General features: G+C 61.7%; 49 protein-coding genes and 2 tRNA genes (1 of these 51 cut by a window edge). 31 read left to right on the forward strand and 20 right to left on the reverse strand.

What is annotated here, in order from left to right:
• Nucleotides 1–571: 571 nt before the first annotated feature.
• The 8 genes from C515_RS0108980 to C515_RS0109015 form a co-directional block, all read right to left on the reverse strand.
• On the reverse strand, nucleotides 572–2,416 hold the full coding sequence (locus tag C515_RS0108980; protein WP_081686853.1) for a SurA N-terminal domain-containing protein: 1,845 nt from the start codon (nucleotides 2,414–2,416) through the stop codon (nucleotides 572–574).
• 117 nt (nucleotides 2,417–2,533) lie between these two features.
• Nucleotides 2,534–2,610 (reverse strand) — tRNA-Asp (locus C515_RS0108985).
• Between the two features lie 116 nt (nucleotides 2,611–2,726).
• On the reverse strand, nucleotides 2,727–2,999 hold the full coding sequence (locus tag C515_RS0108990; protein WP_028455256.1) for an HU family DNA-binding protein: 273 nt from the start codon (nucleotides 2,997–2,999) through the stop codon (nucleotides 2,727–2,729).
• An 82-nt stretch (nucleotides 3,000–3,081) separates the two neighbouring features.
• A complete protein-coding gene (gene lon, locus C515_RS0108995) occupies nucleotides 3,082–5,499 on the reverse strand; it encodes an endopeptidase La (RefSeq protein ID WP_028455257.1) in 2,418 nt (805 codons plus the stop codon).
• A 96-nt stretch (nucleotides 5,500–5,595) separates the two neighbouring features.
• Nucleotides 5,596–6,876: an ATP-dependent Clp protease ATP-binding subunit ClpX gene (clpX, locus tag C515_RS0109000; protein ID WP_028455258.1), complete on the reverse strand. Its 1,281-nt coding sequence runs from the start codon at nucleotides 6,874–6,876 to the stop codon at nucleotides 5,596–5,598.
• A 92-nt stretch (nucleotides 6,877–6,968) separates the two neighbouring features.
• On the reverse strand, nucleotides 6,969–7,589 hold the full coding sequence (clpP, locus tag C515_RS0109005) for an ATP-dependent Clp endopeptidase proteolytic subunit ClpP (protein WP_043648856.1): 621 nt from the start codon (nucleotides 7,587–7,589) through the stop codon (nucleotides 6,969–6,971).
• A gap of 25 nt (nucleotides 7,590–7,614) precedes the next feature.
• The gene (gene tig, locus C515_RS0109010) at nucleotides 7,615–8,922 is read right to left on the reverse strand and encodes a trigger factor (protein WP_028455260.1); all 1,308 of its coding nucleotides are present in this window, start codon (nucleotides 8,920–8,922) and stop codon (nucleotides 7,615–7,617) included.
• Between the two features lie 80 nt (nucleotides 8,923–9,002).
• Nucleotides 9,003–9,087 (reverse strand) — tRNA-Leu (locus C515_RS0109015).
• Between the two features lie 183 nt (nucleotides 9,088–9,270).
• On the opposite strand from C515_RS0109015, the gene C515_RS0109020 reads away from it, so the two are divergent.
• Complete coding sequence (locus C515_RS0109020; protein ID WP_028455261.1) at nucleotides 9,271–9,609, forward strand: P-II family nitrogen regulator; 339 nt, start codon at nucleotides 9,271–9,273, stop codon at nucleotides 9,607–9,609.
• A gap of 62 nt (nucleotides 9,610–9,671) precedes the next feature.
• On the opposite strand, the gene C515_RS0109025 is transcribed toward C515_RS0109020, so the two are convergent.
• Together C515_RS0109025 and nudB are read right to left on the reverse strand one after the other, a co-directional pair.
• A complete protein-coding gene (locus tag C515_RS0109025; protein WP_028455262.1) occupies nucleotides 9,672–10,646 on the reverse strand; it encodes a D-2-hydroxyacid dehydrogenase in 975 nt (324 codons plus the stop codon).
• Between the two features lie 13 nt (nucleotides 10,647–10,659).
• Complete coding sequence (nudB, locus tag C515_RS0109030; RefSeq protein ID WP_245575011.1) at nucleotides 10,660–11,136, reverse strand: dihydroneopterin triphosphate diphosphatase; 477 nt, start codon at nucleotides 11,134–11,136, stop codon at nucleotides 10,660–10,662.
• Here nudB and C515_RS0109035 point away from each other — a divergent pair.
• From C515_RS0109035 to C515_RS0109155, 25 genes are all read left to right on the forward strand, one after another.
• Nucleotides 11,135–12,358, forward strand: a complete 1,224-nt coding sequence (locus C515_RS0109035) for an aminotransferase class V-fold PLP-dependent enzyme (RefSeq protein ID WP_028455264.1) — start codon at nucleotides 11,135–11,137, stop codon at nucleotides 12,356–12,358. The genes nudB and C515_RS0109035 overlap by 2 nt on opposite strands.
• Entirely contained in the window at nucleotides 12,355–12,783 is a 429-nt protein-coding gene (locus C515_RS0109040) for a SufE family protein (protein ID WP_028455265.1), read from the forward strand. Before C515_RS0109035 ends, C515_RS0109040 begins: the two co-directional genes overlap by 4 nt.
• A gap of 179 nt (nucleotides 12,784–12,962) precedes the next feature.
• Nucleotides 12,963–13,709 (forward strand): basic amino acid ABC transporter substrate-binding protein, encoded by a 747-nt coding sequence (locus C515_RS0109045; RefSeq protein WP_028455266.1) that lies wholly within the window; start codon nucleotides 12,963–12,965, stop codon nucleotides 13,707–13,709.
• 157 nt (nucleotides 13,710–13,866) lie between these two features.
• Nucleotides 13,867–14,721, forward strand: a complete 855-nt coding sequence (locus C515_RS0109050; protein WP_028455267.1) for an HDOD domain-containing protein — start codon at nucleotides 13,867–13,869, stop codon at nucleotides 14,719–14,721.
• 35 nt (nucleotides 14,722–14,756) lie between these two features.
• A complete protein-coding gene (locus tag C515_RS0109055) occupies nucleotides 14,757–17,189 on the forward strand; it encodes a heavy metal translocating P-type ATPase (protein ID WP_028455268.1) in 2,433 nt (810 codons plus the stop codon).
• A 4-nt stretch (nucleotides 17,190–17,193) separates the two neighbouring features.
• Nucleotides 17,194–17,376 (forward strand): cbb3-type cytochrome oxidase assembly protein CcoS, encoded by a 183-nt coding sequence (gene ccoS, locus C515_RS0109060; protein WP_028455269.1) that lies wholly within the window; start codon nucleotides 17,194–17,196, stop codon nucleotides 17,374–17,376.
• A gap of 241 nt (nucleotides 17,377–17,617) precedes the next feature.
• Nucleotides 17,618–19,042, forward strand: coding sequence for a cytochrome-c oxidase, cbb3-type subunit I (gene ccoN / locus C515_RS0109065; RefSeq protein ID WP_028455270.1), 1,425 nt, complete (start codon nucleotides 17,618–17,620; stop codon nucleotides 19,040–19,042).
• Nucleotides 19,043–19,064: 22 nt separating this feature from the next.
• A complete protein-coding gene (ccoO, locus tag C515_RS0109070) occupies nucleotides 19,065–19,679 on the forward strand; it encodes a cytochrome-c oxidase, cbb3-type subunit II (protein WP_028455271.1) in 615 nt (204 codons plus the stop codon).
• Between the two features lie 13 nt (nucleotides 19,680–19,692).
• Nucleotides 19,693–19,854, forward strand: coding sequence for a cbb3-type cytochrome oxidase subunit 3 (locus C515_RS23045; RefSeq protein ID WP_245575012.1), 162 nt, complete (start codon nucleotides 19,693–19,695; stop codon nucleotides 19,852–19,854).
• 20 nt (nucleotides 19,855–19,874) lie between these two features.
• Nucleotides 19,875–20,813, forward strand: coding sequence for a cytochrome-c oxidase, cbb3-type subunit III (ccoP, locus tag C515_RS20360; protein ID WP_043648861.1), 939 nt, complete (start codon nucleotides 19,875–19,877; stop codon nucleotides 20,811–20,813).
• A gap of 156 nt (nucleotides 20,814–20,969) precedes the next feature.
• The gene (gene ccoG, locus C515_RS0109085; protein WP_028455272.1) at nucleotides 20,970–22,415 is read left to right on the forward strand and encodes a cytochrome c oxidase accessory protein CcoG; all 1,446 of its coding nucleotides are present in this window, start codon (nucleotides 20,970–20,972) and stop codon (nucleotides 22,413–22,415) included.
• A 5-nt stretch (nucleotides 22,416–22,420) separates the two neighbouring features.
• Nucleotides 22,421–22,918: a FixH family protein gene (locus C515_RS20365; protein ID WP_043648864.1), complete on the forward strand. Its 498-nt coding sequence runs from the start codon at nucleotides 22,421–22,423 to the stop codon at nucleotides 22,916–22,918.
• Between the two features lie 242 nt (nucleotides 22,919–23,160).
• Nucleotides 23,161–26,619 carry a PAS-domain containing protein gene (locus C515_RS0109095; protein ID WP_028455273.1) on the forward strand — a complete coding sequence of 1,153 codons (3,459 nt, stop codon included), beginning with the start codon at nucleotides 23,161–23,163 and terminating at the stop codon, nucleotides 26,617–26,619.
• Nucleotides 26,620–26,678: 59 nt separating this feature from the next.
• A complete protein-coding gene (locus tag C515_RS0109100; protein WP_144290410.1) occupies nucleotides 26,679–27,917 on the forward strand; it encodes an MdfA family multidrug efflux MFS transporter in 1,239 nt (412 codons plus the stop codon).
• Nucleotides 27,918–28,018: 101 nt separating this feature from the next.
• Nucleotides 28,019–28,558 (forward strand): peptide-methionine (S)-S-oxide reductase MsrA, encoded by a 540-nt coding sequence (msrA, locus tag C515_RS0109105; protein ID WP_043648867.1) that lies wholly within the window; start codon nucleotides 28,019–28,021, stop codon nucleotides 28,556–28,558.
• 130 nt (nucleotides 28,559–28,688) lie between these two features.
• A complete protein-coding gene (dapC, locus tag C515_RS0109110) occupies nucleotides 28,689–29,897 on the forward strand; it encodes a succinyldiaminopimelate transaminase (protein WP_028455276.1) in 1,209 nt (402 codons plus the stop codon).
• A 90-nt stretch (nucleotides 29,898–29,987) separates the two neighbouring features.
• On the forward strand, nucleotides 29,988–30,809 hold the full coding sequence (gene dapD, locus C515_RS0109115; protein ID WP_028455277.1) for a 2,3,4,5-tetrahydropyridine-2,6-dicarboxylate N-succinyltransferase: 822 nt from the start codon (nucleotides 29,988–29,990) through the stop codon (nucleotides 30,807–30,809).
• A 346-nt stretch (nucleotides 30,810–31,155) separates the two neighbouring features.
• Complete coding sequence (locus C515_RS0109120) at nucleotides 31,156–32,241, forward strand: hypothetical protein (RefSeq protein ID WP_043648870.1); 1,086 nt, start codon at nucleotides 31,156–31,158, stop codon at nucleotides 32,239–32,241.
• Nucleotides 32,242–32,258: 17 nt separating this feature from the next.
• Nucleotides 32,259–32,567 (forward strand): (2Fe-2S) ferredoxin domain-containing protein, encoded by a 309-nt coding sequence (locus C515_RS0109125; protein ID WP_028455279.1) that lies wholly within the window; start codon nucleotides 32,259–32,261, stop codon nucleotides 32,565–32,567.
• 2 nt (nucleotides 32,568–32,569) lie between these two features.
• Nucleotides 32,570–33,208 carry an alpha/beta hydrolase gene (locus tag C515_RS0109130; RefSeq protein WP_028455280.1) on the forward strand — a complete coding sequence of 213 codons (639 nt, stop codon included), beginning with the start codon at nucleotides 32,570–32,572 and terminating at the stop codon, nucleotides 33,206–33,208.
• 10 nt (nucleotides 33,209–33,218) lie between these two features.
• Nucleotides 33,219–33,881: an energy-coupling factor ABC transporter permease gene (locus tag C515_RS0109135; protein WP_028455281.1), complete on the forward strand. Its 663-nt coding sequence runs from the start codon at nucleotides 33,219–33,221 to the stop codon at nucleotides 33,879–33,881.
• A 114-nt stretch (nucleotides 33,882–33,995) separates the two neighbouring features.
• Complete coding sequence (locus tag C515_RS0109140; RefSeq protein ID WP_028455282.1) at nucleotides 33,996–35,531, forward strand: sensor histidine kinase; 1,536 nt, start codon at nucleotides 33,996–33,998, stop codon at nucleotides 35,529–35,531.
• An 84-nt stretch (nucleotides 35,532–35,615) separates the two neighbouring features.
• The gene (gene rlmM, locus C515_RS0109145) at nucleotides 35,616–36,671 is read left to right on the forward strand and encodes a 23S rRNA (cytidine(2498)-2'-O)-methyltransferase RlmM (protein WP_043648873.1); all 1,056 of its coding nucleotides are present in this window, start codon (nucleotides 35,616–35,618) and stop codon (nucleotides 36,669–36,671) included.
• A 128-nt stretch (nucleotides 36,672–36,799) separates the two neighbouring features.
• Nucleotides 36,800–38,002 carry an aspartate aminotransferase family protein gene (locus tag C515_RS0109150; protein WP_028455284.1) on the forward strand — a complete coding sequence of 401 codons (1,203 nt, stop codon included), beginning with the start codon at nucleotides 36,800–36,802 and terminating at the stop codon, nucleotides 38,000–38,002.
• A 218-nt stretch (nucleotides 38,003–38,220) separates the two neighbouring features.
• Entirely contained in the window at nucleotides 38,221–38,895 is a 675-nt protein-coding gene (locus C515_RS0109155; protein ID WP_211234022.1) for a substrate-binding periplasmic protein, read from the forward strand.
• A 58-nt stretch (nucleotides 38,896–38,953) separates the two neighbouring features.
• On the opposite strand, the gene C515_RS0109160 is transcribed toward C515_RS0109155, so the two are convergent.
• Complete coding sequence (locus tag C515_RS0109160; RefSeq protein ID WP_028455286.1) at nucleotides 38,954–40,279, reverse strand: hemolysin family protein; 1,326 nt, start codon at nucleotides 40,277–40,279, stop codon at nucleotides 38,954–38,956.
• A gap of 211 nt (nucleotides 40,280–40,490) precedes the next feature.
• Here C515_RS0109160 and C515_RS0109165 point away from each other — a divergent pair, with 211 nt between their 5' ends.
• From C515_RS0109165 to C515_RS0109180, 4 genes are all read left to right on the forward strand, one after another.
• A complete protein-coding gene (locus C515_RS0109165; RefSeq protein ID WP_028455287.1) occupies nucleotides 40,491–41,288 on the forward strand; it encodes a pseudouridine synthase in 798 nt (265 codons plus the stop codon).
• A gap of 174 nt (nucleotides 41,289–41,462) precedes the next feature.
• A complete protein-coding gene (locus C515_RS0109170) occupies nucleotides 41,463–42,329 on the forward strand; it encodes an HDOD domain-containing protein (RefSeq protein ID WP_028455288.1) in 867 nt (288 codons plus the stop codon).
• Nucleotides 42,330–42,448: 119 nt separating this feature from the next.
• Nucleotides 42,449–43,306 (forward strand): HDOD domain-containing protein, encoded by an 858-nt coding sequence (locus C515_RS20370; protein WP_051304800.1) that lies wholly within the window; start codon nucleotides 42,449–42,451, stop codon nucleotides 43,304–43,306.
• A 109-nt stretch (nucleotides 43,307–43,415) separates the two neighbouring features.
• On the forward strand, nucleotides 43,416–44,243 hold the full coding sequence (locus C515_RS0109180) for a helix-turn-helix domain-containing protein (RefSeq protein ID WP_028455289.1): 828 nt from the start codon (nucleotides 43,416–43,418) through the stop codon (nucleotides 44,241–44,243).
• A gap of 162 nt (nucleotides 44,244–44,405) precedes the next feature.
• On the opposite strand, the gene C515_RS20375 is transcribed toward C515_RS0109180, so the two are convergent.
• The 6 genes from C515_RS20375 to C515_RS22500 form a co-directional block, all read right to left on the reverse strand.
• On the reverse strand, nucleotides 44,406–46,061 hold the full coding sequence (locus C515_RS20375; RefSeq protein ID WP_051304801.1) for a glycoside hydrolase family 3 N-terminal domain-containing protein: 1,656 nt from the start codon (nucleotides 46,059–46,061) through the stop codon (nucleotides 44,406–44,408).
• 160 nt (nucleotides 46,062–46,221) lie between these two features.
• Complete coding sequence (locus C515_RS0109190) at nucleotides 46,222–47,202, reverse strand: ABC transporter permease (protein WP_051304802.1); 981 nt, start codon at nucleotides 47,200–47,202, stop codon at nucleotides 46,222–46,224.
• 10 nt (nucleotides 47,203–47,212) lie between these two features.
• Nucleotides 47,213–48,712, reverse strand: a complete 1,500-nt coding sequence (locus C515_RS0109195) for a sugar ABC transporter ATP-binding protein (RefSeq protein ID WP_043648876.1) — start codon at nucleotides 48,710–48,712, stop codon at nucleotides 47,213–47,215.
• Between the two features lie 336 nt (nucleotides 48,713–49,048).
• On the reverse strand, nucleotides 49,049–50,119 hold the full coding sequence (locus tag C515_RS0109200) for a substrate-binding domain-containing protein (RefSeq protein WP_051304803.1): 1,071 nt from the start codon (nucleotides 50,117–50,119) through the stop codon (nucleotides 49,049–49,051).
• A gap of 44 nt (nucleotides 50,120–50,163) precedes the next feature.
• Complete coding sequence (locus C515_RS0109205; RefSeq protein WP_043648879.1) at nucleotides 50,164–51,444, reverse strand: ABC transporter substrate-binding protein; 1,281 nt, start codon at nucleotides 51,442–51,444, stop codon at nucleotides 50,164–50,166.
• Nucleotides 51,445–51,935: 491 nt separating this feature from the next.
• Nucleotides 51,936–52,952 (reverse strand): VirK/YbjX family protein, encoded by a 1,017-nt coding sequence (locus C515_RS22500; protein WP_051304804.1) that lies wholly within the window; start codon nucleotides 52,950–52,952, stop codon nucleotides 51,936–51,938.
• Nucleotides 52,953–53,185: 233 nt separating this feature from the next.
• Here C515_RS22500 and C515_RS23530 point away from each other — a divergent pair, with 233 nt between their 5' ends.
• Nucleotides 53,186–53,800: a hypothetical protein gene (locus C515_RS23530; protein ID WP_144290412.1), complete on the forward strand. Its 615-nt coding sequence runs from the start codon at nucleotides 53,186–53,188 to the stop codon at nucleotides 53,798–53,800.
• A gap of 119 nt (nucleotides 53,801–53,919) precedes the next feature.
• On the opposite strand, the gene rfaD is transcribed toward C515_RS23530, so the two are convergent.
• The 3 genes in view from rfaD to C515_RS0109225 are tightly spaced (at most 53 nt apart) and all read right to left on the reverse strand, a layout consistent with a single transcriptional unit that may run on beyond the window.
• On the reverse strand, nucleotides 53,920–54,921 hold the full coding sequence (gene rfaD / locus C515_RS0109215) for an ADP-glyceromanno-heptose 6-epimerase (RefSeq protein ID WP_028455294.1): 1,002 nt from the start codon (nucleotides 54,919–54,921) through the stop codon (nucleotides 53,920–53,922).
• A 25-nt stretch (nucleotides 54,922–54,946) separates the two neighbouring features.
• Nucleotides 54,947–56,719 carry a glycoside hydrolase family 9 protein gene (locus tag C515_RS0109220; RefSeq protein WP_028455295.1) on the reverse strand — a complete coding sequence of 591 codons (1,773 nt, stop codon included), beginning with the start codon at nucleotides 56,717–56,719 and terminating at the stop codon, nucleotides 54,947–54,949.
• Nucleotides 56,720–56,772: 53 nt separating this feature from the next.
• Nucleotides 56,773–57,511, reverse strand: the 3' portion of a protein-coding gene (locus C515_RS0109225) for an ROK family protein (protein WP_028455296.1). Its footprint extends 146 nt past the window's final position; the window shows 739 of its 885 coding nt (coding positions 147–885); the start codon falls outside the window, past its right edge — the gene reads right to left on this strand; its stop codon occupies nucleotides 56,773–56,775.

Raw genomic sequence — 57,511 nt, forward strand, 5'->3', positions numbered from 1 at the left:
ATCCTGTTTGCCAGCCATCACCCACTGCGTGAGGTGTATCGCCTCGCGGCAGAGGCACTGGCCAGCCCATAGTCAAAACGAGTGCGGCCCCGACACGTTGACGCTTCGGGGGTAGGGGAAGCTGCGCCCGCAATCTGGAAAGCAGGCCAGTGCCCGCGCTGCAGAGCGGCGATCTGCTATCCGGGAGGAGTTTCTGCTGCTTGAGCCCGCTCAGTGAGCAGGTGGTGAAAAATCCGGGCTAGGGTGAAATCAGCAGCATCACACCGTAAGGCAGTAGCAGCTCCCGCCAACTGATGGAGGCTGGACTGAGCGCACGCTGGTTTAGGCCGGAAATTTGCTGCAGGCTATGACGTTGGATGAATGTGTTGCTTGAGTATGTGTATTGCCGCCAGGCAGAGCGTCCCGCTGCAGTTGGGCTGGCCGTTGCAATCAACAAGCAAACTGTGAAGCCGAACCTCAAATCTGAAGGAGCTCCCGGGGCGCCATGACAGCGTGTCTCTACTCAGTACAAAAACGCAAATGCCCTTGCCACATGAAAATGGCAAGGGCATAAGTTGACAACGCCGGTGATTTACTGGGCAGCCGAAGCAGCTGGCGCCTCTTTCTTGCTGGCCGGAGCGCTCACCTTGTACTGCGTCTTCAGGTGGTCGATCAGCGCCAGTGCTTCGCGGTTGGACTGCTGCTGCTGCAGCATGCCAGTCAACTGTTCGCGGCTTTGTGCATTCAGGGGTTGGGCTGCCTCAACCTTCTCGATACGCATGATCATGTAGCCGCGCCCAGGTACGTCGGTACCTACATATGCCGGCAGCTTGTCGAGCTTGGCCTTGAAGATGTCCTTGGCCGGCCCGGGCATGGCGACGGCTTGTTCCTGGCGTACCGGCTGGGCTGCGCTCCAGTTCAGGCCAAGCGCCGTACCGGCCTGCAGCTGCTTGAGTTTGGCCTCGCCATCCTGTTTGGCGAGCACGCCAGCCTTCTCGAGTTTGAGCTGTTGCTCGATCTGTGCCTTTACTTCATCAAGCTTGGCGACCTGCTCCGGTCGATGCTCGACAATGCGTGCGGCAACATAGACACCCGGTGCCACTTCCACGGCTGACGTGTTGTGTTTGCTCTTGACCACATCGGCGTCAAATACGGCCTCCAGCAGCTTCGGCTTGTTGAGCTCCGGCGCTGCGGCACCCTTGCGGCTGACCCAATCACTGGTCTGGATGGTGAGCTTGAACTTGTCGGCCGCCGGCTTGAGCGAGCTGGCCTCCTGGTAAAGGACTTCGTTCAGGTCTTCGACCATTTTCTGCAATTGTGCCTGTACTTGCTGCTGCTTCAGACGGGCCTCGATTTCCGGTTTTACCTCGGCCAGCTGACGTGCCTTGATATCGTCCACCAGCAGGATGCTGACACCCTGCGGCGTTTCGATGACATCACTGACCTGGCCCTTGGCCAGACCAAATGCAGCCGTATCAAAAGCGGGGCTACCGCTCACGCCCTTGGCCAGATAACCGAGGTCGCCGCCGTTTGGTGCGGAAATCGGGTCTTGCGATTTGGCCTTGGCCACTTCGGCAAAGGTTGCCGGGGCGGCCTTCAGCTGGGCTTGCAGGGCTTGCGCCTCCTTGCGTACAGCTGCCTTGGCGGCATCGTCGGCACTGGCCGGGAAGTTGAGCTGGAGCACGCGAATTTTGCGCTCTTCCTTGGCAAGCTCCTGCTTGTGCTCGTTGAAATACTTGCTGATCTCGGCATCAGGAACAGTAATGCTGGCGCTGAGCTGCTCCTGGCTTAGCACAATATATTCCAGCCGGGCCGTCTCCGGCTGTTTGAAGAGAGCCTGGTTTGCCTTGTAGAAATTGTTGACTTCTTCGGGACTGATGCTGACCTTGGCCAGGAAGTCCTGCACCGGCAGGGTAGCAACAGCCACATGCCGGGTTTCACCCAGAATGCGATTCATCAGCTCCAGTGTGGCAGTGCTGACAAAGTTGCTGGCGAACACCGGCTGCAGCAGCTGGTTGATGATGACATTCTTGCGCACCATCTCTTCATACTGCTCGACGGTCATATTGCGTGCCTTGAGCATTTCCTTGTAACGCTCGGGATCGAACTGGCCTTCGGAAGCACTGATATTGCGCTTGATGAGCTCGGCCAGATCGGCGTCACTGATTGCCAGCCCTGACTCCTTGCCCTGCAGCGTCAGCAGCCGCTCCTGAATCAGCTGCTCGAGTACGGCCGCCTTTTGCTCGTCCGGGACATTTTCGCCATTGGTAAAGCGATAAAAATCAAGCCCGGTGATCTTGCTGCTGCCGACCTTGGCAAGCGGGGGCTCTTCGCCCATATCGGACAAGCTCAACCCGCCCGTTACAATCAAACCTAGCGCTACGCACCCGAGCAGAATCTGGGCGGCAGTTTTATTCTTCTGGACAAAATCAAACATGAACGGGTTGCTCCCCTGCTTTTTTGTGCCCGTATCATGCCAGAACGCAGACCCCGTGTCTTCGGGCCTGGCCGCATGGGCATAGAAAAAGGGCAAACCGGAGTTTGCCCTTGAATTTGGCGGAGCGGACGGGGCTCGAACCCGCGACCCCCGGCGTGACAGGCCGGTATTCTGACCAACTGAACTACCGCTCCCGATGGCGCCATTGGCGCCAGGCCTGAGTGGCATATTGCACGCTAGCGCAACTGCTGCCCGGCCAGGTATTCACATTCTCAACCGGCTCGTACCAAACAAGCCAATCGCCAAGACATTACTGAACAGCGTCCTTCAGGGACTTGCCAGCACGGAATTTCGGCTGCTTGGCAGCGTCGATCTGAATGGACTCGCCAGTACGCGGATTGCGGCCGGTGCGAGCTTCACGCTCGGCAACATAGAAAGAACCGAAGCCCACCAGGGTCACTTCCTGGCCAGCTTTGAGTGCGCCGGAAATGGCGTCGATGGTTGCATCAAGAGCTTTGCCGGCAGCAGCCTTGGAGAGGCCTGCGGATTCAGCGATGGCGTCGATCAGTTCCGATTTATTCACTTACATCCCCTTCGTTTTGGTTGGTTTAGTCCAGTCAGCCGATTGCTTAAGCTTTATAACAAGCGGCAAAAAAAAGTGTCAACTAGTGTTTGGTGCTATGTGTTCCCGTTTCCACGCCCGGGGCGTCGGCAGCCACTTCCGGCGCAGCCTCCACGCCTTCCAGCGGGATGGGCTGAGACTCCAGCGCAAGCGCAAGCACCTGATCGATCCATTTTACCGGATGAATCTTGAGACCGCGCTTTACATTGTCGGGAATCTCGGTGAGATCCTTCGCGTTGCCCTCCGGAATCAGCACATGCTTGATGCCACCGCGCATGGCGGCCAGCAGCTTTTCCTTGAGGCCACCGATCGGCAATACCTCGCCACGCAGGGTGATTTCACCAGTCATGGCAACATCACAGCGCACCGGAATGCCGGTCAGAATCGATGTCAGGGCTGTCGTTATGGCGATACCAGCAGACGGACCATCCTTTGGGGTTGCCCCTTCGGGCAAGTGGATGTGGATATCATGCTTTTCATAGAAACCCGGGTCGATGCCAAGATGCGAAGCGCGAGCCCGCACAACCGAAAGCGCCGCCTGAATGGATTCCTGCATGACCTCACCCAGCTGACCAGTCTGGATCATTTTGCCCTTGCCGGCAAACTTGACCGCCTCGATGGTCAGCAATTCGCCCCCCACCTCGGTCCAGGCCAAGCCAGTCACCTGGCCGACCTGATTCTGCTTTTCAGCCTGTCCGAAGTCATAACGGCGCACACCCAGGTATTTTTCCAGTGCCTTCGCGCTGACGGTAATCTTCTTGTCGCTGGGGTTAAGCAGCAGCGCCTTGACCACCTTGCGGCAGATCTTGGCGATCTCGCGATCCAGGCTGCGCACGCCCGCTTCGCGGGTGTAGTAGCGGATGATATCGCGCACGGCGGATTCCTGGACAACCAGTTCCCCCTCCTGCAGGCCATTGGCCTTCATCTGCTTGGGTACCAGATACTTCTGGGCAATATTGACCTTCTCGTCCTCGGTGTAGCCGGCCAGGCGTATCACTTCCATCCGGTCCAGCAAGGGAGCGGGAATATTCAGCGAATTAGCGGTGGCGACGAACATCACGTCAGAAAGATCGTACTCGACTTCGAGATAGTGATCGGAGAATGAATGGTTCTGCTCCGGATCAAGGACTTCCAGCAATGCCGATGACGGGTCACCACGAAAATCCTGGCCAAGCTTGTCGACTTCATCAAGCAGGAACAACGGATTTTTCACGCCGACCTTGTTCATGCTCTGCAGGATCTTGCCAGGCATTGAACCGATGTAGGTGCGGCGATGACCACGGATCTCGGCCTCATCGCGCACGCCGCCGAGCGCCATGCGCACAAACTTGCGATTCGTTGCTCGGGCAATGGATTCACCAAGCGAGGTCTTGCCCACGCCCGGGGGGCCAACCAGACACAGGATGGGGCCCTTGAGTTTTTCGACGCGCTGCTGGACAGCGAGGTACTCGACAATGCGTTCCTTGACCTTCTCAAGACCGTAGTGATCCGCATCCAGCACGGTTTCGGCCTCGGCCAGGTCCTTGCTGATCTTGGTTTTCTTTTTCCAAGGCAGGTTGACCATGGTGTCGATGTAGTTGCGCACCACGGTGGCTTCGGCCGACATCGGCGACATCATGCGCAGCTTCTTGAGTTCGGCTTCGGCCTTTTCACGGGCCTCCTTGCTCATTCCCACCGTCTTGATGCGCTTTTCCAGTTCGTCCAGATCGGCGTTTTCATCCAGCTCGCCGAGCTCTTTCTGAATCGCCTTGACCTGTTCGTTGAGATAATACTCGCGCTGACTCTTCTCCATCTGGCGCTTCACGCGGCCACGGATGCGCTTTTCTACCTGCAGGATGTCCAGTTCGGCTTCCAGCTGCTTGAGCAGATGCTCGATGCGATCCTTCACGGAAGGCATTTCGAGAATGACCTGCTTCTGATCGAGTTTCAGCGGCAAATGGGCAGCAACCGTATCCGCAAGGCGGCCGGCAGACTCGATACCGGACAGTGATGTAAGAATCTCCGGCGGGATTTTCTTGTTCAGCTTGACGTACTGGTCAAACTGGGCAAGCAGGGCGCGCCGCATTGCCTCGACTTCATGATTCAGGTCGTCTTCTGGCGACAGCGGTTCAGCTACCGCACTGAAGTAGCCTTCTTCTTCATTGAGTGCATGCAGCTGGGCGCGCTGACTGCCTTCGACGAGGACCTTGACGGTACCATCCGGCAATTTCAGCAATTGGAGGACCGTGGCAATGGTGCCGACTTCATAGACATCCGCCAGGGTGGGCTCATCCTTGGCGGCGTTCTTTTGCGCGGCAAGCAGGATGGGAGTGCCGTTTTCGGTCGCCACTTCCAGCGCGCGGATCGACTTGGGGCGTCCCACGAACAGGGGGATGACCATGTGCGGAAACACCACGACATCGCGCAGCGGCAGCATCGGAAAGGTGACAGGATCGGAGGGCAGAACGTGTGGATCGGACATGCTTGATAGGATCCGTGGATTCGAAGTTACTCAATAATGCGGGCGCGGCATTGAAAATTCAATGCCGCGCGGCATTTCAATCAGGCTCGGCTGCAATCAGGCTGCGGCGTCGGAGGTGTCGGCAGTCGGCTTGTGGACGAATTCGGGCTTCTGGCCGTCGATCACGACAGCTTCGCTGACCACGACACGCTCGATATCCTGCATGGCGGGCAGCTCATACATCGTATCAAGCAGGGTCTGCTCCATGATGGACCGCAGGCCGCGCGCACCGGTCTTGCGCTCCATGGCCTTGCGGGCGATGGCCTTCAGTGTGTCCGGCGGCATGTCCAGCACGACATCTTCCATCTCGAACAGTTTCTGATACTGCTTGACCAGCGCGTTCTTGGGCTCGGTGAGGATGGATACCAGCGCATCCTCGTCAAGCTCTTCCAGCGTGGCGACCACCGGCAGACGCCCCACAAACTCGGGAATCAGGCCGAAGCGAATCAGGTCGTCCGGCTCGACTTCATGCAGCAGATGGCTGATGCTGGCACCTTCATCCTTGCTGACTACTTCGGCGCCAAAGCCGATACCGCCCTTGACCGAGCGATTGCGGATGATCTTGTTGAGCCCTTCAAATGCCCCGCCACAAATGAACAGGATATTGGTGGTATCAACCTGCGGCATTTCCTGGTTGGGATGCTTGCGTCCACCATGCGGCGGCACCGAGGCGACCGTACCTTCAATCAGCTTGAGCAGCGCCTGCTGCACACCTTCACCGGAAACATCGCGAGTAATGGACGGGTTTTCCGACTTGCGGGCAATCTTGTCGATTTCATCGATATAGATAATGCCGCGCTGGGCCTTCTCGACATCGTGATCGCACTGGGCCAGCAGCTTGGCGATAATGTGTTCGACATCCTCGCCGACGTAACCCGCCTCGGTCAGCGTGGTGGCATCCGCCATGACAAAAGGCACATCCAGCATGCGCGCCATGGTTTGCGCCAGCAGGGTCTTGCCGGAGCCAGTTGGGCCGATCAGCAGGATATTGGACTTGGACAACTCGACCGAATCGTCATCCTTGCCCAGGCGCTTGGTCGAAAGGCGCTTGTAGTGGTTGTACACCGCAACGGCGAGGATCTTCTTGGCGCGCGCCTGGCCGATCACATACTGATCCAGCACTTCACGAATTTCCGTGGGCAGGGGCAGCTTCTTGCCATCGGGCGTCACGGTCTCGATTTCCCCTTGCGCGGACTCTTCTTTCAGGATGTCCGTGCACAATTCGATGCATTCGTTGCAGATAAAAACCTGCGGGCCGGCCACCAGCTTGACCACTTCGTGCTGGCTTTTGCCACAAAAAGAACAATAGAGAAGTTTGTCGCTGCTTTTATCGGACATGATGCGGATCACCAAAGCCTGATTGTTTCAGGCATCACAAGAGACAAACGCCGCCAGTAAATGCTGGCGGCGTCGGGGGTGGTTCTTGCCGGTCAGCCCGGCTGGCCACCGCGAGAAACCAGAACTTCGTCAATCAGCCCGTAAGTTTTGGCATCTGCAGCGGAGAGGAAGTTGTCGCGGTCAGTATCGCGCTCAATGGTTTCAATCGACTGGCCGGTGTGCTTGGCGAGCAGCTCGTTGAGCTGACGCTTGGTTTTCAGCAGTTCCTTGGCATGGATTTCAATGTCCGACGCCTGGCCTGCCAGACCACCAATCAGCGGCTGGTGAATCATGATGCGTGAATTCGGCAGGGCAAAGCGTTTGCCCTTGGCCCCGCCGGAGAGCAGGAAAGCCCCCATGGACGCCGCCATGCCAATGCACAGGGTGGAAACATTGGGCTTGATGAACTGCATCGTGTCATAAATCGACATGCCCGCAGTCACCGAACCACCTGGCGAATTGATGTACAGGTGGATGTCCTTGTCCGGATTCTCCGACTCCAGGAACAGCAGCTGTGCCACCACGAGGTTGGCGGTCTGGTCATTGACCGGACCGACCAGGAAAACGACCCGCTCTTTCAGAAGCCGCGAGTAGATGTCGTATGAACGCTCACCACGCCCACTCTGCTCGACGACCATCGGGATATACCCGAGATTTTGCGGATCGAATTCCATTGAATACCTCGTAATTGTTGTCAAATTAGCCTTGCTGGCCCATCAGCTCTTCAAAGCCGACGGCTTCTTCGGTCACCTTGGCACGGGCAAGCACGAATTCAACCACATTGTCTTCCAGCGCCATCGATTCCGGTGCAGCCAGACGGCTCTTGTCCTGGTAATACCAGGCAACCACTTCTGCCGGATCTTCGTAGTTCTGGGCCAGGTCTTCAACAATGGCCTTGACCTGCTCCGGTTTGGCGACCAGTTCGTTGGCCTTCACCAGTTCGGCCAGCGCCAGACCGAGGTGCACGCGACGACGGGCTTGGGCTTCGAAGAATTGCGGATTGAACGGTACCAACTTGGGGTCAATTCCGCGTTGTTTCAAGTCCGCTTTCGCGCCTTCGACGAGGCGACCGATCTCCAGGCCGATCAGCGACTTCGGCAGTTCAACCGGAGTCACTTCCAGCAGCGCGCTCATCACATTTTCCTTGGCGCGCGCCTTCAGGCGGAAGCGCACTTCGCGCTCCAGGTTGCCACGCACTTCAGCGCGCATCTTGTCGAGACTGCCGTCTTCGATGCCCAGGCTCTTGGCGAACTCGGCATTGATTTCCGGGAGCTTGGCTTCAGCCACATTCTTTACGGTGATGGCGAAAACAGCGGTCTTGCCAGCCACATCCTTGCCGTGATAGTCCTCGGGGAAGGCTACTTCAACATCCTTGCTTTCCCCTTCCTTCATGCCGATCACGCCCTGCTCGAAGCCCGGCAGCATCTGGCCCTTGCCGATCAGGAAGGCATAGTTCTCTGCCTTGCCACCGTCAAAGGCAACACCGTCGATGGTGCCGGCAAAGTCGATGATCACGCGATCGCCGTCGGCTGCTGCGCGCTCGACGCGCTCGAAGCGCGTACGTTGCTTGCGCAGGATTTCGATGGTTTTTTCCACTTCGGCATCGCTTACAGCCAGCACCGGCTTCTTGACTTCGACGCCGCTCAGCTCGCCGATCTTCACTTCCGGATAAACTTCGAAAGTCGCGACGAATTCGAACTGGTCTTCAGCTGCTTCGCCTTCCTTCGGCTCGAAACGCGGATAACCGGCCACTTGCAGCTGCTGGGTTGTCACGGCCTCGGCAAAGGCGCGCTCGACGGTTTCACCCAGCACTTCTTCCTGGACGCGGAAACCATATTGCTGGGCAACGATGTTCAGCGGTGCCTTGCCCGGACGGAAACCGTCGATCTTGGCGGTTTTGGCCACGCGCTTCAGGCGGCTGTCGACCTGCTTGGCGATTTCAGTACGCGGTACCGCGATGGCAAAACGGCGCTCGAGGCCGGCCAGGGTTTCCAGTTGAGCTTGCATGTTGTCATCCTTGAACAGTAAACCGGGCAACGGCGTCACCACGGCACAAAATCGCTAAAGCTTGAGTTTTCAGTCAATTCTGGTGCGCGGGGGGGGACTCGAACCCCCACACCTTGCGGCGCTGGAACCTAAATCCAGTGCGTCTACCAATTTCGCCACCCGCGCGGTTTTTGGGCCCGCAGCAAGTGCCACGCGCCAAACCAAGCTGGCGATTATAGGGGAAAGCCATTGAGAAAAACAAACCCCAAGCTGCATTCGCTTGGCGCGCAGCAAGCGCCATCGTTATACTGCTGCGGCCAAATCAATGACCAACGGGCGCCATGCCCCTAGCGTGCAGGACTGATTCCAATGAAAAAAATCGAAGCCATCATCAAGCCGTTCAAGCTGGACGAAGTGCGTGAATCGCTGTCCGAGCTGGGGATTTCCGGCCTGACAGTCACGGAAGTCAAGGGTTTTGGCCGCCAGAAAGGCCACACCGAGCTGTACCGAGGCGCCGAGTACGTGGTCGACTTTCTGCCCAAGGCCAAGATCGAGGTGGTCATCAGCGACGACAAGGTCGAGGCCGCCATTGAAGCCATCATCAAGGCCGCACACACCGGCAAGATCGGCGACGGCAAGATTTTCGTGACCCCGGTCGAACATGTGGTGCGCATCCGCACCGGCGAGATCAACGACGAGGCGGTCTGATCGCGCCGCTGTGCCCCCTCCCGTTCCCGCAACAGCCCGGCCTCTGCCGGGCTGTGTTGTTTTCAGCCGGCGCGACCGGGAGCCAGCACCAGATTCTGCGGCTCGCCACGCAGGAAGGCGGCGATATTGCCCACAAGCTGGCGAGCCAGCCGCGCCATGGTTTCCTGACTGGCCCAGGCAACGTGTGGCGTGATGATCAGATTGGGAAGCGACACGTCCAGCAAGGGATTGCCATGCACCGGCGGCTCTTCGTCCAGGACATCCAGCCCGGCGCCCGCCAGCCGGCCGGACTGCAGCGCCGCGAGCAAGGCGCCCTCATCAATCAGCCCACCCCGGGAGGTATTGACCAGAACGCAATCGGGCTTGAGGGCTTCCAGCTCATACCCCCCAATCAGATTGCGGGTTTCCGCGGTGAGCGGGCAATGCAGACTCAGCACATCGGCTTGCGCGAGGGCCGTATAAAACTCGACAAAGCCCGGGCGCACATGCGGCGCATGCTTGCGTTCGGCCCAGACGACGTGCATGCCGAATGCAGCGGCCAGCCTGGCCGTGGCCTGCCCCAGTGCTCCGGCGCCAACCAGTACCAGTGTGCTGCCGGCAAGATCGTGCATGGGCGCGCCAAAATGACAAAAGCCGGGAGCGCGCTGCCACTGCCCGGCCAGTACATCCTGCCGGTAGGACAGCAGCTGGCGCTTGAGCGCCAGCATCAGCATCAGGGCGTGCTCCGGCACGCCGCTGACCGCGTAATCGCGAATGTTGCAAACGGCAATGCCGCGCGCACGGCAGGCATCGAGGTCGATATTGTTGTAACCGGTAGCGGCCACCGCAATCAGGCGCAAGGCGGGCGCCTCAGCCAGCGCAGCCGCATCGATCCTGACCTTGTTGCTGATGGCGACCGTGGCGCCGGCAAGCCTTTGCGCCACCTCGGCCTGGCCCGTCTGGCCATATTCGCGCCACACGTGCGGCAGGGGCAGCTCCGGCAGGGGCACCGGCAGGGTATCGCGATCCAGAAAGACAATCTGCGGCAGGTCGGACATGGCCTCTGTTCCTTCAGGACGCCAGTCGCTGCGGCAGCATGCGGATGGCTTCGGCGTTCGAAGGCGAAAACACCATCTCGGCAGCCTGCTGCCAGGGCACCCAGCGGAAACGGCGGTGCTCGCGCTCGGACAGCTGCGGCACATACGGCGCAGCCACTTCAATACTGAACACATGCTCGGTGTTGGTGGTCACGCCCGGCGCATAGCGATGCCGCCAGCGCTCGTAGATTTCGAAGTCGGAGCAATAAGCCCAGTCCCGCAGCTTGCCTTCATGCCGTCCCAGGCCGGTCTCCTCGCCGGCCTCGCGCCGGGCGGTCTCGGCCAGTTGCTCGCTACCCTCGCGGCTGCCGGTGACGCATTGCCAGGCATCGGCAAAATCGGTGCGTTCCAGCAGAAGCACCTGTAGATCCGGGGTATGGATCAGCACCAGGACGGATACGGGCTGTTTGTAGTTCGGAGAATTCATGCGGGCATTATACAATCGCGGCATGAGCCCTCAATGCCCTAATTCCGACCTCTTCAGCCAGTTGCGCAGCGAATTTCCGATCTTCGGCACACATCCGGAGCTGGTTTATCTCGACAGCGCCGCCACGGCGCAAAAACCGCGCTGCGTGCTGGATGCCGAACGCCGCTTCTATGAAGAGCACAATGCCAATGTGCATCGCGGCAGCTATGCGCTGGCCATCGCGGCCACCGATGCCTTCGAGAACGCCCGCAGCAGCATCGCCGGCCTGCTGGGCGTTGCGTCCGACGAACTGATTTTCACCCGTGGCTGCACCGAGGGCATCAATCTGGTCGCACACAGCTGGGGCGACAGCCTGGCCGCCGGCGACGAGATCCTGGTCAGCACGCTGGAACACCATGCCAATATCGTGCCCTGGCAGCTGCTGGCCCAACGCCGTGGCGTGGTGATCCGCCCCATCCCGCTGAATGCCGCCGGCCAGATTGATCTGCCCGCCTACCAGGCCCTGCTCGGCCCGCGCACCCGGCTGGTGGCCATCACGCAAGCGGCAAACGCCACCGGCACGCTACCGCCCCTGGCCGAGATGATTGCTGCGGCCCATGCCGCAGGTGCACTGGTACTGGTCGATGGCGCACAGGGCGTCGTGCATCGTGCAGACGGACCGGCAGCACTGGCAGCCGATTTTTATGCCTTCTCCGGCCACAAGGTCTACGGTCCGACCGGCATCGGCGTTCTGTACGCGCGCCGCGAACTGCTGGCGAATCTGCCGCCCTGGCAGGGTGGCGGGGAAATGATCGAACGCGTCAGCTTTGCCGGCAGCAGCTTCGCGCCCGCGCCGCAGCGCTTCGAAGCCGGCACGCCACCGATTGCCCAGGCGATCGGCCTTGCGACTGCCATGCGCTGGCTGGCCGCACTGGATGCGGCTGACTTGCATGCCCACGAAACCGGCTTGCAGCACAGACTGGAAACCGGGCTGCTGGACTTGCCCGGTGTGCAGGTGCTCGCGGCAGCAACGCCGCGCGCGCCGATCACGGCCCTGCACTTCGCGGGCGCGCATGCCTATGATGTGGCGCACTGCCTGGACGCGCGCCAGATTGCCGTGCGCGTCGGCCAGCATTGCGCCCATCCGCTGCTGGCACATTTCGGCGTCAGCAGCAGCCTGCGCGTCTCGCTGGCGGCCTACAACACGACGGACGACATCGACCGCTTCCTCGTCGCACTGGGCGAAGCCCTGGAGCTGCTGGCATGAACCCGAGCTATCCGCACCACCCCTTTGGCGAGCGCATCGACAAGGCGGCACTGCAGACGCGCCTTGAAGCAGCGCAAGGCTGGGAAGCCAAAAACCGCCTGCTGGTGCAACTCGGGCGCGAATTGCCCGACTGGCCGGCCACGCTGCGTGACGATGCCCACCTGGTCAGCGGTTGCGAAAGCCGGGTCTGGCTGCACGGCGAATACGTCGACGGACAGCTGCGCCTTTACGCCGACAGTGATTCGCGCATCGTCAAGGGTCTGCTTGCACTGGTGCTGACCGCCTACTGCGGCCAGACGGCCGAGATGGTTGCCAGGTTCGATGCGGAGGCCTGGCTGCAGACGCTGGGCCTGCAGCGCTTCGTTTCCGCCTCGCGCGGCAACGGCCTGCGCGCCATCATCCGGCACATTCGCGAGTATCGTTAAGTTTCGCCTTGCCATATACGTACGTCCCCATACGACCATAGCCAATACTGGCAAATGGCTTCAGCCGCATACCCAAGAAAATCCCTCTGGACTCCTGCGCTGCATTGCCGTTTTCTCGCATTGACCCCTCCCCCCGCCAATCGCAAGCTCATGGCACATTCACTGAGGGAGTCGTGACCATGCGTTTTACCACCCGTTTGTGTGCCCTGCTGCTCGGCGCCGGCCTGCTGGGCCAGGCCCAGGCCGCCGACAAGGTTTACACCGTTGGCACCGATGCCACGTTTGCCCCGTTCGAAATGCTGAACGAAAAACGCGAAGTGGTCGGTTTCGATGCTGAGCTGATGCACGCACTTGCCGCGCGCGCCGGCATCAAGATCAAACTGGTCAATACCCCATGGGAAGGCCTCTTTGCCGGACTGAACAATGGCGAGCGCGATATTGTCGCCGCCGCCGTTACCATCACCCCCGAACGCAAGCAGAGCATGGATTTCTCCGAACCCTACTTTGAAGCCAAGCAATTGCTGGTCGTGCCCGCCGGCAGCAAGGTGAACTCGCTGGCCGAACTCAAGGGCAAGAAGGTGGGCGTGCAGACCGGCACGACCGGCGACACCGTGGCGCAAAAGCAGTTCGGCAAGGCCAGCCCGGACATCCGTCGTTTTGAGAACATCGTGCTGGCACTGACCGAATTGAAAGACGGCGGCATCGCTGCCGTGGTTGCCGACAATGGCGTGGTGAAAAACTACCTCGTCAACAATCCGCAGCACAAATTCCGCACTGTCGAAGACCCCGGCTTTGCCAAGGAGTATTACGGTATCGCCGTGAAAAAGGGCAACAAGGCCCTGCTGGAAAAAATCAACAAGGGCCTCGCCGCCATGCGCGCCGACGGCAGCTACGACAAGATTTACCAGAAGTACTTTGGCAAGTAAGCAGGCGCGCCAGATCATTCGCAGGCTGTTCGCTTCCCCGGGTAGTCTGCGCCGACACACCTCTGCGGCCTGCCCTTTACGCGCGCATGGACGGGACGCTTACTGTTTTGCACCGCCCTGCTATGCTTGAGAGCATGCCGCAGCCGCCGATTCCGCCATGCTCACCGCCATTGCCCCCGAACACGCCGAAGCCCTGCTGAAAAACCTGGTGATTCCACCGCGCCCGGCAATCCTGCAGGCGCTTGATCGTGCACGCCAGCAAGACGAGCCGGATTTCCTGGAGATCGGCCAGCTGATCGGCAGCGATCTGGCGCTCTCGGCCGCCGTGCTGAAAACCGTCAATTCCCCGCTCTATCGCCGCGAGCAGAAAATCGCCTCCATCCAGCATGCCCTGCAACTGCTGGGGCTCGACAACATCAGCACACTGGCTGAAGGCTTCGCACTCTTTCATGCACTCAAGCCCGGCAAAAACCGGCAGATGGAAGCCTTCTGGGAAAGCTCGCACCGGATCGCAATCATCAGTGCCTACCTGGCCCGCGCCGTGCATGGCATCAGCGAAGATGAAGCGCACACCTTTGCGCTGTTCCACAATTGCGGTCAGCCGCTGCTTGCCGCACGCTTCGCCAACTACCGCGAAACCATGCAAAAGGGCGAGCGCATGGCGCGCAACGAATTCATTGCTTACGAAAACCAGCGCCATGCAGCCTGCCACACCGTAGTCGGCTATCTGCTGGCGCGCATCTGGCTGTTGCCGGAAACTACGGCGCTGGCGATTCTCAACCACCACGACTACAGCATTTTCGAGGAAGGCGGCGATGCCGACTGGCAACATGCCTGCACCCTGATTGCGCTGGCCTCGCTGGCCGAGCACATCTATAAGATGTTCGTAAAGCAGTTCGAGCATGTCGAATGGCGCCACATCGAACCCAGGCTCTTGCGCCACCTGGCGCTGGAGCGCGAGGAGTTTGAGGACATGGTCGATGTGGTGCAGGACATGCTAGCCGAGGGCTGAGCGCGCAAAGCCGGGCTCTGCGGTAGAATGCGCGGATGTCCGCCCCCTCCTGTTTTCATTGCGCTGCCCCCGTTCCGCAGGACAGCCATTTCACCGTCAGCTACCGCCAGCGCGAAGAGCCCTGCTGCTGCGCCGGCTGCCAGGCGGTAGCCAGAACCATCATCGACAGCGGCCTGGAACGCTACTACGAGGATCGCCGCGATGCCGCCAGCCGCGCCGCGCCGCTCCCCGACGAGCTGCTGGCAAGATTGCGGCTCTATGATGACGAATCCCTGCAGCAAAGCTTCGTGAGCCGCCGCCCGGATCAGTTGCGCGAAGCCAGCCTGCTGCTGGAGGGCATCACCTGCGCGGCCTGCATCTGGCTCAACGAACAGCACATCGCCCAGCTGCCCGGCGTTGTGTCGGTCAGCATCAACTACAGCACGCATCGCGCCCGTGTTTGCTGGGATCCGCAGCACATCCAGTTGTCGCGGATACTGGAAGCCATCACGGCGATTGGCTACCAGGCCCATCCCTACGATCAGGCGCGCGCCGAGGCTGCCTGGGAAAAACGCCGCAAGCAGTCGCTGTTCCGCTTGTGGACGGCCGGCCTGAGCATGATGCAGGTCATGATGTTCACGGTGCCGATCTACATGGCGCCGCCGGGCGACATTGATGATCACTGGCTGGCCCTGCTCAACTGGGCCGGCATGGTGCTGACTCTCCCCGTGGTGCTCTATTCCTGCTGGCCCTTCTACGTCTCGGCCTGGCGCGATCTGCGCCGCGGACGGGCAGGCATGGATCTGCCGGTCAGCATCGGCGTGCTGGCCGCCTTTCTGGCCAGTCTGCTTACCCTGCTGCAAGGCAGTCATGAGCATGTGTATTTCGACTCGGTATCGATGTTCGTCTTTCTGCTGCTGGGCGGACGCTATCTGGAAATGCGCGCACGGCATCGCGCCGGTGCGGCTGCCGAGCAACTGGTCAAGCTGATCCCCGCCTTTGCCCACCGGCTGCTGAGCCAGGATGGTCGCCAGCAGCTGCAGGAATACCCGGTCAGCGCCCTGCGCATCGATGATCTGATCGTCTGCAAGCCCGGCGAAGTCATTCCAGTCGACGGACTAATTGTCGAAGGCTGCAGCGAGGTTGACGAAGCCTTGCTGACCGGAGAGAGCAGGCCGGTGCCAAAGCAGCCCGGCAGCAGCGTGACCGGCGGCGCGAGCAATATGCTGTCGCCGCTGACCATCCGGGTCAGTCATGTTGGAGAACAAACCCGGCTTGCGGCGATTGTGCGTCTTCTGGATGCCGCCATGCAGCACAAGCCGCGCCTGGCGCAACTCGCTGACCGGGTTTCGGGCTGGTTCGTGGCCGGCCTGCTGCTGGTGGCGTCATTGAGCTGGTGGTACTGGCAGCTGCATGATCCCCAGCAGGCGCTCGCGATCACGGTCGCCGTGCTGGTCATTTCCTGCCCCTGCGCCCTGTCGCTGGCGACCCCGGCGGCACTGGTCGCGGCCACCGGGCACCTTGCCCGGCTCGGCATTCTCAGCCATCGCCCTGACAGCCTTGAGGACGCCGCCGGTATCAGCGATGTGGTGCTGGACAAGACTGGCACGCTGACCACCGGCAAACCGGCCTTGCTCGATACGCTCAGCCTTGCCATCCCCGCAGCCGAAGCCTTGCACATTGCCGCCGCGCTGGAGGCAAGTTCGAGTCACCCCATTGCCCAGGCTTTCCATCAGCCCGGCATCACGCCCGCCAGCATGGTTCGCTATCATCCGGGACTCGGCATCAGCGGGATGATCGCGGACAAGACCTGCTTTCTGGGCAGTCCGGCCTTCATCGCCATGCATTGCAAGGCTCAGCCAGCATTGCCGGATGCGGATTCCGAGCCGGCAACCGTCTTGCTGCTGGCAGACGAATCCCAAGTCCTTGCCCGCTTCAGACTGGCAGACCAGTTGCGCCCGGATGCCGCCACGCTGGTTGCGGCGCTGCAAGCGCAAGGCATGAAGGTACACCTGCTGTCAGGCGACAACCGCGAAGTCGTTGCGCATGTCGCCAGCCAGCTGCAGCTCGGCTGCTTTCAGGCTGCAGCCAGCCCCGAAGACAAGCTGGCTTATGTTCAGGCCTTGCAGAAAGATGGCGCACGCGTATTGATGATTGGCGACGGGGTAAATGATGCGCCCGTGCTTGCGGTGGCGAATGTCTCGCTCGCCATGGGCAGTGGTGCCGACATCAGCCATGCTTCGGGCGACATGGTACTGCTCAACAATTCACTGGCTCACGTGGCCAGCCTGCTGATGCTGGCTCGCAAAAGCCGGGCGGTCATCCTGCAAAACCTGGCCTGGGCGCTGGCTTACAACATCGTCGCTATTCCTCTCGCCGTCAGCGGCCATGTCACGCCCTGGCTGGCAAGCATAGGCATGGCCGGCAGCTCATTGCTGGTGGTACTCAACAGCCTGCGCCTCGCGGCCCCGGCCAACTCCGGAAGGTAAATTCGTGGAAAGTCTCTATCTGCTCATACCCTTATCGGTGTTGCTGGTATTTCTGATCGGCCTGATTTTCTGGTGGACCATACGCAACGGGCAATTCGACGACCTTGAGGGCCCCGGCTGGCGCGTCCTGCAGGATGACGACAAGCCCGGAGAGCCGCAGGATGACGAGCAAAAAACACCTGACTGAGCAGGCCCGGCAGAGTACAATCCACGCCGGTGAATTGCAGCCGGCCTTGACTCGCGTCAAGTGCGGCCTCCCGTTTCGGGATTAAAGTCGTTGCGGCGCCTTCCATGCCCGGCCAACAGAACAGCGTATGGCCTGCGGCTGTCACGGCAATTTCTCGTTGCCGTTTGGGCGTCGTTCAAGAACCAGAAAATCAAACCTAAGTAGTTATCCAAAGTCCTTGGAGATCATTCGGAGCGCTCTCATGGAAAACCAAGCCACATACAATTACAAAGTGGTGCGGCAATTCTCAATCATGGCTGTGATTTGGGGTATTGTCGGAATGCTGGTCGGCGTCATCTGCGCCGCACAGATGTACTGGCCGGAATTGAATGTCGGGCCTTATCTGCACTTTGGCCGTCTGCGTCCGCTGCACACCAATGCCGTCATTTTCGCCTTCGGCGGTTGCGCGCTCTTCGCCACCTCCTACTATGTGGTTCAGCGAACCTGTAATGCCCGGCTTTTCTGTGACAAGCTCGCCGCCTTCACCTTCTGGGGCTGGCAGCTCGTCATCCTGCTTGCCGTCATCACCCTGCCGCTGGGCTATACCTCCGGCAAGGAATACGCCGAGCTGGAATGGCCGATCGACATCCTGATCGCCGTCGTCTGGGTGGCTTACGCCGTAGTGTTCTTCGGCACCATCGCCAAGCGCAAGATCAAGCACATCTATGTGGCCAACTGGTTTTTCGGCGGCTTCATCCTCGCCGTCGCGCTGCTGCACATCGTCAACAGCCTGGCCGTTCCGGTGACGCTGACCAAGTCCTATTCCGTTTACGCCGGCGCCGTCGATGCCATGGTGCAATGGTGGTACGGCCACAATGCCGTGGGCTTCTTCCTGACCGCCGCTTTCCTCGGCATGATGTACTACTTCGTGCCCAAACAGGCTGGCCGCCCGGTTTACTCGTATCGTTTGTCGGTCGTGCACTTCTGGGCGCTGATCTTCACCTACATGTGGGCCGGCCCCCACCACCTGCATTACACCGCCCTGCCCGACTGGACACAGTCGCTCGGCATGGTGTTCTCGCTGATCCTGCTGGCGCCGAGCTGGGGCGGCATGATCAACGGCATCATGACCTTGTCGGGCGCCTGGCACAAACTGCGCAGCGATCCGATCCTGAAATTCATGATTACCGCCTTGTCCTTCTATGGCATGTCGACCTTCGAAGGCCCGATGATGTCGATCAAGACGGTCAGCGCCCTGTCGCACTACACCGACTGGACCGTCGGCCACGTGCATTCCGGCGCGCTGGGCTGGGTGGCGATGATTTCCATCGGCTCGATCTATTACCTGATCCCGCGCCTGTTCAACCGCAACGAGATGCATTCGATCAAGCTGATCGAAGTGCATTTCTGGCTGGCCACCGTCGGCGTCGTGCTCTACATCGCTTCGATGTGGATCGCCGGCGTGACCCAGGGCCTGATGTGGCGTGCGGTAAATCCGGATGGCACGCTGATGTACGCGTTCATTGATGCGGTCAAGGCATCCTATCCGTACTACTTCATCCGCTTCCTGGGTGGCGCCATTTTCCTCTCCGGCATGTTCCTGATGCTGTACAACGTGCTGCGCACGGCATTTGACGGCAAGGCAGTGGATGCTCAGATTCCCGCTGCCGCAGCTCATGCACACTGATTAAGCCAGGGAAAGACAAAAAATGGACAGAATCCAGAAACTCATCGAAGAAAATGTGGTTTGGCTGATCGTACTGACCTTCCTTACCATCAGCGTGGCCATGCTGGTCGAGATCCTGCCGCTGATGTTCAGCAAGTCGGTCACCAAGCCGATCGAAGGCGTCAAGCCCTATACCGCGCTGCAACTGGCCGGCCGCGACGTTTACATCCGCGAAGGCTGTTACAACTGCCACTCGCAGATGATCCGCCCTTTCCGCGCGGAAACCGAGCGTTATGGTCACTACTCGGTTGGTGGCGAATCGGTGTATGACCACCCCTTCCAGTGGGGCTCCAAGCGTACCGGCCCGGATCTGGCGCGCGTTGGCGGCCGCTACTCTGACGAATGGCATCGCGTGCACCTGATGAACCCGCGTGACGTGGTTCCGGAATCCAATATGCCGGCCTTCCCGTGGCTGGCCGGCAAGCTGGTCGATGCCGAAGTGATGCCGAAAAAACTCGCCGCACTGCGTGCCGTGGGCGTGCCGTACACCGACGAGGAAATCGCCAACGCCAGTGCCGCCGTCGAAGGCAAGACCGAAATGGATGCCGTGATCGCCTATCTGCAAGGCCTGGGCCTGGCTCTCAAGAACAAAAGGTAAATGAGTGATGGACATGCAAAACGACCTGCGCATGATCGTCACCCTGCTGGGACTGCTGTGCTTCATCGGCATTTGTGTCTGGGCCTATGGCAAGCGCAGCAGAAACCGTTTTGACGATATCGCCCAGCAAGTGATTGCCGATGACGATAGCCCGTCATCAGGCCGGCATTCCTGATCTCCTCCGGAGCATAGAATATGGACTTTACTAGCGGCTTCTGGCCGATATACATCCTGGTGATGGTGATTGCATCACTGGCATTCGTACTCGTGGTTCTGGTCAGCCAGACCAAACTGAAAATCAAGAAAGGCGAAAAGGTCGAAGTGACCGGCCACAAGTGGGACGGCGATCTTGAGGAATACAATAATCCCCTGCCGGGCTGGTGGGTGGCGATGTTCTACATGACCATCGTTTTCGCTGTTGGCTACCTGGTGGCTTATCCGGGCAGCGGCGTTTACCAGGGGGCCTTTGGCTGGTCTGCACAGAATCAGCACGCCAAGGAAGTCGAATCGGCCAACAAGCAGTACGGCCCGATCTATGCCAAGTACGCCAAGGTTCCGGTAGCGGAACTTGCCAAGGATGAACAGGCGCGAGAATTGGGCAAGCGCCTGTACATGACTTACTGCATGCAGTGTCACGGCGCTGATGCGCGTGGGGCGACAACCGGCTTCCCGAACCTGACCGACGATGTCTGGCTGTGGGGCGGCAGTGCCGAAAAGATCACCGAAACCCTGAACAAGGGTCGTGTCAACCAGATGCCGGCATTTGGCGAAGTGCTGGGTGAGGAAAAAGTGCGCGACGTGGCCAACTACGTGCGCAAGATTTCCGGCCAGCCTTTCAATGAAGCTCGCGCATTGCGCGGCGCCGTGGTGTTTACCAGCGCCAAGCCGCTGGCCTGCGCCAGCTGCCACGGGCCGGATGGCAAGGGCAATATGGATGCCGGCATTCCGAACCTGACTGACGGCGACTGGCTGTATGGCGGCTCGGAAGCCAGCATCGTGGAAACCATCACCAATGGCCGCCAGAACCAGATGCCGGCCTGGCAGGAGTTTCTTGGCGATGACAAGGTGCATCTGCTGGCTGCTTATGTGTATGGCCTGCGTGCAAACCAGCCGAAGGATAATCAGCCGAAGTAATTTTGCGGCAGTGCAATCCGCAAAACGGGCGAGACTTCTCGCCCGTTTTTGCTTTCTGGCAGAATTCACTTTGGACCGGATGCAGTGGCAGGGGATATAATCAAAAAATATATATTAATAAGCAACCGTCGAGCTGCCTGACAGCAAGGGGGAGTCATGAGCAAGAAAAAACTGCAGGACATTCCGGTCAATGTCGTCGACGTGAAGGACGATGGCGAAGTCGAGGTCGTGAGCCTCTACGCCAAGCACCGCAAGCTTTATCCGCGCTGGGTCAATGGCCTCTTCAACAAATGGCGGATTTTCTTCGTGGTCGCCACGCAGCTGTTTTTCTATGGCATGCCCTGGCTGGAGCTGCATGGGCGTCAGGCACTGCTTTTTGATCTGGTTGAACGCAAGTTCTACATTTTTGGCCTGGTACTGCTGCCGCAGGATTTCATCTACCTCACCGCCCTGCTGCTGCTCTCGGCGCTTGGCCTGTTTGTCTGGACCGCCATCGGCGGACGGCTCTGGTGTGGCTACGCCTGTCCGCAAACCGTCTATACGGAAATGTTTCTCTGGATCGAGAAGTGGGTGGAGGGCGATCGCGCCGCCCGGATCAAGCTCGACAACGGCCCGAAAACCCTGCGCAAGATCCGCCTCAAGGCCGTCAAGCACACGCTCTGGCTGCTGCTGGCGCTGTGGACGGGCTTCACCTTTGTCGGTTTTTTCACGCCGATCCGCGAACTGGCCACCTCGGTCAGCGCATGGACGCTCGGCCCCTGGGAATTGTTCTGGATCCTGTTCTACGCCTTTGCCACCTATGGCAATGCCGGCTGGATGCGCGAGCAGGTCTGCAAGTACATGTGCCCGTACGCCCGCTTCCAGAGCGCGATGTTCGACAAGGATACGCTGATCATCAGCTACGATGCCGAACGTGGCGAAGCTCGCGGCAGTCGCAAGAAAGGCAGTGACTACAAGGCGCAAGGGCTGGGCGACTGCATTGACTGTACGATGTGCGTGCAGGTCTGTCCGGTGGGCATCGACATCCGCGACGGACTGCAATATGAATGCATAGGCTGTGCAGCCTGTATCGACGCCTGTGATGAAGTCATGGACAAGGTCGGCTATCCGCGCGGGCTGGTGCGCTACACCACCGAAAATGCATTGCAGCATTCCTACGCCGAGCAGGACATTCTCAAGCATCTGCGCCGGCCGCGCGTCATTTTGTACGCCACCATCCTGTTCGCCGTCTTTGCCGTCACCGCCGTATCGCTCGTCATGCGCAAGCCGGTGAAGGTCAATATCAACCGCGACCGCGTCGCGCTGGTGCGCGAGGTGCAAAGCGGCTGGCTGGAAAACACCTACCGCGTACAGATACAAAATGCGTCGGAAAAAACCCGCATCTTCGCCATCCGTGCCGAAGGACTGCCGGAACTGAAGACAGCCGCCGAGTACAATGGCCGCCTGCAGCTGGAACCTACCGAAACCGACGATGTCAGTGTGCGGGTCCAGGTTGCCCCCGAGCATGCCGGCCCGGGCAGCCATCCGATTTATTTCATCATCACGGCCGAAGATGACCCGGCCGTCAGCGTCAAGGAAAAGGCGACCTTCATCGGCCGCTGATCACTATGGAACACACCTCCGCCCCCTGGTACAAGCACAGCTTTGTCTGGTTGCTGATTTTGCTGCCACTGACTGCCGTGCTGGCCAGCATCCTGCTCATCTATCAGGCCGTCAGCACCAGCGATGGCCTGGTGGATGACGACTATTACAAATCCGGTCGGGAAATCAACAAGCAGTTTGACCGTGATCGCGCAGCAGCAGCGCTGGGCCTGCAGGCCCAGCTGGTGCTCTCGGAAGACGGCAAGACGCTGCGCATCCTGCTGGGGAAGCCGGTGGCTGGCCCGCTGCTGCTCAAACTGATGCATCCGACCCAGGCTGGCCGCGACCATGTGCTGGCACTGAAAGCACTAAGTCCCCAGCTCTGGGAGGCGCGGCTTGATCAGGCACTCGCCACACAGCGCTGGAAGGTCGAGCTGGGTGACGAGCAGCGCCATTGGCGCCTGCAGGGCAGCTGGCGCATGGATCGCGAAGAAAGCATCATTCTGCAGTCCACCACGCGCTAACTCCGCTCGACAGCACGTTCCCGGTTTGCAGATCCCCGTTTCAGTTCCCATTTGCAGCTCGCCAATTCCAGCTCGCCATTTCCAGACTGATTGACGCTGGCCGGCAATTGTCGGCCAGCGTCAACAGCCGGGGCCGGGTCGGCCGGGCAAACTTGCTGCGCTACTGGCCCTTGGTTAAGCTGCAGCCAGCGGTACTTGCTTGGAGTGGGCGGGTCGTTCACGGGCAAGACCAGGACGCACTCATGTCCCTCTGGTTGATCGTTCTGTGGCTGGGCCTCTTCTTTGCAGCAGTGTTCGCGATCGCCCATCGTGCCGAGCGCCAGCAGGACAAGCCCCTGCCGCTCGCCGTGTATGTATTGGCACTGTCCGTGTACTGCACCAGCTGGACGTTTTATGGAAGCATCGGCCGCGCCAGCGAAACCGGCTTTGGCTTCCTGCCGGTTTATCTTGGCCCGGTGCTGGTGTTTCTGCTGGCCTATCCGCTGCTGGCCAAGCTCCTGCGTGCCAGCAGGATGCAGCGCACCGGCTCGATCGCCGACCTGATTGCCACCCGGCATGGCAAGGATGCGCGTCTGGGAGCGGTGATCGCCGCCCTGGCTTTCCTTGCCCTGATTCCCTACCTGGCGCTGCAACTCAAGGCCATCAGCGAGGGCATGCTGCTGCTGCAAGGGCTGCCACCCGGCACGCGCAGCGGCGGCGGTGCGCTCGCGGCGTTTGCCGATCCGGCCTTCTGGATCACCCTGCTGATCGCCCTGCTGGTGCTCCTGTTTGGCGCGCAGCAAAGCAATGCCGGTCAGCATCGCGGCCTCATGCACGCGATCGCCGCCCAGGGACTGTTCAAGCTGCTGGTCTTCCTGCTGGCCGGCGTGATCATTCTCGCCACGCTGCGCGGACTGGCGTCGCCCGCCGACAGCCATGTGCTTCCCGCGCAATGGCAGGAGAAGCTGAAACCCTCGCACCTGCTGCAGGCCGATTTCTGGCTGCTCACCCTCCTGTCAGGCCTTGCCATCATCTGCCTGCCACGCCAGTTCCAGGTCACCTTTGTCGAAAACGCCGACCCGCAGCATCTGCGCGCCAGTCGCTGGCTGTTTCCGCTCTATCTGCTGTTGATCAACCTCTTCGTGCTGCCGCTGGCCATTGCCGGCACGCAAGTGTTTCAGGGGACGAGCGTCGAGCCCGACACCTATCTGCTGGCACTGCCACTCAGCCTTGGCCTGCAGGGGTTGGCCTTGCTGGTCTTTCTGGGGGGCGCAGCCGCGGCGCTGTCCATGCTGATCGTGGAAAGCATGGCACTGGCCAGCATGTGTTCGACGCACCTGATCCTGCCACTGCTGCTCAAGCGCCAGCTGGCGCGCACCGGCAGCAGCGGCGATCTGGCCAGCTGGCTCAAGCCGGTACGCTGCGCCTGCGTGCTGGCCGTGTTGCTGCTGGCCTATCTGTTTTACCGCGAAGTGGGCGCCGGCCAGACGCTGGTAGGCATCGGGCTGATGTCCTTTGTTGCCATCGCCCAGTTTGCCCCCGCCCTGCTGATCGGCTTGTACTGGACCGGCGGGCATCGCCATGGTGCGCTCGCAGGGATTGTCGCCGGTTTCGCTGTCTGGCTGTACACACTGATCCTGCCCGCCTTGATCCAGGCTGGCTGGTTCGACCCGGGACTGCTGAGCACCGGCCCCTGGGGTCTGGCCTGGCTGCGCCCGCAGACCCTGCTCGGTGTGCAGGGACTGGATCCAGCCGCGCATGCCACCTTGTTCAGCCTAACCATAAACATCACCCTGTATATCGTCACATCCCTTTGCAGCAAAGCCTCAGAGCTGGATACCCTGCAAGCCAATCAGCTGGTCAAGGAAATCAGGCTGCATGAAGCGCGTCAGGGCCGGCAGGGCAACCATTGCCGTAATCTGCTGGAGGAACTGGCCCACTTCATTCCCGCCGAGCAACTCACCCGTGCACAAGCCTGGTTTGTGCAGCGCCGGCATTCGCCGCTGGATCTGGACGGGCCTGTCGATGCACTGACTCGGCACTGGGCCGAGACACTGCTGGCCGGCGTGCTGGGCTCGGCCATGGCGCGCGTGGTGATCAGCAACTGCCTGGATATGCAGGAGGACGGCCAGCGCAAGGCCATGCTCTCCGAAGCATCACAAGCCATCCACGCCAACTGGGAGGCGCTGCGCACAACGCTGGACAATGTCGAGCAGGGCGTATGCATGTTTGATGCCCGCTACAGGCTGGTCGTCTGGAACGCCCGCTTTTTTGCCCTGATGAATTTTCCGCTGGAGCTGGAACGTGCGGGCAGCGAACTGGAAGATTTCGTGCGCCACGAAGCCGTGCGCGGCGGCCTGGGCGCCGGCAAGCCCGAGGCGCTGATCAGCCAGCGCATGCAGGAATTGACGCAATGCAGCGGGCCGCTGGCCGGTGTACGCACGCAAGCCGACGGGCGCATCATTGCCTGGCTGTGGCGGCCACTCCAGCAAGGTGGCCTGGTCGGCACCTTTACCGACATCACCGCGCAGCGCAAGGCCGCACAGTTGCTGGAAGAAAAGGTCCAGGAGCGCACGCAGGCACTGCTGGCCAGCGAAGCCAAACTGCGCGACTTTGCCGGCTCGGCCTCCGACTGGTTCTGGGAAACCGACGCCGAATTCCGCTTCAGCAGCGTTTCCGATCGCTTCTTCCAGACCGCTGGCGTCGAGCCCTCCGACGTCATCGGCAAGACGCGCTGGGAGCTCGCCGGCTATGCCGACCCCGACAGCCTGCCCGCACATCTGGCCGAGCACCGGCGCGCCATGCTGTGCGGCGAAACCATCCGCGATTTTGAATACCAGCTGCAGCGCAGCGACGGCAGGCTGCTGCACCTGCGGGTTTCCGGCAACCCCTACTTCGATCAGGACGGGCGCATGCTCGGCTATCGGGGCACCGGCGCCGACATCACCGACCTGATCCGCAGCCGCGAAGAGCTGCAGCGTACCGAGCGCATGGCGTCGCTGGGCGGGCTGGTGGCCGGGATCGCCCATGAAATCAATACCCCGCTGGGCGTGGGCGTGACCGCGATCAGCGTTGTGCGCGAAGAACTCGCGACCATTCTGGCAACCATGCGCGAGGGCCGGCTGGGCCGCCGCCAGCTCGAAGAATTCCTGCAGCTCGCCGAAGACAGCGTGCACGCCACCGAGCGCAATCTGGTGCGTGCGGTGGACCTGATCCGCAGTTTCAAGGAAATTGCCGTCGACCAGACCAGCGACGTCCGCCGCGAAATCCGCCTGGCCAGTTATCTGGATGAAATCGTCGCCAGCCTGATGCCGGCGCTCAGGCGTGGCCGGCACGGCATGCGCTGCGATTGCCCGCCGGGCATCCGCGTGCACACCTATCCCGGCGCACTGGCGCAAATCATCGGCAATCTGGTCAACAACAGCCTGCTGCACGGGTTTGGCGAGCAGGAAGGCGGACAGATCACGCTCTCGGTCAGCATCACCCCCAAGGGACTGCAATTCGATTATCGCGATGATGGCGCCGGTATCGGCCCCGACGTTGCCCGGCACATCTTCGAGCCCTTCTTCACCACACGACGTGGCAGTGGCGGCAGCGGGCTGGGGATGCACATCGTTTACAACCTCGTCACCGAGCAGTTGCGCGGCAGAATCGATGTGGTGCCAAGCCAGCATGGCGCACACCTGCGCTGGATACTGCCGCAAGAGGCCGTCAGGGAATAGTTGCATCGCCGGAGGCAGGCCAGGCCGGTATAATGCGTGGCCGCCCCGCCGAGATGCCCATGTCCCGTACCCCGCACACCACCCTCACCCTGCGCACGCTGCTGTTTCCGCTGGCGCTGGTGCTCTACGAATTTGCCACCTACATCGGCAACGACATGATCCTGCCGGGCATGCCGGCCGTGCTGGCCAATTTCGGCGCCGATCCGGGCCTGGCGCCCAGCAGCATGTCTGCCTATCTGGCAGGCGGCGTGGCCTTGCAATGGCTGCTCGGGCCGCTGTCGGATCGTATCGGCCGGCGTCCGGTCATGCTGGCCGGCGCCAGTTTTTTTGTCTTCAGCTGTCTGGCGATCCTGCTCAGCGGCAGCATGGCCAGCTTCCTGGTCTGGCGCTTCATCCAGGGTTTTGGCCTGTGCTATCTGGTCGCCGTCGGTTATGCCGCAATCCAGGAGTCTTTCGACGAGATCGCCGCCATCCGTGTCACCGCCATGATGGCCAATGTGGCGCTGATCTCGCCGCTGATCGGCCCGCTGGCCGGTGCCGTAGTCATCGAATACGCCAGCTGGCACTGGGTCTTCATCCTGATCGCCATGGTGGCCGCGCTGGGGCTCGCCGGGCTTTATTTCGCCATGCCGGAAACCTCCCCGCGCGTACAGAGCCCATTGCGTGTGGGCACGCTCTGGCAGGAATACCGCAGCATCCTCGGCAGTTGGCATTTTCTCAGCGGAGCACTGGCGCTGGCGGCAGCGGGCCTGCCCCTGCTGGCCTGGCTGGGACAGTCGCCGGTCATCCTGATGACCGATCGCCAGCTCTCGGCGCTGGCCTTCGGTTATTGGCAGATTCCAATCTTTGCCGGACTGATCACCGGCAATGTGCTGCTGGCCTGGCTGGTCAGCCGCATGCGCCTTGTGCGCCTGTTGTGGCTGGCCATGCCCTTCCTGCTGGGCGGGCTGGCGCTCGCCTTGCTGGCCTCGTTTGCATTTCCCGAGAGCATCGTCCTGCTGGTCGCTGGCTTCAGCGTATATGCACTGGGTTGCGGCATGGCCTCGGCCGGGCTGTATCGCCTGGTACTGTTTGCCAGCACCGCCAGCAAAGGGGCGGTGGCGGCCGCACTGGGGATGGTTACGCTGCTGAGCTACACCATGGGTATCGAGATTGCGCGACTGGCCTATATCGCCAGCGCCATGACCGGTTTCCTGCTGCTGACCGCCGCCAGCGGCATCGCGACCGTGTGGCTGCTGCGCCAGTTCCTGCGAGCCGGACAGCGCGCGCAGGAGGTGCCGGTGCCTGCCCCGCGCTGACCACCTGCGAAGTACTGGCCGGCGGCTTGCCCGGCACTGGCGCAAGGGCTCACAATCGCAGCACATTTCCTTGCCATGCGCATCATCCCGGGAGAACCATCATGCACGACACCATTACCCTGGCCGGCGGCTGCTTCTGGTGTATCGAGGCGGTATATCAGCGTATCCAAGGCGTGCATTCGCTGACATCCGGATACATGGGTGGGCATAGGCCAAACCCCAGCTATGAACAGGTATGCACCGGCGTATCCGGGCATGCCGAGGTCGTCCAGCTCGGCTTTGACAGCACACAGGTTTCGCTGGCAACGCTGCTTGACGTCTTTTTCACGATTCACGACCCGACCACGCTGAATCGGCAGGGCAATGATGTGGGCAGCCAGTACCGCTCGGGCATTTACTGGCACCGGCCCGAGCAGGAGACCGAGGTGCGTGCCGCCGTGGCGCGCTGGCAGGCCGAATTTGCCCAGCCCATTGTCACCGAGCTGTTGCCCGCCAGCCCCTTCTGGCCGGCCGAAGCCCATCATCAGGACTACTACCGGCAACATGCCTTCCAGCCCTATTGCGCGGTGGTCATCGCCCCAAAGCTGCAGAAACTGGCAGCGCATTTCCCGGCACACCTCGCGGGTGGGGCGGAAGACTGAGCGGCGCAGCGGCCAGCCCGGGCGTGGAAAACCGGGCAAGGCTGCACTGCGGCGCGCGCGCCAAACGCCGGGCGGGCTGTTTTGCGGCAGCCTGTTATAATTGCCGTTTTCCCTGATCCGGCTCCGTTTCATGTCACCGCGTCTTGCCCTGTTGCAGCCCTATCCGTTCCAGAAACTGCGCGAACTCTTTGCCGGCCTTGCACCTGCTGCTGGCCTTGCGCACATCAATTTGTCGATCGGCGAGCCCAAACACCCGACGCCGGAATTCATCAAGGACGCGCTGGTCGCCAATTTCGCCGGCCTGTCCGCCTACCCGGCCACGCAAGGTTCGGACGATTTGCGCCGCAGCATCAGCGACTGGATCGCGCAGCGCTACGGCATTGCCGCCCCCAATCCGGCGACCGAGGTCCTGCCGGTCAACGGCAGCCGTGAAGCACTGTTCGCCTTCGCACAAGCAGTCATCAATACCGGTGTGGCACACCAGCCGGTGGTGCTCTCGCCCAACCCCTTCTACCAGATCTATGAAGGCGCAGCATTGCTTGCCGGCGCCGAGCCCTGGTATGTGAACTGCACCGCCGAAACCGCCTTCCAGCCCGACTGGGACAGCGTCCCCGACGAGGTGTGGGCGCGTACGCAACTCGTGTACGTGTGCAGCCCCGGCAACCCGACCGGCGCGGTCGCCAAGCTGGCCGACTGGGAACGGCTGTTTGCCCTGTCTGATCGCTACGGCTTTGTCATCGCCAGCGACGAGTGCTATTCGGAAATCTACTTTGGCGACGAAAAGCCGCTGGGCGGTCTGGAAGCCGCTGCCAAGCTTGGCCGCAGCAACGAGAGGCTGGTGATGTTTTCCTCGCTGTCCAAGCGCTCCAACGTCCCGGGCCTGCGCTCCGGTTTTGTCGCCGGTGACGCAAAGCTCCTCGAACAATTCCTGCTGTATCGCACCTACCACGGTTGCGCGATGAGTCCGACCGTGCAGGCGGCCAGCGCTGCGGCCTGGCGCGACGAGGTGCATGTCGCCGACAATCGCGCGCAGTACACGGCCAAATTCGCAGCCGTGACCGCCAAACTGGCCACCGTGCTCGATGTCTCGCTACCCGATGCCGCCTTCTACCTGTGGGCGAAAGTGCCGGGTGGTGACGATCTGGCCTTTGCGAAGCGGCTGTTCAGCGAAGCGCACATTACCGTGCTGCCGGGCTCTTTCCTGGCCCGCGAGGCGCATGGCGTGAATCCGGGCGCAGGCTATATCCGCATTGCCCTGGTCGCGCCGCTGGCCGAATGCGTCGCGGGTGCCGAGCGCATTGTGGCGCTCTGCCAGGCGGATGTCGCCCTCAGCAATTAAGCCATGTATCTGGCTACAGCCCATGTACATCATGGGCTGTAGCCAGATACCCATCTTCATCTTGAAACCACGCCTCACAAGGACCGTGCCATGAGCAATCTGCAGCAAGTCATCGAAACCGCGTTTGAAAACCGCGCCGACATCAACCCGGGCAATGTGTCGCCGGAACTGCGCGACGCCATCAACGAAGTCATCAACGGCCTGGACAAGGGACAATACCGCGTTGCCGAAAAGCTCGACGGCAACTGGCACACGCACCAGTGGCTGAAGAAGGCCGTGCTGCTGTCCTTCCGCATCAATGACAATGTCGTAATGGCCGGTGGCTGCACGCAGTATTTCGACAAGGTGCCGTCAAAGTTCGCCGATTACACCGAGGCCGATTTCCGCGCCGGCGGTTTCCGCGTGGTGCCCAATGCCATCGCCCGCCGCGGCTCCTACATTGCCAAGAACGTCGTGCTGATGCCGTCCTATGTCAACATCGGCGCCTTTGTCGATGAAGGCACCATGGTCGACACCTGGGCGACCGTGGGCTCCTGCGCACAGATCGGCAAGAACGTGCATCTCTCCGGCGGCGTCGGCATCGGCGGCGTACTCGAGCCGCTGCAGGCCGGCCCGACCATCATTGAAGACAACTGCTTCATCGGCGCCCGCTCGGAAGTCGTCGAAGGCGTGATCGTCGAGGAAGGCTCGGTAATCTCGATGGGCGTGTACATCGGCCAGTCCACCCGCATCTACGACCGCGAAACCGGCGAAGTGAGCTACGGTCGCATCCCGGCCGGCTCGGTGGTGGTCTCCGGCAACCTGCCGTCCGCTGATGGCAGCTACAGCCTCTACTGCGCCGTGATCGTGAAGAAGGTTGACGCCAAGACCCGCAGCAAGGTCGGCATCAACGAACTGCTGCGCGGCATTTAAGCAGCAATAGGTATATGGCCACAGCCCTTTTCATAAAAGGGCTGCAAGGCAATACCCAAAGGCCCGGCCATGCGCCGGGCCTTGTTTTTGCCCAAGGTGCCGGCACGCGCGACGCATAAAAAAAACCCGGGTCGCCAAGCGAACCGGGTTACCAACTACATCTACAAAGGAGAAACTAATCAGAACACCACGACGGCATCCCAACGTAGGTAATTTACCTTACAAGGCAAATTTTGTCAAACGGATCAATGCATTAACGTTTGCTAATGCCCTGCAGTTGCCTGGCGGCCACCCGCTTGCGCCGCGGAGGTATAATGCGCGGCATTGCCAATCCGTGTGTGCCGCCATGTACCTGCCCGACCCGCGCCAATATCCCCGCGTCAACCCCAGCAATCCGGTCATCCGTGCCCTGATGAGCTTTCTTACCGAGAAGGATGCCGCACTGCGTGCCGGCAAACGCCAGCAACTGGCGGATCTGCTCGACGAACTGCTGCTCAGCCGTGACCATCCCGCCCTGAATGCCGCGCTGACTCAAGCACCCTCGCAGGATGCCTGGTTAAGCCTGTGGGATCTGCTGCTGGAACGCGTCGAAGGCCCGGCCAGCACCGGCGCGGCCGCCCTGCCCTTTGCCATTCCGCTGATACTGGTTGCCGGCAGCAAGAACGACATCACGCTGGCCGACCACCTCGATGCCAATGCCGTGCAGGCCATCCTGCGCGAGCAGGGTCTCTTGCGCGCCGATGCGGTGATTACCCTGTCCGGGGCACTGGTGCACGCCGACACGCTGGCCGCCATCAATCCTGCCCAGCTGCGCCAGTGGCGCGACAACCATGACGCCAGCCAGCCGCTGCCGGCTGATTTGCCCGCCACCGCGCTGACTTTCAAGAACGAAGGGGTCTTTCTGCGCTACCTGGTCGGCGTGGTACGCCAGGAGGCCGGTGCCGAACCTGCGCTGCGTCTGGGTGGTCAGGTCGGCAACTGGGCCAATGCGCTTGCCAAGCTGGTGGGGGACACGCTGGCGCAGGACGGCCTGACGCTGTTTCCGATTCCGCGGGCACCGCAGGGCCTGCTCGCCGCCCAGGATGGCGCGCGCCAGACCCAGCTGGAAATCCGCCTGCAGGTTGCCGCCAGCAACGCCTTGCGCAGCATCCGCAGCAAGGGACGCACACCGGTGGTCTGCATCGCCAGCCACGAGCCGGCGGAAGTGCGCATCAGCTTTTCGGCGCAAGAAGACAGCGAACGCTGGGAAGGCTATGTCTGGCCACTGGCGCCGGGCGACCGCGTCGAAGCCATCCAGCAGTATGCGCTCGAGCTGTTCCAGGAATGCCAGGTCAGCGATGTGCGCCTGATCGAGGGCGTACAGCCGGACAAGGACGTTGACGGCCTGCCCTTCTTCGTCACCGCACACAACGCCGCACAATCACTGCAATAAGCCGCCGGAGCCCGAGCATGAGTTACTTCAAATACCACGTTTTTTTCTGTCAGAACCAGCGCGCCGAGGGCGAATCCTGCTGCAACAATTGCGGGGCAAGCACGATGCAGGCCTATGCCAAGGATCGTGTGAAGGCCCTCGGCCTCAACGGCACGGGCAAGGTGCGCGTCAACAAGGCTGGCTGCCTGGATCGTTGCGACGATGGCCCGGTGCTGGTGATTTACCCGGAAGAAACCTGGTACACCTATGTGGACAAGGATGACATCGACGAAATCATCGACCGTCACCTCGTCAAGGGTGAAGTCGTCGAGCGGCTGAAGGTGTAGGCATGAGTGGCGTTCGCAAGGCTCCCAGTTTCGAACTGATCCACATCCACGGCCCGGCCGGTCTGCTGGAATGCCAGCGCCTGCCCTCCGCGCTGGACGCGACGGTCGGCATCGCGCTGGTGGCGCACCCCAACCCGACCGAGGGTGGCACCTTCAACAACAAGATCGTGCACACGCTGGCCAAGACGCTCTCGCGCATGGGCTATGTGGCGTACTGCCCGAATCTGCGCGGCGTGGGCAAATCCGAGGGCACGCACAGCCGTGGCGAATTCGAACCGGATGACATGGCTGCCGTGCTGGCACATGCGCGCGCGGAACATCCGCAGCTGCAGCGCCTGACGCTGGCCGGCTTCTCCTTCGGTACGCTGGTGCAAAGCCGGCTGCGCCAGCGCCTGGCCGATCAGGAAGTAGAGAGCATGATTCTGGTCGGCCCGGCAATCAGCCGCTACGACTTCCCTGCGGTGCCGGCCGACACCCTGGTCATCCATGGCGAAGAAGACGAAGTGATCGCGCTCCAGGCCGTGCTGGACTGGGCGCGACCACAGGATCTGCCAGTGGTCGTGACGCCCGGCGTCGGCCACTTCTTCCATGGCAAGCTGCCACTGCTGGCAGATCTGGTGAGCCGTTTCTGGCGGCCCTGAGCACCGACCGATGAATCTGCTGGCGGCGCACTTCCCCGATTGGCTGCTGTGGCTGGGCAACGGGCTTGCCATCGTGCTGCTGCTGCGTGCGGCCTTGCAGATTCCCTGGTTTGCCCTGTCGCAGGCAGCGCTGACCGGCTGGTTCGGCGCCACCACGCTGATCCTGCTGCTCTGGCAGCTGCGCACCGGCATCATGCCCGGCGTGAGTTTTCACCTGCTGGGCGCCAGCGCGCTGGCGCTGATTGCCGGTGCGCCGCGCGCCATGCTCGGCATGGCCGTCATCGTGCTGGCAGACACAAGCCAGGGGCATGGCGATTTTGCCGCGGCGGGCTTGAGCTGGCTGCTGAGCGCCTGGCTGCCCATCCTGCTGACCAGCACGGCGCTCAGGCTGGCCGTGCGCCATCTGCCCCAGCATTTTTTCATTTATATCTTTGTCAACTGCTTTGCCGTCAGCGCACTGGGCATGTGGCTGGCTGGTCTGGCCACCTGCAGCCTGCTGACACTGGTGGCGGCACATCCCGGCAGCGACCTTTTTGCGGAGCAGTTTCCCTTCTATTTTCTGCTTGGTTTTCCCGAGGCCTTTACCACCGGACTCAACCTGACCATGCTGGTGATCTGGCGGCCGCAATGGGTTGTCACATTCTCGGACGCCATGTATCTGCACCGGAAGTAAGCGCGCCAGCCACACGCAAGCCCGGGATACAGGCAGCGCACAACAGATCATGCCATTTGCTTGCCCAAAAGCCCCAAGATGCCTACATTGCAGAGCAGAGCCACGGGGAGTTTCATGAACAGTATTCGGCAGCACCTGAACATTTTGCTTGTCTGCGTCGTGACCGCAGCGCTGACACTTTCAGGAGCGGTGACTTACTGGCGGGCCGAGCGCGATCTGCGCAGCCAGATGAACCTGTCCATCCAGTCGCTGCAAAACCGCCTGCAGACGGTGCTGCCCAACCTGATCTGGAATTTCGACGACGAGCAGCTGGCCAAGGTGCTCGACGCCGAAATGAGCCTGCCCTACGTCAGCAGCATCGAGGTCTACAACAACGATGAAATCCTTGCCGGTCGCATCAAGACCGGAGGCCAGATCACCCCGACCCAGCGCAAGACCCCCAGCCAGGATGGCAACACCATCACGTTTCCGGTTTTTTATGCCGGCAATCCCCAGCCACTGGGCAAGGTGAGCGTCAACATCACCGATGCACCGGTTCAGGCCGCCCTGGGTCAGCAGATCGTCGAGCGCATCGTGGAAATCATTCTGCTCGACATCCTGCTGCTGCTGGCGCTCAGCCACACGGTCAGCATTGCCATCATGCGCCCGCTCAACCAGCTGCGTGATCGCCTCAATCAGGCTGCCGAACAGAAAGACCACATCCAGGACCTGCAAGACATCCGCTATGCCGAATTCGCCGACGTCATGACCGGCTTCAACCGCATCGCGCAGCGGCTGATGGCCGACATCTCCGAGCGCAGCCACGCCGAAGCGGAAATGCGCCAGGCCAAGGACAACGCCGAAACAGCCTACCGGCAGCTGAAAGACGCCCAGAATTCGCTGGTGCAGTCCGAGAAAATGGCTTCGCTGGGCAATCTGGTCGCCGGGGTCGCTCACGAAATCAATACCCCCGTTGGCGTCATCGTCACCTCGGCGTCGGTGCTCGTCGATGAAACGCGCAATTTCCGCCTGGCACTGGAAAGCAATGCGCTGAAAAAATCCGAAGTGATCCAGTACGGCAGCGTGGCCGAACAATCGGCCAACCTGATTCTCGCCAATGCCGAACGGGCGGCGCAACTGATCCAGAGTTTCAAGCGCGTCGCCGTCGACCAGACTTCCGAAGCCCGGCGCGAATTTGATCTGCGCGACTATCTGGAAGAAATCATCACCAGTCTCAAGCCCACACTGAAGCATTCGGCCATCCAGATCAGCAGCAATTGCCCGCAAGGCATACGCATGGACAGCTACCCGGGCGCGCTGTCGCAGATCATCACCAACTTTCTCACCAATGCGATGGCGCACGCCTTCGAACCGGGACAGACCGGGCATATCCGCATTGCAGCCGAAGAAGAAGGCAATATGGTCACGCTGTCGTTCAGCGATGACGGCAAGGGCATCCCGGCCGAATTGCTGCCGCGCATTTTCGACCCCTTCTTTACGACCAAACGCGGCAGCGGCGGCAGCGGACTGGGGCTCAACATTGTCTACAATCTGGTCACGCAGACACTGGGCGGGAATATCTTCGTCAATTCCCAGTCCGGCATGGGCACGAGTTTCGTCGTGTGCATCCCCAAGATGGGTCCTCAGCTCGACAGCGGCGCGGGTGAATAAGCGGCGGCCTGGATCGCAGCGCTGATGCCCGCCTCGACCGCTTAGGGTATCCTTGCCGGTTTTGCGCCTCACCCTCTTCCCGCCATGTCGACCCTTGCCCCCAGCACCAGCTCTCCGTCCGGTTACATCGCCTATTGCCGGCCCGGCTTCGAAACCGAATGCCTGGCTGACCTGCAGCAGCGCTATGGCAAGCAGGGCCAGCAGGAAACCGGCCCGGGCTGGGCTTATCAGACGGCAGCAGCCCGCAGCGAGGAGGATTTCGGCAAACCGCAATCAATGATCTTCGTTCGCGAATGCGTGCCGGTGCTCGGCCGCCTGAGTCTGCCCGAGCGAGATCGCCTCACGCCCATCGTGCAGTTTCTGCGCGAGCACGCACCAGCCTTCCAGGAAGTCTGGATCGAATATCCCGATACCAATGAAGGCAAGGCGCTCTCCAGCTTTGCGCGCAAATTCCAGCCGCATGTCGAAAAAGCCTGCCGGGCCGAGGGCTGGCTGAGTGACGGGCCGCTGCAATGGCGACTGCACCTCTTTTTTGCCGCGCAGAACGAAGTCTTCATCGGCCTGCGCCGCGTTCGCCCCGGCGACTGGCTGTGCGGCATTCCGCGCCTGCGCATGCCTACCGAAGCGCCCAGTCGCTCGACCCTGAAACTGCTGGAGGCCTTCATCACCTTGGTCGACGAACCCGAGCGGCGGCTGAAGGCGGGGATGACCGGAGTCGACCTGGGTGCCGCGCCCGGCGGCTGGACCTACCAGCTGGTGCATCGCGGCCTCAAGGTTTATGCCATTGACAACGGCCCGATGAAAGGCAGCATGGATGGTCACCCGCAGGTCAAGCACGTGCGCGAAGACGGCTTTCGCTGGAAACCCAAGCACGCCGTCGACTGGCTGGTTTGCGACATGGTCGAGCAGCCGGTGCGCATTGCCAGTCTGATCGCCCAGTGGCTGGCCAGCGGCACGGCGCGCCAGACGGTGTTCAACCTCAAGCTGCCGATGAAAAAACGCCACGCCGAGGTCGCCCGCTGCCTGGAAGTGATCACCGATGCGCTGGACGATGCCGGCCTGCGTTATCGACTGCGAGCGCGGCACCTGTATCACGACCGCGAAGAAATCACCTGCTACATTCGCGTCGGCAAGGACTGACCCCCCTTGCAACTGACGAGAGGGCAAGGCCCTACGGGATGTTTTGCGGTTCTGCCTGCCCCCGTGTCACATAATCTGGTTTATCATTTTCAGCCTTACTCCGTACTGCATTCAGCAAGGATCCGCCAATGTCCCTGACCCGCTCCGCCTTCGATCAATACATGGTTCCCAACTACGCGCCGGCCGCCTTCGTGCCCGTGCGCGGCGCGGGCAGCCGCGTCTGGGACCAGGAAGGTCGCGAATACATCGACTTCGCCGGCGGCATCGCCGTGAATGCGCTGGGGCATTGCCATCCGGCGCTGGTCAAGGCGCTGACGGAGCAGGCTGGCCGCCTCTGGCACGTCTCCAATGTGTTCACCAACGAGCCGGCTCTGGCGCTGGCCGAAAAACTCGTCGGCGCCACGTTTGCCGACAAGGTGTTTTTCTGCAATTCCGGCGCTGAAGCCAATGAAGCCGCACTGAAACTCGCCCGCCGTGCCGCCATCGAGCGCTTTGGCGAGCAGAAGCACAAGGTGCTCTCGACGCTGAACAGCTTTCATGGCCGCACCTTCTTTACCGTGACCGTCGGCGGCCAGCCCAAGTATTCCGACGGCTTCGGCCCGAAGCCGCAAGGCATCGCCTATTTCGAATACAACAACCTTGATAGCCTCAAGGCATTGATCGACGACGACACCGCCTGCGTGATCATCGAGCCCATCCAGGGTGAAGGCGGCGTGCTGCCGGCAACGGCCGAATTCCTGCAAGGCGTGCGCGCGCTGTGCGACAAGCACAATGCCTTCCTGATTTTCGACGAAGTGCAGACCGGCATGGGCCGCTCCGGCAGCCTGTTTGCCTATCAGGAGTACGGTGTGGTGCCGGATATTCTGTCCAGCGCCAAGAGCCTGGGCGGCGGCTTCCCGATTGGCGCCATGCTGACGACCGCCGACATCGCCAGACACCTGGTCGCCGGCACGCACGGCACCACCTACGGCGGCAATCCGCTGGCCTGCGCGGTGGCCGGTGCGGTCTTTGATGTGGTGAACGATCCGGCGGTGCTTGCCGGTGTGAAAGCCAAACACCAGCTGTATGTCGATGGCCTGCAAACGCTCAATGCCGCGACGCCGGTCTTCAGCGAAGTGCGCGGCATGGGACTGCTGATAGGTGCGGTACTGAGCGACCAGTATGCCGGCCGCGCCAAGGACATCCTGAACCTCGCCGCTGAGGAAGGCCTGATGGTACTCATGGCCGGCCCGAACGTGATCCGCTTCGCGCCCTCGCTGGTCATTGACGATGCTGACATCACCGAAGGCCTGGCGCGCCTTGGCCGGGCGCTGAGCCGCTTCACGGCCTGATCACCCTGAAACAGGCAACAGCGGCAGCCTTTGGGCTGCCGTTTGCATTTCTGCCATTCGCGCACGGAACTTACAAACAATTACTGGACATGAGTCAGGGAAAACACTTATAACAACAACTCCTGCCGCCAGTAAGGATGCTGATCTTGCGTTCGATTCTGCTGCTCCTGTCATTGCTCCATGCATCTCAGGCCTTTGCTGAACAGCACGTTATCCGCTTGATGACACAGCAGCAGGCACCTTACAACCTGGAAGACCGGCAGGGCCGGCAAAGCGGTCTGGCGCTGGAAGCCGTACGTTGCGCATTACAGCGCATGGGGCGTCAGGCACAGTTCCAGTTTGTCCCCTGGCTGCGTGCTCAGAACACGGTAAAAGCGGGCCAGGCCGACGGTTTCTTTCCCGCGTCACGCAATGCCGAGCGCGATGCCTATGCCACCCTCAGCGCAACCGTGGCGCCGCAACAATGGCGCTGGTACCAGCTCAGCAGCAGCACGGCCGATCCGCTTGATGCCGATTTCCGCAACCGTTCCAGAGTCGGCGCCTATCTGGGCTCGAACATGATGCAGTGGCTCAAGCAGAGCGGCTACATGATCTACGCCGCTCCCTACAATCACGATCAGCTGCTGCGCATGCTCTTGGCCGGGCGTGTTGAGGCCGTACTGGCCAGCGATCTGGCGATGCAGGAAGCCATCCAGAAAGCCGGAGTGGACGGGCGCATCCGCTCGACGCTGCAGCAGGACAAACCGATGGGCTTGTATTTCAGCCATCAGTTTCTGGCCACCCAAACCAGCGATTTCCTGCCGACGTTCAACCGAGAACTGGCCAGCTGCCGCAAGCCGCTTGCTGCTGGTGGAACCCAACCCGCAGGCAGCGGCCCAGCAAAAGGCATCTAGGGGTATACGCCACCAAGCATTTAACCAAATAGGCTTCACAGGCATACACACCCATGTATTACGGGTGATGATGCGCAGCAACCTCGTCAAGCACCTTGGGCATGACCCGCACCAGCAGAATGCGCGGACCACGCATTTTCTTGACCACCACATCGAAACGGTCGAATTCCACGCGCTGACCTTCTTCGGGCAGGTTGCCCAGCTTCCACTGGATCAGCCCGCCGACGGTTTCCGCTTCCGGGTGGTCGATGTCCATGCCCAGCGCGCGGCTCAGGGTAAAGAGTGGCAGGCTGCCCTTGCCGATCAGCGTGCCGTCATCCTGCACCAGCCAGTCCTGCCGGGCCTGGCGGAATTCATCGCGGATTTCGCCCACCACGGCCCCCAGCAGATTGTCCAGCGTCACGAAACCGATCGGCGTTTCATCGTCGTAGCAGACCACGGCAAAATGTGGCGAGCCGGCGCGAAAACGCCGGAACAGCTCGACGGCCGGTGTCTGCGGGGTGACGACTTCCATCGGACGGGCCAGCTCGGCCAGGTCAAGTTCGTCGGCATCCTGCAGGTGGCGGAAGAACACATCCTTCAGATGCACGACGCCCTGCACATGCCCATCCTCATCAAGCAGCGGATAGCGGCTGTAGCGGTTCTGGGCAATGGTGGCAAATTGTGTGGCCAGGCTGTCATCCGCATGCAGCGCCACCGCCTCGTGAAAGGGGCGCATCAGATCGGATACTTTCAGCTTGGTAAAATCCAGGGCCTGCGCGAGCACGTTCCAGTCCAGCTCGCCGTGGTTCTGCCCGGCCGTGCGCCGGCCACGCAGGATCAGCTTCAGTTCTTCGGATGAATAATGGCTGTCGTGTCCGCCAGCCACATCCAGCCCGGCCAGCCGCAATACGGCATTGGCGCTGCGGTTGAGCAGCCAGATCCCCGGGTACATCAGCCAGTAAAAGACATACAGCGGCGTGGCCGTCCAGATGCCGGTCGCTTCGGGCTTGCGGATGGCCAGCGACTTGGGCGCCAGCTCGCCCACCACGATATGCAGAAAGGAAATCACGCTGAAGGCAAACACGAAGGAAATCGTGTGCACCAGCTTCGGTTCGTCTATCCCCACCGCAGCCAGCACAGGATGCAGCAATTCGGCAAACGCGGGCTCACCGATCCAGCCCAGCCCCAGCGAAGCCAGCGTGATGCCCAGCTGGCAGGCGGACAGATAGGCGTCGAGCTGGCCATGCACATGCTGCAGGATGCGTCCGCGCAGGCCATGCAGGCGGGCAATGCTGCGCACGCGTGTCTGCCGCAATTTCACCAGCCCGAATTCGGCAGCGACAAAAAAACCGTTGAGGCCCACCAGCAGGAGGGCAAGCAGGATCAGCAAGAAATTGTTCATGGATTCCGGAGTGACCGTACCGCCCGGAACGCGGGCAGCGCATCCCCGGCATTGTAGCCGATGCCGGGGATGCTTTTCCGGCCTGAGGCAAAACGCGGCGCCGGATTATCCAGCCGTCGCGACGCCTGGCCCACTTTGCCGCAAACCGGACCAGCGGTTTCCGCCGCGCCCCCTCATCCAGTATGCTGCGCCCCACAGTCGAGAAATGACCATGCGCAAACCACCGCCCCGCCCCACCCGTCCCGCCCCGCCATCCGGCCAGAGCAGCGACATCGCCAGCATTGCCCGCGCGCTATCGCGGCTGGGATTCTGCTCGCGCAGCCAGGCCGAAGCACTGGTGCTGGCCGGACGAGTCACGCTCAATGGCAGAACGGAGCGCGATCTCGGACGACGCGTGCACGTGCAGAAAGACCGGCTGCATGTGGATGGCCAGCCGGTCACCGCCAGCCGGCACGTCTACCTGATGCTGAACAAGCCGCGCGGGATTGTGACCACGGCCAGTGATGAACAGGGCCGCGCAACCGTATATGACCTGCTCGACATGCAGGCACTACCGTGGCTGGGACCGGTCGGTCGGCTGGACAAGGCCAGCGAAGGCCTGTTGCTGCTGAGCAACGACACGCGCTGGGCCGCCAGACTGACCGACCCGGCCAGCCATCTGGACAAGATCTATCACGTGCAGATCGACCAGCTGGCTGACGATGCCCTGCTGGCGCGACTGCATGCCGGTGTGGACAGCCCGGAGGGGCGGCTCGCCGTCAAGCATGCCGAAGTGCTGCGTCAGGGCGAGAAAAACAGCTGGCTGGCCATCACGCTCGATGAAGGCCGCAACCGGCATATCCGCCGGCTGCTGGAGGCGCACGGCATCGCCACGCTGCGTCTGGTGCGCGTGGCCATCGGCCCCTTGCGGTTGGCTGACCTTGGCAAGGGTCAGTCACGTGCGCTGGGCCAGGAAGAACTGGCCGCACTGAATGCCGCGCTGGCGGCGGCAAGCGGTCGGCAGCGCTGATGTTGCACTGCAAAATCTTCACCCGCAATCTGCAGCGTGCGCTATGCTTTTGCCCATGAGCAGCCGAAAATTCCCCCGCACGGCGGCGCCGCCAGGACAATTCCGGCAGTACGGCGCAGCAAGTCGGAGCGGGAATTTCTGCCTTCCCGACCAGCCTGCCACAGATACTGCGCCATGACGTCCATTCATACTCCCGACAAGCCGCTCAGCGAACTGCGCAATGATCGCCTGGCCATGCTGCAGGACATTGCCAAGGAACTTGAAGGCGATGTGGTATTCCCGGTGTGTTTTGACGCCACCGTGCAGATCAGCACCGTGATGAAGAGCCAGACGGCCTCGCTGCAGCGCATCACCCACGAAGTGCAGAAAGACCCGCTGATTACCAGCAAGCTGCTCAAGCTCGCCAACAGCGTCACCTACAACCCCTCCGGCCAGCAAATCATCGACCTGGGCGCCGCCATCACCCGGCTGGGCATGGAAATCGCCCGCAGCACGGCGCTGGCCTGCGCCATGGAGCAGCTGGTGCGCTCACGCGAGCTGGCGGCCTTTGAAACGCTGGCGCACGACATCTGGCAGCACAGCCTGCGCACCGCCATGTGCGCGCGCGTGATTGCCATGCGCCTGACGCGCGTCAACCCCGAACTGGCGATGCTGGCCGGTCTGGTGCATGACCTTGGCGCCTTTTTCCTGCTTGATCGCGCCAACCGCTATCCCGAACTGCACGAGCGGCCGAAAACCGTCGAATACCTTGTTGCGCAATGGCATGAAAGCATAGGCACCATTCTGCTCGACAACCTGGGCCTGCCCGAGGAAGTGATCGAGGGGGTGCGCGAAAACGACCAGCCGCGCCCCACGGTGGAAAACCCGCGCACGCTCAGCGACGTGATTTATGTGGCCAACCTCTTTGCCGGCGGGCTGGAAGAAATCCGCCACCTCGACCTGCCCGGCCAGATCGAACCCGTCGAGCTGACGCTGCCCAAGTACCTCGACCTCAAGCCGGAAATGGATGCTGCCTGCGCGGAAATGATGAGCCTCTGGTAAGCCTCACGCCGCCACCGGCACAGACGGGCCGACGAATAGCGGCCCGTCTTTCTTTTGCACTGGCATCTGCGCTATGGTTGCGCCACAAAAAAACATCACAGTGCGCAACAGCCATGTATATGACACCCAACAAATCCGCCGCAGAACTGCGCAACGACCGCCTCAACCTGCTGCAGGAGATCGCCCACGAGCTGGAGGGCGATGTCCTCTTCCCGGTCTGTTTCGACGCCACCATCCAGATCAGCTCGGTGATGAAAAGCCAGAATGTCACCCCGCAGAAAATGGCGCTGGCCGTCCAGAAAGACCCTTTGCTCACCGCCCGCCTGCTGCAGCTGGCCAATATGCCGCTGCACAATCCGCAGAATGTCCCGCTGATCAGCCTGGAGGCGGCCATCCAGCGCCTGGGACTGGAGCATGCCCGCAGCTTCATCCACGGCCTGACCATGGAGCAGCTGAAACGCTCGGCCAATCTGGCCGAATTCGAAAACATCTCGCGCTTCATCTGGACGCACAGCCTGCGTACCGCAGCGATTTCCCGCGTGCTCGCACGCCGCCTGGCCCCGCGCGTCGACCCCGAGCTGGCCTTTCTAACCGGCCTGATGCACGACCTGGGCGCCTTTTACCTGCTCGACCACGCCGCCCACAAGCCCGATCTGGCCGAGCGCCCGCAAAGCGCCCTGTACCTGGTTGCGCAGTGGCATGAAAGCGTGGGCGACATCCTGCTCGACAGCCTGAAACTGCCACAGGAGCTCGTCGACGCCAGCCGCGAACACGACCAGCCCCGTGCCCCGGTCGAACAGCCGCGCACACTGGCCGAAGTGCTCTATGTCGCCAACCTGCTCGCCGGCGCCAATCAGGAAATCCACTACATGGATCTGGACGACAAGCAGCCGGCTACCGAAGCCCGTCTGCCGGTCTACCACGGCCTGCAGGATGAAATGGATGCCGCCTGCACGCTGATTCTCAATCTCTGGTAGCACCGCGCTCTGTCACGCGGCCAGCGCGGTAAATGCCGCGTTGGATTTAAGCCGCGACCAGGCCGCAAAGCGGCGCTTTCGCCGCAGCACGCCGCCGGGCAGGGATATAATGGACGCCATGCGTCGCACCGAAGACCACAGCGCCATGAGCGTCCAGCCCAATGAAGACACCCTGCAGCGCCTGCACTGGCAAGTGGAGGCGCTGCAGCACTTTCTCGCCTGCCGCAACCTCTTCATCATCACCTTCTTCGGCTCGGGCGAAATCCTGGCGCACAACTACCCGGCGCAGGAACAGGCCACCAGGCTCGACGACTTCGGCTTTCTGATCGGCGCGGACAATCTGCAGGCCATCAAGGCGCTCAGCCGCACCACGGTCACCGGCAGCGAAGGCTGGAAATTCTTCAACCGCGACCTGCAGCTGCACCTCTTCCGTGTCAACGACACGCTCTGGAATCTCGAAGTCGGCCAGCAGGACGACGACCAGGAGAGCCAGCCCGGCCACGGTGATTTCGAAACCTTCTACAGCCTCACCAGCACGCTCAGCGACATGCGCGAATGGCAGGGCGGCGGCGAGATGGACGAATTGCTGGCACGCATCCGCGACGAACACCTGCCGAAAATCCGCCAGGTCAAGGCCGCGATCAGCGACCCCATCCTCGGCATGTGCCTGGAGCTGATCGAAGGCATGGTCGTCTCCACGCTGAGCAACGACGCCGACATCGATCCCAGCCTCTACGCACTGCTGACGCCATCCGAAGTGCAGGTCGCCAAATTCATCAAGCTGGGCATGTCCACCAAGGAAATCGCCACCAGCCTCAGCGTCGCCTCCAAGACCGTGGAAAACCACCGCAACAACCTGCGCGCCAAGCTTGGCATCACCAACAAGGGCATCAACCTGCGCAACTACCTGATCGCACTGGGGAACCCGCAGGGCTGAGACATATCCTTTTGCTGATTGGACATAGGGCTGCAGCTCTTTGCTCTGACGACGCCAGCAAAAAGGGCGAAAGGCCGCCAAGGCCCCAAACCCGTCATCCAAAGCATGCAAGCCCAGCCGGCGAACATCACCGGCTGGCTGCTTAAACAACTACAGTCCTGCTCAAATCTCGGCGAGTGCCGCTTCCCGGTCTGCCGCTGCCTGCGGCTGGGCGAGGCAGGCGTGGGCGGCGGCGCGGGCGCTGCATTCGCGGCTGGAGTACGCGCACAGGTAGCTCACGCCTTCGGGCAGCGGCTCGTAGTTGCTGCGCAATCCGACCACTAGCAAGCGCCCTGCCCGCGCCGCCGCCAGTTTTGCCACCAGGGCCTGCGCTTCGGCATGGCGGAAATCCTCGCCTGGCAGCGGGTAGTTTTCGGTAACAATGACCACCTCCTCTGCGCGCGTCAGGCGGTTGGCTGGCTTGCCCAGTTCGGCCTGCGCTTCCTCGTGCGTCAGCACCGTCCACCGGCCGGCTGCGCCCTGCCGGCCCAGTTCATCGACAAAATGGTCAAATGCCGGCGTCGCCTGGTTGGGGCCGATGCCGCGCGGGTTGACCAGATTGGCATAATCCTGAGCACGGGCCGCGCGCACGACGATGACGTCGCCGTCAACAGCCAGCGGCAGGATGCGCTGCGGATCGCGTTGCACGCGCACGGCAGTAGCGGCGGCGCGGGCCGCCAGTGCCTGATGCGCGGCAAGGTCAAATGGCTGCAACAGTGGCATCTGCTGCAGGCGCGACAGCTTGAAGGCCACCACGCGTTCGACTGTCTCATCCAGGGTCGGGAAGCGCCCGGCACGCGCGGCCTCGACCAGCGCAGCGATCATTGCCAGCTGGCGCGCCTGGTAGTCGCTGTTGTGATCGTAGTGCTCCTCGGACAGCATGATCATGTCGATGCCGGCGGCAAAGGCCAGCAGCGCGGCCGCCTCGGGCGCATAGTTGCTGCGAATCGCGCCCATGTTCATGCTGTCGGAAATCACGATGCCGGCAAAGCCCAGATGCTGGCGCAGCACACCCTGCAGGATGGGCGCGGACAGTGTGGCCGGGTGGATGCTGTCGATTTGCGGGTAGCGGATGTGCGAGGTCATCACCAGCTCGACACCGGCGTCGATCGCATGCTTGAACGGCAGCAAGTCTTCCTGCTGCAGGCGCTCGAAGGATTTGTCCACCTGCGGAATCAGCCGGTGCGTGTCGCCCACGGTGTCGCCGTGGCCGGGGAAATGCTTGGCGCACATCACGATGCCGCCAGCGTGCCCGCCCCGCACCGCTGCGGCGGCATGACGCGCGACATCCAGCGGTACTTCGCCAAAGGCGCGCGTATCGATGATGGGCGAATTGGGCGTGAGGTTCACATCCGAGCAGGGCCCGAGAATGCAATTGAAACCGGCCGAGCGCATTTCCTCGGCCAGCATGGCGTAGACCGAGGCGGTCAGTGCCGCATCGTCGGCCTTGCCCAGCGCCAGATTGCCCGGCCCGGTGACCGATTCGCGCGTCACCACGCTCCACGCGCCTTCCTGATCCACGCCCAGCAAGAGCGGCACGTGTGCGGTGCGCTGGCGCACGATGGCGTCCAGATCGCCGGTGAGCCGGCGCGCTTCGGCAAAGGTGCTGGCGTTGTCTTCGCTCAGGTAGCAGCCCCCCAGGTTGTAGCGCTCGATCAGCGTGCGCGCCGCTTCGGCGTCCTTGCCGGGAAAGGCCAGGATGAAGAGCTGGCCGACTTTTTCCTCGATGCTCCAGCCGGCGATCAGCGCGGCGGCCTGTTCACGATGGGTATCAAACATGATGCTGTCCTCAAAAAATGGGCGTGCGAAACCGCTGACGGCCTCGCACGCCGTCGATAACACGGATCAATAGGGGGAAATCGGAGATAATCTTATGGGTATGCCGCTGCAGCCATTATCGATAAATGGCTGCAGTGGCATACCCATCTGACAGGCAGAACTAGCCCAGCGGCTTCTTGCCGCGGCGCAGCTGGCCCATGGTGAAGGTGACGGCGACGATGATGATGCAGCCGCGGAAGATCATCTGCTGGTCGACGTTCAGCCCCATCAGCACCAGGCCGTTGTTGACCATGCCCATGATCAGCGCGCCGATCACGGCGCCGACGACCGTGCCCTTGCCGCCAAAGAGGCTGGTGCCGCCGATGATGACGGCCGCAATCACCATCATCAGGTCGCTCTCGCCCAGCGTGTAGCGCGCGCTCTGTAGCCGCCCGGCGTAGAGAATGCCGGCGAGCGCGGCCAGCGCCGAATTGAGCACCAGCACCTGCAGCTTCACGCGGTTGACGTTGATGCCGGAATACATGGCGGAAATCTTGTTGCCGCCGCAGGCCAGCACCTCCTTGCCAAAGCTGGTCTTGCGCAGCAGCACATGGCCGCCCGCCGCCACCAGCAGCATCCAGATGAACAGCACCGACACCGGCCCCAGGTCACCCGAGCCGAACACGAAGACAAAGCTTTCATTGTCGACCGGAATCGTCTGCAGCTCGGTGATCCAGCGCGTGATGCCGGTGATGATGCCCGTGGTGCCCAGCGTCACCAGAAAGGACGGAATGCCCACGCGGGTAACAAAAAAGCCGTTCACCAGCCCGCAGGCCACCCCCACCAGCAGCGCGGCCGGCACCGCCACCCAGATGCCATGCGGCAGCAGCAGCGCCACCGTCACCGAGGAGAGCGCCACCACGGCGGCGAAGGACAGATCGATTTCCGCCGCCGACAGCACAAAGGTCATGCCCACCGCCATGATGGCGATCATCGCCGTCTGCCGCGCGATGTTCATCAGATTGCCGCCCTCGAGAAAGCCCTTGTCGTGCAAGAGCAGCGCGAACAGCAAAAACAGCCCGGCAAACACGAAATAAATCACCATGCCGCGCCAGTCGGGCAGCCCGGCCAAGCCGGGCCAGCGTCTGATTACCGCATCCATTGCCTTCTCCTCACTGTACGGCGGCCAGCAGCCGCTCTTCGGTTTGTTCGCTGCTGGCCAGTTTGCCAGCAATGCGGCCTTTTCTCACGATGTAAGTCTCGTCGCAGAAGGCGCAGATTTCGCTGTATTCGCTGGACACGAATACCACGGCATTGCCCTGCTGCACATACTCGTTGACGATGCGCATGATCTCGCGCTTGGCGGCCAGGTCGATGCCAAAGGTGGGATCATCCAGCAGCAGGATGCGCGCGGCCGTTTGCAGGCACTTGCCGATCACCACCTTCTGCTGGTTGCCGCCCGAGAGCAGACGCACCGGCTGGCCGACGCCGGCCGTCTTGACCTGCAGCCGCGTCACCAGCTCGCGGGCAATGTCTCCGGCACGCCGCTCATTGAGCAATACCGGCTCGGCCAGCTCGCGCAGCCAGCTCAGCAGCAGGTTGTCCTGTACGCTGAAATCCAGCACCAGCCCCTGGCTGCGGCGGTCTTCGGGCACCAGATTGATGCCGTGGGCAATCGCCTGCGCCGGATTGCGGATGTCCACCGCCACGCCATCGATGAGGATTTCCCCGCCCAGCTTGCGGTCAAGGCCAAACAGTGCATGCAGGATTTCGGTGCGCCCGCTGCCCAGCAGGCCTGCCAGGCCGACAATCTGGCCCGGAAACACGCGAAACGACACCTCGCTGACACTGGCCGTGCGCAGTTCGCGCACTTCCAGCAGGGCTTGCCCGGCCGGCGGCGCGGGCCGGCTCCAGGCCGGTGGTGTCGAGCCATCCTGCCCCAGCATGTCGCCGACCAGCTGCTCGACCGAGGTGTCGCTGACGGGCACGCGGCGCACGCAGCGCCCGTCGCGCAGCACGCTGACCGTGTCGCAGATGCGGAAGATGTCGCGCAGGTAGTGCGTGATGTAGACAATCGCCACGCCATCGGCCTGCAGTGTGCGGATCGCGGCAAACAGCTGGCTGATTTCCTGGTCCGACAGCGAAGCGGTCGGCTCGTCCAGAATCAGCACGCGCGCGCGCGTCGCCAGCGCCTTGGCGATTTCGACCAGCTGGCGCTGGCCCATGCTCAGTGTTTCCACCAGCGCGTCGGGGTCGATTTCGCTGGCCACGCCGATGCGTGCCAGCAGGGCCCGGGCCGTGCGGCGCATCGCCGTCGTTGCCAGCAGGCCGCGTCCGGTGCTCAGCCAGTTGTGCAGAAAGATGTTGTCGGCCACGCTCATCGTCGGTACCAGACTCAATTCCTGGTAAACCATGGCGATGCCGGCCGCGCGCGCCGCCTGCGGCGAGCCCGACACGCAGGGCTGGCCATCCACGCGCAGCTCGCCGGCGTCGCAGGCATGCACGCCATTGAGAATCTTCATCAGCGTGGATTTTCCCGCGCCGTTCTGCCCGACCAGCGCATGGATTTCACCCTTGCGCAGCGTGAAATCCACACCCTTGAGCACGGCATTGCCATCGAACTGCTTGACGATGCCGCGCGCCTGCAGTGCGTAGTCTTGCACATTTTCCATTGCAATTCTCCAGGGTATTGTCTCACAGCCTTTTCAGATAAATGGCTGCAGGGCAATACCCATAATTTGCACCTGATTATGTCTCTCTTTCAGAAAGCCTTTTTTCGTCATGCCCGCGAAGGCGGGCATCCAGAGCAAAGCTTGATTTCACACCCTCATCTGGATTCCCGCGTACGCGGGTATGACGATTCTGAAGCAGAGACATAATGTATCTGCAGCAGCGAGCTTGCTCGCGAAGCGTCGCTGGTCGCGAGCAAGCCCGCTCCTGCAAGCAAAAACAGCTCAATGCGGGTTATCAGCCCCAGGCTGGCACTCTTGCCAGTCTGCACGCCTGCCTTACTTCCCCGCCTTGGCCGCCAGCGCCTTGTTGACCGCCGCCGGCGCCGGTCGCGCCAGCGCGCGCTGCCACTGCGCCCCCAGATTGGCCGGCGTCACCTTGATGGCGTCCACCGTCACAAAAGGCGGCGTCGGCTTGTTCAACAGCGACAGGCCCCCCATGCGCGCCAGCGTCTTGCCCATGTCGTAGGGCAGATCAGACACGATGCCGGCGACATTGCCGCCGCGCGCCATGTCCAGCGCATTGGCCGCGCCCAGGTCCATCGTCACCACCTTCACGTCCTTGCGGCCCGAGGCGCGCACGGCGGCGGTCACGCCTTCGGCGATCGAATCCCACGGCGCGTAGATGGCCTTCACCGTCGGGTTTTGCGTGAGGATGGCCGAGGCGATCACCTCGCCGTCGTTGGGGTTGGCAATGCCCTTGTCGGCGACGATGCGGATGCCGGGGAACTTGCCCAGCTCGGTTTTCACCGCCGCGTCGCGCTGGTTGGTCACGTAGTAGTTCGCCGAGTGATGGATCAGCGCCACATCGCCTTTCTTGCCTATGCTGTCGGCCATCAGCTCGGCCGCGGCCTTGCCCATGCCGTAGAGGTCATCGGTGACGATGCCGGCGTAATCCTTGCCGTGCACAAAGCCCTGCGGCGCATTGCTGATGAACACCATCTTCACGCCGCGGTTTTTCGCCTCGCGGAATGCCGCCGCGCCGGAAACCGGATCAATCACCAGCGAGATGATCAGGTCGGGCTTGAGCGCCAGCACGGTTTCCAGATCGGTGCGCTGCTTCTTGGCATCCATTTCGGCATCCGTCACGGCGACGACCTTGATGCCCAGCTCGCGAAAGACCTCCTGCGCACCCTGGCTGAGCGCGGAGGAGAAATCCGACGTGGTATGCATGAGGATGGCGGCCTTGTAGCCCTTGCCCTGGATCGCGGCCACCTCGGCTGGCGTAAGTGAAACCTGGGTGTAGGAGGTCGGCTTCTCGCCGTTGGGGCCGACGGTGGCGGCCAGCGCCGCACCGCTGGCGAGCATGAACAGCGCCGGCAGACAGCATTTCTTCAGAGTAGAGAACATGGCATTGCTCCTGGCGGCGGGGCAAACCCCGCCGCCTTCGAGGGTTAGTCGGCCTTCGCCACCTTGTTCAGGCGGGCATTCCACTTGGCGGCAGCGGCTTCCAGCGCTGCTTTCGCCGGCTTGCGTCCTTCGATGGCCATCTGCATTTCGTCGTTGAATTCCTTGCGCATCGTGGCCTCATCCGGCAGCAGATTGGCCGGCAGGATGGGCGTGCGGGCGTAGGCCATCGACTTGGCCGCCAGCGCGCGCGCTTCGCCGACCGGGTCGCCGCTGCCGGCGCCCTCGCGGAAAAAGGCATCATCGTTCGCCTTGCGCGACGAGGGGAAGGTCGAGCCGGTGCTGCGCGCAAAGGCCAGCTGGCTCTGGTCGTCGGTCAGCAGCAGGCCCAGCTTCGCCGCGGCGTCCGGATGCTGCTGGCCCTTGGGCATCACGAAGGACATCAGCCAGCCGCCCAGCGCCATCTTGCCGCCGGCCAGCGGGAAGGCCATCACGCCGGTGCGGTCGTACACGGCCTTGTTGTCGGTCGAGAGCTTTTTCAGCGCGGTGGGCGCGGTGGTCATCATCGCGATCTTGCCCGAGCCATAGCCGGCAATTTCCTGCTCGTATTCCATGCGGAAGGCATCGCGCGGGATGACACCGGTCTTGTACAGATCGGCGAACAGCTCGACGGCCTTGACGTGCTGCGGGCTGGTGAACGCCGCCTTGCCGTTTTCGAACACCGGCAGGCCCATGTACATGAACCAGGGAATCATGCCGCCGTCGCCGCTCTTGGTCGCCAGCTTGGGCGAGAAGGCTGCGGCGCCGGTCTTTTTCTGGATCACGCGCGCGGCGGCGATGAAGTCGTCAAAGCTCGCCAGCGAGGTTTTCACGCCGGCCTTGGCGAAGATTTCCTTGTTGTAGGCAATCACCGCCACGGCGTTGTAATACGGGAAGCCGTAAAGCTTGCCCTTCACGCTCAGATCCTGCACGGCGCCGGGCAGGTAGACCTGCTTCTTGTCGCCGACCAGCGGGTCGAGCGGCGTAAGCAGATCCTTGTTGGCGAATTCGTGCGTCCACGGCACGTTGAAGTTCACCAGCGCCGGCGGCTTGCCCGAGGCCAGCGCGGTGATCAGCTTGGGCTGGATCTGGTCCCAGTTCATGTCGCTCCACACCGCCTCGTAATCCGGATTGGCCTTGTTGAAGCGCTCGATCACGCCATTGAAGAACGGTGCGTACTGCGAGGTATTGAACGTCCAGAACTCGATCTTTTCCTTGGCATGGACGGGAATGGCAAACATCAGGCTGGCAAGCAGGCCGCTGCCGAGCAGCATGGCGGGGTGACGCATGGAAGAAGTCTCCTTGGGCGAGGGCATGAAGGCCGGCAAGGCGCTGAGACCACCCTTGCCTGCCACCTAAGCAACTTTCATCAAGCTGGAGAAACACCCAAAAATAAGTGTTTGGTAGGTGTTTCGTAGCGAGAGGCTAGGCCACTACATCGGCAAGGTCAACATGACTTCGGCATGCGTTGCGGATTTACCACTTACAAAACACCCATAAACCTGGGTGGAAAAATGCAGCGCAGGAGAGCTGCAGCGTGGACTGGATTGGCATGGCGGCGAGCAAGGCAACGGGGTATATGCAGGAACCCATTTGCATAAAATGGCTAGAGAGCGATACCCGGCATCTGAGTAACAGACCAGAGAAGCGTAGTGCCTTCCGGCACTAGTGCCGGGCCGGATGGCACGACCGCTTATCCGACCCACCAAGAGGCGCTACTTCAAGAGGCGCTGCTTATTCCCGCAGTCGCGGGTAATGCCCCTGCCAAGGGCTTGCGCGATCAGGCGGCAAGCGTAATGGCCGCAAGCATCCCCGTGGAACGAACGCTGTCAGGCTCGGCGACGCTGCTGGCCACGCCGTCTGCAATCAGCACCTGCCGCAGGCTGGCCTGTATTTCCCGCTGCATGGCATCGAGCACTTCGCCGCGTCGCCGGTATTCGGCGCGCTTGCGCGCCGGGCGCTCTGCGATGGGCACGCATTCCCTGGCGAGCGGAATGCTGAAGTGGCCACTCGCCTGCCTGATGCCGCCCGCGGCCAGCCAGACTTCCTCGTAATCCAGCCGGACGTCCTTGCGGTGGCGATAGCGCGGCGAGGCGTACACATGGTTTTCACTGGCAATGGCGTCGATGAAGGCACAGCCGCAAACCCGCGCCACATCGCGCAGCGCATCCAGCAGCAGCAGGCGCGGCTGAAGGCCATGCAGCTCGCGTGTCACTTCCCTGATTCGCTCGCGTCCGTCCTTCTTTCCCTGCATGCCGCCGATCAGCAGCCCGGTCTGCCCATTGCGCGTCACCAGGCTGAAACTCAGCGCCTGCAGCCAGGTGTCCGCTGTCACGAGCTGCAGGCACAGCCCGCCCTCCTTGTCGAATTTGCCAAAGCGGTTGAGCAGTAAACGGCATGACTCGCCGGATTTGCCGGACAGACGCGCCAGCTCGACCCCCTCGCCGCGCATGATGGCGGCGGCCTGCCCGGCGCAGAAACGGGAATGGAAATGCCGGAAATGCCCGATCAGCACATCGCACACGGCATCCGCCGGCAAGCGGCAGTCAAAGAACGGCCGGTGCACCCGCTCGATGAATTCCGGCTCACGCCCGAGCACGGCGGAAAGCGGCGAATGGCGCAGAAAGGCAAACCAGCGCGCACTGCTGCGCGGTTGCAGCAGCGACCTGAACACCAGGCGCAGCTTGCGGTGCAGGCGCACATCGCCATTTGCAAAGCGCATGCGGCAAGCCCAGCGCACATCATCGAACCACTGCCCGACCCCATCCGGCCCGCCCGCTTCCCAGTCCCATTCCATAAGCCATCCCCTGCCTGCCGGCGAATCATTGAATGGCAGGAGTAAAAGGCCCCCCGCCACCGCGAAGATTCTCGTCGGCACGCGCCGCACAGGCATGGCAAAACGGTGAGGAAGTGTGAAAAGATGTGAATGGGGGTCAAGTCAGGGGATAATGCACCCGCCATGCGCTGACCGCAACTGGAGCGCCAGTCTGGGTAAGTTCTACATTTCCTAAAACCTGCAACGTCCAGTAAATGGAGATCGATCAGAAGCACTTTGCCATCCGAGCATTTATACAAACGCCATCAATATGTACCGGCACAGGAGTTTTTTTCATAGAAGGTGTTGCAATGGATCACACTAGATACAACCGATGGAAACGAGCTAGCTTCGCATTGATTCAAATCGAGCCATTTTTAGCTACCACACTCCAGCAGCTAGGCAAGATAGATGCGTCACTTTACGAGAAAGATCATAGGTACCGGGAAATTCGCGAACGAAATAATGCTACGACCGAGGAATGGAACGAACTAAACGACTCCATGACAATGGCATATCTTTGGGTTCTTGGGGCATATGAGGTTATCCGCACAATTGATCAACGGTTCCGAGAATTAGGTCTACATGCTTCAGGCCAATACCAACAAAGCACCAAAGTGAAGCGCAGCTTTGAACGTGTCCGCATTCCACTCGCCAAGCTTGAGCCTCCTAGAAAGCATAACACCGACAAGGGCTTTGCTTATCCAGCGTTAAATGCCGCTCACGGTCTCGGATGGATAGTTGCGGATGACGTAATCATTTCTAGAGGTGAACTTTCTACTCAACTATTAGAATTTCTAGAGAACCTCAACCCTGCCAACAGCGTGTAGCTAGCCCCCTGCCGTGCAATTCAGTCAAAAAGAGTGCCAAACGCTGCATCAATCATGCGGATTGACGAAATGAAAAACAGCGCCATTCGGCGCCGTTTTCTTTTTGAAAGAAGCAGCAATCACCCGCGCAGCAATTGCTTCACATAGCGCGCCACGCCCTCTTCCACGGTCAGGAATGGCGCGTCGTAGCCAGCTTCGCGCAGCAGCGTCAGGTCGGCTTCGGTAAAGCACTGGTATTTGCCCTTCAGCGCATCGGGGAACTCGGTGTATTCCAGAATGCCCTCGGCAACCAGCTCGGCCAGACTCAGTGCGGGCTTCCCCTCATGAGCGCGGCAGGTGTTGACCGCAGCGACGGCGATGTCGTTGAACGGTTGCGCCTTGCCCGTTCCCACGTTGTAGATGCCGCAGACTTCCGGGTTGTCGAGGAACCACAGGTTCACCTTCACTACGTCATCCACCGAGATGAAGTCGCGGGTGTGGCCACCGGCCGGGTAGCCGTTGTATTCACCGAACAGCTTTACCTTGCCGGTGGCGCGGTACTGGTTGAAGTGGTGGAAGGCGACGGACGCCATGCGCTCCTTGTGCTGTTCGCGCGGGCCGTAGACGTTGAAGTAGCGGAAACCCGCGACCTGCGCGGTGATGCGCTCGTCTTCCATGCGGCGGCGCACGATCTGGTCGAACAGCAATTTTGAGTAGCCGTAGACGTTCAGCGGTTTTTCGCAGTCGGGCGTTTCGATGAAGCCCTGGCGGCCGTTGCCGTAGGTGGCGGCGCTCGATGCATAAATGAACTGCGCTTCCTGTTCCTGCGCCCAGTCGAACAAGGTCAGCGTGTACTGATAGTTGTTGTCCATCATGTACTTGCCGTTGTGCTCCATGGTGTCGGAGCAAGCGCCCTGGTGCAGGATGGCGGTAACCGAATCATCAAAGTCACCACCGGCCAGTGCTTCGATGAAGTCGTGCTTGTCCATGTAGTGCAGGATGTCGAGATCGACCAGATTGCGGAACTTGTCGCCGCGCGTGAGGTTGTCGACCGCGATGATGTCGCGCTCGCCACGCTCGTTGAGCGCCTTCACGACGTTGGAGCCAATGAATCCGGCGGCGCCGGTTACGATGATTGCCATGGGTATCTTCCTAGGTGCTTTTGTCTTATTGGCTTACGCGGCAACACAGTGCCAGGTATAGCCAGGCGCCGTGCGGTATCCATTGTTCGGTCCAGCGCCAGCTGTTGGCCATGGTCGCCACTTCGGATTTGCGGAAGTCGATGCTGTCCTCGTCGTCCAGGCCGCTGGTGATGCCGTTGCACACGCCACCCGGCGCATTGAAAAAGCCTGGCTCGTAGCGCGGATTGTTGCGGCCCCAACCCTGCAGCATGCAGGCGTCGAAGGGATTGGCGCCCAGCAGCCAGTTCAGCGCATTGTCGCCATATTCGCGGATGCGCGCGGCAAATTCCGCGTCATCGGCAAACAGGCGCCGGGCGACTTCGGCCGCGGCGACGATCGAGCCCAGCCGCGCGTTCTCGCCCTGCCACCAGTAGCCGGTTTCATTGTCGTGCGGAATGAAAAACTGCGTATTGCCGGGCTGCTTGGCATTCTTGACGAAATGACGCGGGTAGCCGAAGGGGTTGTTCACTTCATTGGTGATCGCGATTTCGAAGCGATAGGCCTTCTCCAGGGCGGCACGGATGCGTCCGGCCAGCGGCGAAGCGGGCGCGACTTCCAGATAGCGCAGCAGCGCCAGATACGGCAGGCCGGCTTCGGCGGCGTGGTAGTAGCTGCGCTCGCCCGTGTCGTCCATGCGGAACCAGCCGGCATCCTGCTGGCGCTGCAAGAGGCTGTCGACACGGCGGGCGGCGGCATCGGCGTACACGCCCTCACCCGTCACGGCCAGCAGCTCGGTGGCGGCCAGCAGCGCGCAGTAGTCGTCGATCATGTTTTCGCGGCCGTCTTCCAGATAGCGCACATTGTTCGCTTCCAGATCGGCAAAGCCTTTTTTTGCGCCCTCCAGGTACTGCTGGCGGCCAAAGCCCTCGCCGTCGCGGGCCAGTGTGCTGGCGCGCGCCAGTGCGGCAATCGCCACGCCGCCGCCCTGACGGTAGGCCGCGTGGTAGGTGGCGAATTTCTCGCCCTTCTGGGTCTTGTATTCGCAGATGTCGCGGCGGTTTTCGTCCTTGCTCCACTGGTCGAACACCGTCATGTAGAAATAGCCCTGCGGCGACTGCATGCGCAGCAGGAAATCCGCGCCGTGCAGCGCTTCATCGGTGATGCGCTCGTAGAACCACTTGTTGAAGAAGGCGATGGTCTTGTCGCTGTCCGGGCCATCCGGGTCGTCCATGCGCTCGACCACCCAGTCCGGCCGGGCCGGCATGCGTGCCAGGCCGTCGATGAGGTTCCACACCACCTGCGGCGTCTGCTGCGGGTTCATGTACTGCGAGAAGGACAGGTGCGACAGGTATTTGGAGACATCGCCCGAGGCGTCATACCAGCCGCCATGCACATCGCAACGCTCGTCGCTGCCCCACAGCGGGCGGCTGCGGTCGGCCAGATCGAAAATGCCGCTGCAGCGCTGGCCCTTCAGGTAGTGGACGATGTCGGAAATCATCAGCTCGGCAAACACGCGCGGCGTGATGCTGAAGGTGCCGGATACCATGGGCGGCGTTACGCCGTCGAGCACGAGGAAATACTCGCCCTCCTGCGCCAGCGCGGAAAAATCGGCAGTCCAGAAATGCCAGCCCTGCCCCCTGGGCTGCTCTTTCCAGTTCGCCACCGGGCCGCTGGCCTTGAGCTGGCCGCTGAACACGGCGCTGCGGCTGGCGTTGTCGTACACGGTAAAGCCACTGGCGGCCAGCGCGGCCGGCGCTTCGATCACCGCGACCTTGCGGCTGGCGGGCGCATAGCCCAGATGATTCAGCAGGATTTTCATGACAAAAGTGAACCTTGGATGTTGTGCTTGGTGACGGGTTGGCGCTGGCGGGCTCAGGCGTGGGCCAGCAGCCAGTTGCGCGTGGCGCCGATCATCCCCGCATGATTACCGGCGCTGGCGAGCGTGACTTTGCTCATGTTGCGGAAATCCGGCAGCAGGCGCTCGGCCAGCGCGGCGTTGAGTTCGCCAAGGAAGGCGGCGCGGCCGGCGATGCCGCCGCCGATCACCACGCGCTCGGGATTCAGCACGTAAATCAGGTTGGCGATACCGGCCGCCAGGATGTCGAGCCATTGCGCCACCAGCCCGGCCATCACGGCATCGCCGGCGTCGAGTGCGGCAAAGATGGCGCGCCCGTCGAGCCGCTGCCCGGTTTGCGCGGCAACCAGTTCGACCAGACCGCGCATCGAGGCGTGGTCTTCCCAGCATTCGCCGCGTGCAAGGCCGTTTACATGCATATAGCCCCATTCGCCGGCGGCAGCCTTGTGCCCCTGATACAGCTGGCCATTGATGACGATGCCGCCGCCAATGCCGGTACCGATGGCCACGGCGATGAAATTGCGGATGCCGGCCGCCGCGCCCAGCCAGCCTTCGGCCAGCGCCACGCAGTTGACGTCGTTTTCCACGCTGACCGGCAATCCGAAACGCTCGGCCAGCCGCTCGCCCAGCGCTACGCCGGCAAAACCCGGAATCGCGCCGGCGGCGCCCAGAATGCGCCCGCCGACCGGATCGACCAGCCCCAGTGTCGAAACGGCGATGCCGATCACGCGATGCTGCGCCAGCATGCCGGCCAGC

The sequence above is a fragment of the Chitinilyticum litopenaei DSM 21440 genome, from assembly GCF_000428145.1.
Taxonomy (GTDB): domain Bacteria; phylum Pseudomonadota; class Gammaproteobacteria; order Burkholderiales; family Chitinibacteraceae; genus Chitinilyticum; species Chitinilyticum litopenaei.

What these genes read in the sequence shown, in the direction of transcription:
- C515_RS0108980 (WP_081686853.1), bottom strand. Translation starts at nt 2,416, where the DNA reads ATGTTTGATTTTGTCCAGAAGAATAAAACTGCCGCCCAGATTCTGCTC.
- lon (WP_028455257.1), bottom strand. Translation starts at nt 5,499, where the DNA reads ATGTCCGATCCACACGTTCTGCCCTCCGATCCTGTCACCTTTCCGATG.
- clpX (WP_028455258.1), bottom strand. Translation starts at nt 6,876, where the DNA reads ATGTCCGATAAAAGCAGCGACAAACTTCTCTATTGTTCTTTTTGTGGC.
- clpP (WP_043648856.1), bottom strand. Translation starts at nt 7,589, where the DNA reads ATGGAATTCGATCCGCAAAATCTCGGGTATATCCCGATGGTCGTCGAG.
- tig (WP_028455260.1), bottom strand. Translation starts at nt 8,922, where the DNA reads ATGCAAGCTCAACTGGAAACCCTGGCCGGCCTCGAGCGCCGTTTTGCC.
- C515_RS0109020 (WP_028455261.1), top strand. Translation starts at nt 9,271, where the DNA reads ATGAAAAAAATCGAAGCCATCATCAAGCCGTTCAAGCTGGACGAAGTG.
- C515_RS0109025 (WP_028455262.1), bottom strand. Translation starts at nt 10,646, where the DNA reads ATGTCCGACCTGCCGCAGATTGTCTTTCTGGATCGCGATACCCTGCCG.
- C515_RS0109035 (WP_028455264.1), top strand. Translation starts at nt 11,135, where the DNA reads ATGAGCCCTCAATGCCCTAATTCCGACCTCTTCAGCCAGTTGCGCAGC.
- nudB (WP_245575011.1), bottom strand. Translation starts at nt 11,136, where the DNA reads ATGCCGCGATTGTATAATGCCCGCATGAATTCTCCGAACTACAAACAG.
- C515_RS0109040 (WP_028455265.1), top strand. Translation starts at nt 12,355, where the DNA reads ATGAACCCGAGCTATCCGCACCACCCCTTTGGCGAGCGCATCGACAAG.
- C515_RS0109045 (WP_028455266.1), top strand. Translation starts at nt 12,963, where the DNA reads ATGCGTTTTACCACCCGTTTGTGTGCCCTGCTGCTCGGCGCCGGCCTG.
- C515_RS0109050 (WP_028455267.1), top strand. Translation starts at nt 13,867, where the DNA reads ATGCTCACCGCCATTGCCCCCGAACACGCCGAAGCCCTGCTGAAAAAC.
- C515_RS0109055 (WP_028455268.1), top strand. Translation starts at nt 14,757, where the DNA reads ATGTCCGCCCCCTCCTGTTTTCATTGCGCTGCCCCCGTTCCGCAGGAC.
- ccoN (WP_028455270.1), top strand. Translation starts at nt 17,618, where the DNA reads ATGGAAAACCAAGCCACATACAATTACAAAGTGGTGCGGCAATTCTCA.
- ccoO (WP_028455271.1), top strand. Translation starts at nt 19,065, where the DNA reads ATGGACAGAATCCAGAAACTCATCGAAGAAAATGTGGTTTGGCTGATC.
- C515_RS23045 (WP_245575012.1), top strand. Translation starts at nt 19,693, where the DNA reads ATGCAAAACGACCTGCGCATGATCGTCACCCTGCTGGGACTGCTGTGC.
- ccoP (WP_043648861.1), top strand. Translation starts at nt 19,875, where the DNA reads ATGGACTTTACTAGCGGCTTCTGGCCGATATACATCCTGGTGATGGTG.
- ccoG (WP_028455272.1), top strand. Translation starts at nt 20,970, where the DNA reads ATGAGCAAGAAAAAACTGCAGGACATTCCGGTCAATGTCGTCGACGTG.
- C515_RS20365 (WP_043648864.1), top strand. Translation starts at nt 22,421, where the DNA reads ATGGAACACACCTCCGCCCCCTGGTACAAGCACAGCTTTGTCTGGTTG.
- C515_RS0109095 (WP_028455273.1), top strand. Translation starts at nt 23,161, where the DNA reads ATGTCCCTCTGGTTGATCGTTCTGTGGCTGGGCCTCTTCTTTGCAGCA.
- C515_RS0109100 (WP_144290410.1), top strand. Translation starts at nt 26,679, where the DNA reads ATGTCCCGTACCCCGCACACCACCCTCACCCTGCGCACGCTGCTGTTT.
- msrA (WP_043648867.1), top strand. Translation starts at nt 28,019, where the DNA reads ATGCACGACACCATTACCCTGGCCGGCGGCTGCTTCTGGTGTATCGAG.
- dapC (WP_028455276.1), top strand. Translation starts at nt 28,689, where the DNA reads ATGTCACCGCGTCTTGCCCTGTTGCAGCCCTATCCGTTCCAGAAACTG.
- dapD (WP_028455277.1), top strand. Translation starts at nt 29,988, where the DNA reads ATGAGCAATCTGCAGCAAGTCATCGAAACCGCGTTTGAAAACCGCGCC.
- C515_RS0109120 (WP_043648870.1), top strand. Translation starts at nt 31,156, where the DNA reads ATGTACCTGCCCGACCCGCGCCAATATCCCCGCGTCAACCCCAGCAAT.
- C515_RS0109125 (WP_028455279.1), top strand. Translation starts at nt 32,259, where the DNA reads ATGAGTTACTTCAAATACCACGTTTTTTTCTGTCAGAACCAGCGCGCC.
- C515_RS0109130 (WP_028455280.1), top strand. Translation starts at nt 32,570, where the DNA reads ATGAGTGGCGTTCGCAAGGCTCCCAGTTTCGAACTGATCCACATCCAC.
- C515_RS0109135 (WP_028455281.1), top strand. Translation starts at nt 33,219, where the DNA reads ATGAATCTGCTGGCGGCGCACTTCCCCGATTGGCTGCTGTGGCTGGGC.
- C515_RS0109140 (WP_028455282.1), top strand. Translation starts at nt 33,996, where the DNA reads ATGAACAGTATTCGGCAGCACCTGAACATTTTGCTTGTCTGCGTCGTG.
- rlmM (WP_043648873.1), top strand. Translation starts at nt 35,616, where the DNA reads ATGTCGACCCTTGCCCCCAGCACCAGCTCTCCGTCCGGTTACATCGCC.
- C515_RS0109150 (WP_028455284.1), top strand. Translation starts at nt 36,800, where the DNA reads ATGTCCCTGACCCGCTCCGCCTTCGATCAATACATGGTTCCCAACTAC.
- C515_RS0109160 (WP_028455286.1), bottom strand. Translation starts at nt 40,279, where the DNA reads ATGAACAATTTCTTGCTGATCCTGCTTGCCCTCCTGCTGGTGGGCCTC.
- C515_RS0109165 (WP_028455287.1), top strand. Translation starts at nt 40,491, where the DNA reads ATGCGCAAACCACCGCCCCGCCCCACCCGTCCCGCCCCGCCATCCGGC.
- C515_RS0109170 (WP_028455288.1), top strand. Translation starts at nt 41,463, where the DNA reads ATGACGTCCATTCATACTCCCGACAAGCCGCTCAGCGAACTGCGCAAT.
- C515_RS20370 (WP_051304800.1), top strand. Translation starts at nt 42,449, where the DNA reads ATGACACCCAACAAATCCGCCGCAGAACTGCGCAACGACCGCCTCAAC.
- C515_RS0109180 (WP_028455289.1), top strand. Translation starts at nt 43,416, where the DNA reads ATGGACGCCATGCGTCGCACCGAAGACCACAGCGCCATGAGCGTCCAG.
- C515_RS20375 (WP_051304801.1), bottom strand. Translation starts at nt 46,061, where the DNA reads ATGTTTGATACCCATCGTGAACAGGCCGCCGCGCTGATCGCCGGCTGG.
- C515_RS0109190 (WP_051304802.1), bottom strand. Translation starts at nt 47,202, where the DNA reads ATGGATGCGGTAATCAGACGCTGGCCCGGCTTGGCCGGGCTGCCCGAC.
- C515_RS0109195 (WP_043648876.1), bottom strand. Translation starts at nt 48,712, where the DNA reads ATGGAAAATGTGCAAGACTACGCACTGCAGGCGCGCGGCATCGTCAAG.
- C515_RS0109200 (WP_051304803.1), bottom strand. Translation starts at nt 50,119, where the DNA reads ATGTTCTCTACTCTGAAGAAATGCTGTCTGCCGGCGCTGTTCATGCTC.
- C515_RS0109205 (WP_043648879.1), bottom strand. Translation starts at nt 51,444, where the DNA reads ATGCGTCACCCCGCCATGCTGCTCGGCAGCGGCCTGCTTGCCAGCCTG.
- C515_RS22500 (WP_051304804.1), bottom strand. Translation starts at nt 52,952, where the DNA reads ATGGAATGGGACTGGGAAGCGGGCGGGCCGGATGGGGTCGGGCAGTGG.
- C515_RS23530 (WP_144290412.1), top strand. Translation starts at nt 53,186, where the DNA reads ATGGAGATCGATCAGAAGCACTTTGCCATCCGAGCATTTATACAAACG.
- rfaD (WP_028455294.1), bottom strand. Translation starts at nt 54,921, where the DNA reads ATGGCAATCATCGTAACCGGCGCCGCCGGATTCATTGGCTCCAACGTC.
- C515_RS0109220 (WP_028455295.1), bottom strand. Translation starts at nt 56,719, where the DNA reads ATGAAAATCCTGCTGAATCATCTGGGCTATGCGCCCGCCAGCCGCAAG.